The following is a 56,544-nucleotide window of genomic DNA, read 5'->3' on the forward strand; positions in this document are numbered from 1 at the left end:
GAACCTGGCGTCCTGGGCCGGACTAGACGAAGGGGACCTAGCCGGTGAATGCATCAGCGTACGAACGCGATTTCGCTACGTCAATACGTCAATACGTCAAGAATAAGAGCGATGGACGCTCAACGCGCTTTCGCGGGATGGAAGAGGTTGCGGTCGGCGGTGAAAGTCTGCTGGATGGTGGCCCAGGGGAGCGTGGATGCCTGGCCGGCTACGTAGAGGACGTGGGAGGCGCTGAAGTGACGTTCGACGTCTATTTCAGTGAGCAGGTGTTCGGGCTCGCTCCAGTTCGGGTTTGTTCCCCAGCCACGCGGGTGGATGTGATCGCCGAGGTGTTGCGGTGCGGCTTCGACTGCGAGGGCGGTGGCGGTGGGGTTGGGGATGTGGTGGAGGCGGGTCCAGCTTTCGGCGGGGTTGGGGCCAGGGGTGAGGAAGTTGTTGGTGGCGAAGCTGGTGGGGCGTTCGGTGGGGTCGAGGGGACACCAGCGTGCGTTGTCGGGCACGCCGTAGGGGACGAGGGTGTCGACCCAGCTTTGGCCGGGGCTGTGGCTGTTGAGGGGGAGGTGGCCTTGGAAGTCGTCGCTGTACATGACGGTGGCCTGGCCGAGGGTTCGGAGGTTGGCGAGGCATTGGATGGCGTTGGCGCGGTCGCGGGCGCTGGCGAGCGCGGGCATGAGGATGCCGATAAGGATGGCGATGATGGCGATGACGACGAGCAGTTCGATCAGGGTGAAGGCGCGGGGCATGGGAGGAGGGCTCCGTGAGGGCCTGCGGATTCGCTCGCTTGGGGGCGATACATCCGTGGCTTTCTTGCGTAGTGGATTTCATACGATCGCGAGGCGGCCAGGCATGGCGCGCCGCGACAGTGGTTTGGGTTGTGGACAGGTTTGTCAGGCGGTGGGGCGATGAGGTGGGGCGCGGGGGGCGTGGCGGGACGGGGTGTGAGCGATGTACGGCTGTTCGGGCGCGAGCGGGGCAAGGGTGGCGAGCAGCGTGAGCGGCTGCGGTGTGAGGTCGAGCGTTGTGGGTAGATCGATGACGCCGGCGAGGTAGCAGATGCCGCACTGGGTGGCGGGGTCGACGGGCGAGTCGGGGTTGTCGCTGGAGGCGGGCTGGCCGGTGATGGGGCAGCAGGTGGCGGCGCGGGTGAGGATGAGGCGAGAGGTGTCGCGGGTGGACTGGCTGGCGGTGTCTGAACCGGGCAGGAGGATCGCGCCGCGCTGGTGGCCGGGGATGATGACGGCGAACCAGGCGACGAGCCAGAGGATCAGCAGCAGGCGTCCGAGTTTGGCGAGCATGGCTGATGGCAGGGTAGAAAGGACGCAGGGGCTTGCCAAGCGACGATTGGGAAACGGTCGCGAGCGAGAACGGGGAAAGCCGTGAGCACGCTGTTTGATACGTAGGCCCTTGAGCCCCGGGTGGCATGCTTCCTACGCAGGCGGCGTGGCGGTGAATTCGTCGCGATCGGCGAGGTATATTCGACTTTCGTGGTGGAAGGCGACGATGGCGGCAAGCAACATCGCTGCGGCGGTGAGCTCGATGGACTCTTCGACGATTTTATCCATCAGCCAGAAGCCGCGCGACGTTCCGCCCATTTCAACAGCGAACGGCAGGTTGAGAGCAACATACAGCCATTCGCCGACATGGGCGTGCCAATCGCCCCAATGTCGGGTTGCGGAACTCAGTGAAGCGACCGCGTAGGCGAAATAGCCGAGGAGGATGTAGCGGCGGGTGCGTCGGAACGGCCAGATCTGATTGCCGAACCGAACGGTGGCGTAGAGCGGGGCCACGGCGAGGAAGCAGAAAAAAGCGAATTCGGCGGCTTTCTGGAGCATGTCCGAGCCTGTGAAGTTGAGCACGTATCGTCGGATTTGATGGCGTGGGTTGCCGGCGTCCTCGATCAGCAGGAGCACGAGGCCCGCGCCGAGCACGAACCAGAAGGCAGCCAGTTTCGGACGCAGATAAAGCCATCGTGTCCCGGCAGCCCCCATCGCCACCGCGCCGATGCCAAGGCAAAGCCACTGCAACCATTCCGCGGGCCCGCATTCGCGGAAGAGTTGTGCCCATGTCATCGGCCGACCGAGCCCAGTGCCGGCGAGCCAGTCGCGCGAGCCGCCGAGGTTAAGCACGTCGACAAAGAAGAACAGGCCCCACCCGACTGCGAGAAAACCGCCGATGGCAAGCAGAATATGCCAAGGTTGGGTGTGTGCAATGGCCGACGCCAGACGTGTTTCGTGAGGCATCAAGGTCCGGTGCTCGCTCACATGGTCGGGTTTCATATGACGGCTGCCGGAGGGGATGGGATTAATGAGCCCATGGGGAATGTTAAGATCTGGTTAAAACAGCAGCATACCAAATTCGCAAAAACGCTTGTGAAAACGAGATGTCGTTGCTGGTGCCTGGGGCTAAGGATTGGCGTGTACGAACGGCGGGCGAGGTGGGGGGAGGGGCCGAAGCTGCTATAATGGTTGGCTCGATCCCGCCGTATTGTTTGTAATTTGAAACGAGTTGCATGATGTCTGACCCCGCCTTGCCGGTTGTGGGCGAGCCTGGCGTCGCCGCCGGCTTGCAGTATCGACCCTGGCTGCATCGTTACGCGATGCTGCTGGTGTTGTGCGTGTTTTTGTTGATTGGTGTGGGGGGGACGGTGACGAGCACGGGTGCGGGGATGGCGGTGCCGGATTGGCCGACGACGTTCGGGCATAACATGATCACCGCGCCGCCGAGCGTGTGGTTTCACCAGCCGGACCGGTTCTGGGAGCACTTCCATCGGCTGATGGGCACGTTGGTGGGCATGCTGACGATCGGCATGGCGGTCTGGCTGACGATCACGCAGCGGAAGCAGCGGCGGTGGCTGGTGGCGTTGGGGTGGGGCCTGCTGGGGATGGTGATCGTGCAGGGGCTGATGGGCGGGTTCCGTGTGACGGAAGAGTCGATCGGGCTGGCGGTGTTGCACGGGATATTCGGGCAGATTGTGTTTGCGGCGTGTGTGTTGATCGCTGCGGCGACCAGCCGTGTGTGGATTGATGCGGTGACCGGGCCGCGGGCGTATGGTCGCGAGGATGAGCCGGGCAAGGTGTTCGGCATGCGATACGTGGCGGCGCTGCTGCTGGTGGCGTTGGTGATTCAACTGATGCTGGGGGCGTGGATGCGTCACAACAGCGCGGGGCTGGCGATTCCGGACTTCCCCACGGCGTATGGTCAGTTGCTGCCGCCGCTGCACGCGAGCGGGCTGGAGGCGACGATGGATCAGTGGCAGGTGGATCAGGGGATCGACCTGCCTCGGCCTTACACGACGGCGCAGGTGAGTTTTCATCTGGCCCACCGAGCGGGGGCGGTGGTGGTGTGTGCGATTGCGCTGCTGCTGGTGGTGTGGGTGAATCTGGTGGCGCCGGGGCATCGGTTGCTGGCCTGGCCGACGCGGGGGCTGGTGCTGCTGCTGACGCTGCAGGTGGCGTTGGGGGCGTATGTGATCTGGTCGCGTCGGCATGTGGATATTGCCACCGCACACCAGGCGTGCGGGGCGTTGGTGCTCGCGGTCGCCACGCTGCTGACGATTCGGCTAAACTTGTTGCGATACGTGGGGGTGGTCTCCAAGGGGCAGGCCAAGCCGAGCCCTGAGGAGCGCAACGACGAAGGGCCGGACCGAGATACCGAAGCATCCGGGGCTTCGCCTGCGGCTCAGCCGTCGGCTTGAGCGACGTGTAGCGAGTTAGTGTGGCGAGATTAGTTTGTTTGGAGCTTTGATGAGTCAGGTGACCAGTCAGGAACCGACGGCGGCGATGATGTCCGAGCGATCGCTGCGCGCGATGGTGGCGGGTCGGCTGAGCGATCATCTGACGCTGGTGAAGCCGGGCATCACGGTGATGGTATTGATCACCGCGGCGATCGGGTTTGCGTTCGGCGCGGGCTCGTCGCTTGGCGGGTGGACGTCGGGCGCGTGGTGGTGGCTGCTGGCGGTGACGGTGGTGGGCGCGGGACTATCGTGCATGGGGGCGGGCACGCTGAACCAGGTGCTCGAACGTGACACGGACCAGTCGATGACGCGGACGAAGGATCGGCCGCTGCCGGCCGGCCGAATGCCGATGGGGGAGGCGCTGGCGCAGGGGCTAGCGCTCGCAGTGGCGGGTGTAATGGTGCTCTGGCTGGGCGGCAACCTGCTGTCGGCGTTGCTGTCGGCGTTCACGATCGTCTGCTACGTGATGGTGTACACGCCGCTGAAGCGGTTGAGCTGGACGAGCACACAGGTGGGGGCGGTGCCGGGCGCGATGCCGCCGGTGATTGGCTATGCGGTCGCGGCGGGGTACGTCGGGCCGGAGGCGTTGCTGCTGTTTGCGATCATGGCGTTGTGGCAGATACCGCACTTCCTGGCGATCGGCATTCTGTGTCGCGATGACTACGCGGCAGCGGGGATGCCGATCCTGCCAGTGCTCGATGGCGAGACCGGCCGACGCACGCATCGCTGGAACGTAGCGACGGCCGTCGCGCTGCTGGTGGCGGGGGTGTCGCCGACGTTGCTTGGGTATACGGGGTGGCTGGCGTTCGGGGTGGCGCTGGTGTGTGGCGTGTGGTTTGTGCTGCTGGCGATACGGTTGGTGTACGACCCGAGCCGAGCGCGGGCGAGGGCGCTGTTTCTCGCATCGCTGGTCTACCTGCCGCTGGTGCTCGGCGTGCTTGTGCTGGACCGTGTCTGACTCATCTACCGATCGACTTTCGACGTGACCACAACGACCTTGTCCAATTTGCCTGCCATTGATCGAGCGACCATCGAGCCGACGCCCGCGCTTCGCGTGGCGGAGCTGACGCATTGCTACGCGGGCCAGGCGCAGCCGGCGTTGGACCATGTGAGCTTCGACGTCCAGCCGGGCGAGATCTTCGCCATCCTCGGCCCCAACGGCAGCGGCAAGAGCACGCTGTTCAAGATTCTCACCACGATCATGCAGCCGACGGCCGACGCGAATCGCAGTGTCGCGCCGGACGCCGCGGCCACGATCTTCGGCCACGATGTATTTGAACAACCCCAAGCCGTACGGCAGCGCCTCGGCGTGGTGTTTCAACAGCCGAGCCTCGACCTCAAACTGACCGCCGACGAAAACCTGCTGCATCAGGGCCATCTCTATGGCCTCGCCGGTCGCGACCTCAAGCAACGCATTGACGACGCGCTGTCGCGCTTCGGCCTCGACGACCGCCGCCGCGAGCCGGTCGAACGCTTCAGCGGTGGCATGCGACGTCGGCTTGAGCTTGGCAAGGCGATGCTGCATCGGCCGGGCCTGTTGCTGATGGACGAGCCGAGCACGGGACTGGACCCGGCGGCGCGGCGCGACCTCTGGCAACAACTCGATCAACTGCGCGAGCAGCTTGGCGTGACGATCGTGCTGACGACGCACCTGATGGACGAAGCGGAGCGTTGCGATCGGCTGGCGATTTTCAACCAGGGCAAGCTCGTCACAGTCGACACGCCGACGCGGCTGAAGAGCGCGATCGGCGGCGATGTGATCACCGTCGAGCCGACTGACGGCCCTGCGGCGGCGGCAGGGTTGGCCGACCGGATTGCCGCGCGGTTCGGGCCTTGGGACGCGGGCGGCGAGCCGAGCGTGATCGACGGGCATGTGCGGATGGAAAAGGCGGACGGCCCGGAAGTGGTCGCGGCGATCGCGAGCGCCTGGCCCGGCGAGATCCGTCGGCTAAGCGTGGGCCAACCCACGTTGGAAGACGTATTTCTCCATCTGACCGGCGAATCGCTGTGAACGGATCATGGGCCCGACTTGACGGCCGAGCGTGGGGCGGTTGTAATGTTGGGCTCGCTGAAACGGGGTCGACGTGACCCTGTTCTTTGCTGACCGCGACGCCGTAGCCACGGCTGAGCACCAGACGGAGCATCCCGCCAAATCGGGGTGAGCAACCATGGCCAACTACACCGGCCCCAAAGTCAAATTGTCCCGACGCGTCGGCGTGCCCATCGCTGACATCCCCAAGCATACCGCCAAGCGGCAGCTCAACCCGCCGGGTGTGCACGGCTTCCGCGGTCGACGCTTGCGCGACTACGGCGTCCGCCTCAACGAAAAGCAGAAGCTCCGCTATCACTACAACGTGCTCGAGAAGCAGATGGCCAACCTCGTTGAAGAGGCCGGCCGAATGCGCGGCAACACGGGTGAAGTGCTCCTGCAACTGCTCGAGCAGCGCCTCGACAACGTGCTTCGCCGACTCGGCTGGGCCCGCACGATCTGGCAATCGCGTCAGATCGTCGCCCACGGCCACGTGCTGGTCAACGGTCGCAAGACCGACCGCCCCAGCTTTCGTGTCAACTCTGGTGACACAATCACGCTCAAGGAAAAGGCGCAGAAGAACATTCGCGAAAACCTTGAGTCGCTGCCCGGCCACGAAGTGCCTTCCTGGTTGAGCTTCGACCCCTCGACGCTCACCGCCAAGGTGCTCGCGACGCCGACGCACGACCAAGTGCCCTTCGACGTGAACATGAACCTGATTATCGAATTCTATCGTTAATCAGTCGCAACACGACGATCCACACACGAAGCCTCGGGCCCCTGGTCCGAGGCTTTTTTATCATCCGGTCGCGTTCAGTCTTTGTGCCCACGCACTGCGGCGCGGCCGCACAGACACACAGCGCCAAGCGCCTTATACTGAGCCGTTATGACGAAGATTTCGGTGGTCATGATTTCGTTCAACGCGGGCGAGTTGATCGAGCCCGCGCTGCGGTCCGCGCGCTGGGCTGACGAAATCGTCGTCGTCGACTCCGGCTCGACCGACGGCACGCCCGCGATCGGCCGTCGATATGCCAATCGGTTCCTCCACGAAGACTGGCGCGGCTTCACGGCGCAAAAGCAGTTCGCGGTGTCGCTAGCGAGCAATGACTGGGTGTTTATCCTCGATCAGGACGAAGAGATCTCGCCCGAACTGGCGGCGCAGATTCAGGCGCTGGACGATGACGTTTTGTCGCGCTGCGATCTGTTTGAAGTGCGTCGGCGGAACTACGCGATGGGTCGGCCGGTGCGTGCATGGTGGCCGGACCATCAAAGCCGACTCTTTCATCGTGGGCGTTGCCGGTGGGCGGACGAGGCGATTCACGATCGGCGACACCCCTCCGAGCCGGGGCGGACGGCCAAACTTACGGGTTGGCTGGAGCATCGCCGACATTGCCGCGAGGGGTTTTTCGATTTCAACGTCGGCCGCATCAGTGCCGACCGCCTTCGCCGCGCGGTGATGCAGATGCACGATCGCGGCAAGCTCTGCCACTGGTGGGACGTGTTCATCCATCCGACCGCCGCGTTCATCAAGTCTTACTTTATGAAGCGCGGTTTTCTCGACGGCGTGTTCGGCTTCATGGTCGCTCGTCAGCAGGCTCACACCACTTACCTGCGATACGCTGCGCTGTGGGCGATTCAGCATGACATCGCTTACCAGGCAAGCGATGATGACGATCAGCCGCGCTCGACTGATTCCGTCGAAGAGGCGACCGACGCCGCGGCGGAGTGACCGCTTTGCTTGCGTTGCTGTTCCGCCGCTGCTTCGAGCACTGGTTCGAGCCGTTCGACATGGCGTGACATGGTGAGCGACTCGGCAAGGCCTGCCGTGGCCTTAGCGCAGCGCTCGCGCTCGGCAGCGTCGGCCAGTTCCGTCATGGCTTGGCACAATCCCGCTACATCATCGGGCTCATGCACCACGCGTCCGCGACGCGAGCCGGCGGTGTCGTGTGGCTCGATAAAGTCGCTCGCGCCGTTGTACCCGCTGCTGATCGCCGGCGTGCCCATCATCAACGACTCGATGATCACCTTGCTCGACGGATCGTGAAACGTCGGCAGCACCGTCACGTCCGCCGCGCAAAACAGCGCCGCCATCTGCTCCGTTCGGCCGACCATGCGAACCTGCTCGCGCAACTGCATCTGCTCGGCCAGCCGCTGCTGCGTATGCGACACCGACCCGGCCAACGCGATCACAAACGGCACGCCACGCTGCTTGAGTTGCGCAGCGGCTCGCATGAGCGGCAGGATGCCCTTACGCCACGGGTCGATCGCGGGGAACAGGTACATCACCGTGTCGTCGGGAATGTTGAAGCTTTGGCGGATCTCACGCCGCCAGGCGGCGCGCTGCGCCGCGTCGACGCTCGGCATCTCCGAAGCGTTGGGGATGATCGTGATGCGATCGTCGCCAATCGCGTAGTAGCGAAGCATATCGCGGGCGACGTATTGGCTGATGGCGACGAATTGCTGTACGAACGGGTCGCGCATCGTTCGCCGTTCAGCCAGCCGCAGCGCGATCTGCCGAGTCGAGCAGGCGATCGCAAACCGCTTGGCGGCGCGGGCGAGCGATGTGTCTCGCCGGGCGACGCTGCGCGCCTGGGCCTGCATCACCAGCCCCGCGCGTGGCTGTACCACGCTGGCGGGCACACTGGTCGTCACCGACAGGCTCACGTCATACTCAGTCAGTTGCCGACTCGCCCATCGCACGAACGTCGCCAGCCGCAGCACACCGCGCGGGCGGCCGAGCATTGCGGTCTTCACTGTGAGCCCCGGCTGCGTCGGCAGATCTTCCGGGCAGTAGCCGGTGAGCACCGTGACCTCGTGGCCGCGCTGGATCAGGTGGTTGGCGATGGTAGCGGTGGACCGCTCGGCCCCGCCGGACGTGGGGTTGAAAGTTTCGATCACGAGCGCGATGCGCATGGCTACGACGCCTCCTTGCGCGGCGGCTCGGCGGTCGACGCGGTTGCGTCCTCCGCCTCGCTTCTTGTCATCAACGCTGTCACCGCTTCCAGTACCGCGTCCACCTCAATGCGATCCATTCGGCAGGCGTCCGACTCGTCCACGGCTTTCATGCTCGCGGCTGTGCCGGGGGCGAGCACCTGTCGCTCGTCGGCGAAGTGAATTTCCGTCCACCGCGGCGCCGTCGGGCCGAACAATGTCACCACCGGCACGCCGAACGCCGCAGCGAGGTGGCGCGGCCCGCTGTCGTTGGTGATCACCAGGCTGCTGCGACGCACGACCGCCTTGAGCGTCGCAAGGTCCAGCCCCTCGGCAGGCAGGTTCAGTAGTGCAGTGTCGGCCGCGGCGATCACCTGCTTCGCAATCGGCTGCTCATCCGGGGCGCCGATCAACGCCACCTGCGCCTGCCACTGCCGGGCACAATGGTCGGCCACGGCTGCGAACCGGTCGGCGGGCCAACGCTTGCTCGCCCGCTGCGAGCCGGGGTTCAACAGCACCAGCGGGCGGTCACCTGACGCCTCCCAGCCGACGCGCTGCAGCAACGCGTCGGCCGACTGCTCCTCGCCCGGCTCGGTGAACAACGCCATCGCATGCCCCGGCGACGCCGCCCCCATGTAGCAGGCGATCGCCAGGTAGTAGTCCAGCGTCGGCACAGCCAGTCGGCTTCGGCCAAGCGGGCTCGGCAGCAGCCGATCGGTCAGCAGCAACCCCCGCCCCTCACGGTCGTAGCCGACGCGACGCGGAATCCGCGCCATCGCCACCGCCATCGCGGTACGAAAGCTGTTGGGCAGCAGCACGGCCGTGTCGAATTGCTCCGCGGCGAGCCGACGCGCCAGGCCGGTCGGGCGATGCTCGCCGCGATCGTGCCGGACACCGATGAGTTCGTTCAGCCACGGACAGCCCGCCAGGATCGGCCGAACACTCTCGCGAACGAGCCCGGCCACGTGAGCCTCGGGGTACAACTCACGCAACGCCCGCAGCGTCGGCGTCGCCATGATCACATCGCCCAGCCAGGTCGGCATGACCACGAGCAGACGCTGTACGGGTTGATTGGCATGACGAGCAACCATGACGCGGCCAAGTATAGCAGCGTGAGCAGTTGAGGCAGCCGGCAGCAGTCGGTTCCCCATAAAGCCCACGGATGTAGCAAAGCGGATCCGTGGGAAGCCTCACCCCGCCCACATCCCACCCCCACCTCGCCTATAAAAAACCCCCTCGGGTGGTGGGTCCCGAGGGGGAGGAGGGAGAAGGAAGCGGTTTGGGTTGGCTGAGCGGGCGAGCATTTCGCGTGGCTCAGCCGGGGACTTCTGTAGGGGTCTTACCTATCCTAGGCGGCGAAAACTCGGAGGCAAGTGGTATACCGATGAGAGTGATTCACTTCACCGACTTTTCCACTCCTTCCACTTTCTTATACTCAACTGCACCCCATCGAGTTCCCACAATTCATGCATTTGTAACAAGTTCCGCTTCTTACGGTGATCGTGCCACACACGTCGCAAGCCGGGGCGTCGGACTGCATTTCCTTCAAGGCCGTGGCGAGTGTCGACTCGTTGGCCCCGCTGCCGCCAGCTTCCGCGCTGCTCTGGCCTCGGCTTTCGGATGGGGCGTGTCCCGATGGCGTTCCGGCCAACGCTCGGTCCGACTTGCCATTGCCGTTGCTGTGCCCATTGCCGTTACCGTTGCCGTTGGTCGTCGCGACGCCGCCGCGGGCGATGGTTTCGGCTCGCGAGCGGGCGGGGGAGTGCTCGTCCTTGGTCAACATGCTGTCCGTGGCAGCGGCCGACTTTTTCTTGCTTTCCGCCCGTTGCGGAGCGTTGGCCGCGCGGTAGCCCGGCACGAACTCCATGCCCAGCCAGCGGAAGATGTAGTCGACCAGGCTCTTGGCGAACGGGATGTCGCGGTTGTGCGTCATGCCCGCCGGCTCGAAGCGCTGGTGGGTGAACTTGGTCACCAGCGACTCCACCGGCACGCCATATTGCAGCGCGACGCTGATCGCCGTGCCCAGCGAGTCCATCAGTCCGCCGATGGTCGAGCCTTCCTTCGCCATCGTGATGAACAGCTCGCCCGGCGTGCCGTCGTCATATAGTCCGACGTTGAGATAGCCCTCGTGGCCGGCGACGTTGAACTTGTGCGTGATCGACCGCCGTGTGTCCGGCAGGCGACGGCGCAACGGCCGCTCGACGATCTTCTCTACCACACGCTCGATCGGCTGACGATCAATCGCCGCAGTCGCATCGGATCCCGCCCCGGAAGTTGCCGCTGCCGCGACCCGACCCGCCTGAGCGACCTCGGAGGCGACCTCCTCTTTTCCCGCTTCGATGGCTTCCTCGTCTTCGACTTCGTCGTCCACATCAACCTTATTGTTCAACACCTGGCTGAGCTTGCACCCGTCGCGATACAAGGCGTTCGCCTTCAGACCCAGCTCCCAGCTCAAGCGGTAGCAGCTCTTGATGTCGTCCACGCTCGCGGAGTTGGGCAGGTTGATCGTCTTGCTGATCGCACCGGTGATGAACGGCTGCGACGCCGCCATCATCCGAATGTGACCCTCGGCCGCAATGTAACGCTCGCCCGTCGGACCGCACGTGTTCGCACAATCGAACACGGGCAGGTGCTCCTCCTTGAGCTGCGGTGCCCCCTCCACCGTCTGTGTCCCACAGATTGCCCGGTTCAGCGCGGCGATCTGCTGACGTGTCAGCCCGATCGCTCGCAACAAGTTGAAGCTCGGCTCTTTCGCCTGCTCGGTCAGGCCCAGCCGATCGATCGCCTCTTCGCCCAGCGTCCAGGCATTGAACGCGTGCTGCAATTCGAAAACCGTCGGCAGCGAATCGCTGACCTTCGCAATGTCCGCCGGCTCGAAACCGCGAGCTGTCAGATACTCCGCAAACGTGCCATCCTCGCTCGTCGGCTCACCGTCGCCGCCGGGCATTGGCACGTCCAGGTTCAGCGTGCCCATCACGTATGTCATGATGCCATGCACCTGGGCTTCGCTGTACCCCAGCGCGTCCAACGCCGGCTTCAGCGACTGGTTCGCGATCTTGAAGTAGCCGCCGCCGGCGAGCTTCTTGAATTTCACCAGCGCGAAGTCCGGCTCGACGCCGGTCGTATCGCAGTCCATCAACAGCCCGATCGTGCCCGTCGGCGCGATCACCGTCGTCTGCGCGTTGCGGTAGCCGTGCTTCTCGCCAAGTGAAAGCGCATCGTCCCACGTCGCACGCGAGCGGTCGATCAGTTGCTGCGCGTTGGCGATCTGGCCCAGCTCCGGCTCGCTGCCGTCGCGGCCGTCGATCTTCGTTTCGTCGATCGGCACGGGCTTGATGTCCAGCGCTTCGTAGTCGCCTTGCTCGGTCCCGGCTGCTTCGCTCGACTTCCGCGACACGCCATATGCAGCGCGGCGGTGGTTGCGGATCACGCGGAGCATCGCGTCGCGATTCTTCTCATAGCCGGCGAACGCGCCATGCTCGCTCGCCATCTCCGCGCTGGTCGCATAGCTGCGGCCGGTGAGGATCGCCGTCAGCGCTCCACAGATTGCCCGCGCCCGCTCGCTGTCGTACGGGATGCCGGCCTGCATGAGCATCGCGCCAAGGTTGGCATAGCCGAGCCCGAGCGTGCGGTATTCATAGCTCAATCGCGCGATCGCTTCGCTGGGGTACTGCGCCATCAGCACGCTGATTTCCAGCACGACGGTCCACAGGTGCACGCCATGTTCGTACGCTTCCACGTCGAACGTGCGCTGCTTCGCGTCGTAAAATTTCAGCACGTTCAGCGACGCGAGGTTGCACGCCGTGTCGTCGAGGAACATGTACTCGCTGCACGGGTTGCTCGCGTTGATACGGCCGGACTCGGGGCAGGTATGCCACTGGTTGATCGTCGTATCAAACTGCACGCCCGGGTCCGCGCATCGCCACGCCGCGAAGCCCACCTGGTCCCACAGCGCCCGCGCCGGCACGGTGCGAGCCACCTCGCCGTCCGTTCGGCGGACGAAGGTCCAGTCTTCGCCCTTGTCCAGCGCTTCGAAGAAGCGGTTGGGGATGCGGATGCTGTTGTTCGAGTTCTGCCCGCTGACGGTGATGTACGCTTCGCCGTTGAAGTCGTAGTCGAGTTTGAGGTCCAACTGCTCAGCCACCGCCCGCTCCGACTTGGGCAATTGCTTGAGGCCTTCCACCAGCGCCGCGACCTTCAGCTCTTCGCGAACCTTCCAGTTGATGAACGCTTCCACGTCCGGGTGATCGAGGTCGAGGCAGACCATCTTCGCAGCCCGGCGGGTCGTGCCGCCGGACTTGATAGCTCCGGCGGCACGATCACCGATCTTGAGGAAGCTCATCAGACCGGAACTACGACCGCCCCCCGAGAGCGATTCGTTTTCAGCACGGAGCTTGCTGAAGTTCGTTCCGGTTCCCGAGCCATACTTAAACAGGCGCGCCTCACGTACCCACAGGTCCATGATCCCGCCGGGGCTGACAAGGTCGTCATCGATGCTTTGAATGAAACAGGCGTGCGGCTGCGGGTGCGTGTACGCGTCCTCGCTGCGCTTCGTCTCGCCTGTCTTCGGATCGGTGTAGTAGTGGCCCTGTGCCGGGCCGTTCACGCCGTACGCCCAGTGCAACCCGGTGTTGAACCACTGCGGGCTGTTCGGGGCGCACTGCTGGTGCACCATCATGTAGCAAAGCTCATCGTAAAACGCTCGCGCGTCTTCTTCGCTGTCGAAGTAGTCGTGCTTGAACCCCCAGTAGGTCCAGCAGCCGACCAGTCGATGAATCACCTGCCGCGCCGACTTCTCCGGCCCGGTCTCCACGTCGCCCTTGGCCTGCTGCGGACACAACCACGCGGGCACACCCTTTTCCTTCACCACTTCCAGCTTCGCCGGCACGCCCGCTTTGCGGAAGTACTTGCTCACCATGATGTCGGTCGCGAGCTGCGACCAGCTCTTGGGCACTTCCGCATCGTTCATTTCAAAAACCGTCGAGCCGTCCAGGTTGCCGATACGGCTGGACCGCTTCGTCCATTGAACGTTCGCGAAGACGTCCTGCCCCTGCTTTGTAAACTTCCGTGTGACCTTCATCAGTGCTCTCAATCAATGTTTAATGAATTAAATAATAGGTTCGAAACCCGTATAAATCGCCATTTCCACGGCCGATTCTCACAGCCGGGCCCGCCTGGGTCGATCGTCGCCAGTCCCCGGTTCGGCGTCCTTTCCGCCGCCGACGACCGACCCAGCCAGGCCCGCCACCCGCTTCCCCATTCAGCCGCGTCGCTCACGACGCGCTCTTCGCCTTCAACGCACACTCCACCGAAGCGCGGTGCAAGCACCGCGGCTAAATGTCAATGCCCATGCCCCCCGCACCTGCACGCCGCCGCCCGCCGCAGCGGACCAACGCCCTGCACCATGCACACCGCGCCGCCGCGGTCGCCCCCGCACGCTCGGCTGACGACAAACTCGCCTTGCCGACCGTCATTCAAGTGCATCATCATCACGTCCGCAGCGCGAGCATCCCACCCATACGGCGCATCGAACACACCTTCCCACGCCGAGCCATCTTCCGACACGTCGACTTCCACGTGCTTCGCTACGACGGTCGTGCCATCCATGATTGTTGCGATTGTCGTCATCCCTGATTCTCCCGTTGTTCGTTCCATCATTTAGCCGCGGCCCTTGGGCCGCGCTCTTCGGCCCGGCCGCCGGGCCGAACGCGCCGTGCAAGCACGGCGGCTAAATATTTCATCGCTACTTCAATCCACCTTCGGCAGCACGAGTCCCGTCTGGTCCTGGTACTTGCCTTGCTTGTCCGCGTACGAGATCGCGCAGGTGCGCTCGGCCTGGAGGAAGAGCATCTGGGCGATGCCTTCGTTGGCGTAGATCTTGGCGGGCAGGGGGGTGGTGTTGCTGATCTCGATGGTCACCTTGCCGCGCCACTCCGGTTCGAGGGGGGTGACGTTGACGATGATGCCGCAGCGGGCGTAGGTGCTCTTGCCGAGGCAGATCGCGAGCGTGTCGCGTGGGACGGCGATGTGCTCGACCGTCTCGGCGAGGGCGAAGCTGTTGGGCGGGATGATGACGTGGTCCCGGCCGGTGTCTTTTGTGTCGATGGTGACGAAGGTGTCTTCGCCGAAGTTTTTGGGATCGACGATCGCCTGGCCGCCGCCGCCGGTGGCGGTGACGCTGGTGAAGATTTTGAAGAGTGTGCCGACGCGGACGTCGTAGCCGTAGGACGAGACGCCGTAGGAGACCTTGCCGGGGCGTTTGATGTTGTCTTCGAACGGCTCGATGCCGACGAGTTCGCGGATCTGGGTATCGCAGAGGATGGACATTGGGCTGGTTTCTGGTCTGAGGTTTCTGGTTTTTCGTAAAGACGAACGGACACAAGAAACGCGCTGGCCGCGCGGGGGCGGACTTGTTGCGGCGTTGGTTTGCAGCAGGTCGGTTGTGGTCCTGTCAGAGGGGCCTGACCGGGGTGCGTCGCTTTTTCTCACCAGCGACGCGTGCCAGATCAGTTCCCCAGCGACGCATCCTACCCCTATATCTTGTGGACGCAAGCCAAAACTTTACCTAAATCTGGTGTTTTTTGTGTCGGTTTCTTTAAGTGGCGAAAAGTGGGTAGGTTAGCTGGGGATGAGGGATTTCCGCATCTGGACCCGGCGACAGTGTGGCGACATGCAGGCGACAGGTTTTCCACGAACCACGCTCGCGGGTGGGGCAGGCCTGCCGTGGCGGGCGGGTGGGAATCATCACAAGATGTGGGGGTAGTCGATAGAAAGGGGATGAGCGATCTGACGTTTGATCCGCCGACGGGGGCGGCGTGCGGGAAGGTACAACTTGTTGTGGACGCCGAGCATCAGCGGCGCGTGGTGGTCGAGGGCATGCTCAAGGCGAAGGTGAGCCTGGCGATCGCGACGGCGGACTTCAAGGCCATGCTCGTACCGCAGCCGGGCAGTCGGCGGGCACCGTCGATCGTGGCGCACCTGATTCGGCTGGCGAAGCGGGGCGTGGAGGTGCGCGTTCTGCATGCGGGCGTGCCCAGTGCGGCGGCGCTGCAGGAACTGCGTGGCGAGCTGCCGAGGAACCTGACCATCCGCCGATGCCCGCGCCTGCATGCGAAGGCGGTGATCGTCGACGCGGGGGCGATGTACCTCGGCTCAGCGAACCTCACCGGGGCAGGGCTGGGCGCGAAGGCAGACCACCGACGCAACATCGAGTGGGGCGTGTGGAGCGAGTCGGCGACGATGATCGACGCGGTGTTGCAGCAATTCAACGCCCTGTGGGAGGGCGATCGCTGCCGGGGCTGCGGCCGACGGGACGTCTGCCCCGTGCCGTTGGAAGAGCCGCGGTTGTAATAATAAAGCCCAGGCATGGCCATGCCTGGGCTTTGTGGTGGACGCATGACACGAACCTTGTCCCATGAAAAAACCCCGAAGCGTGACGCCTCGGGGTTTCGTGGATTGGTGGGTTGTTGATCGCTTACCACGCGAAGTGGGCGAAAGCCTTGTTCGCGTCGGCCATGCGGTGGGTCTGGTCGCGGGTCTGGACGGCCTTGCCCTCGTTCTGGGCGGCGTCGAGCAACTCACGGCTGAGGCGCAGGTGCATGGGTCGGCCCTTTTCGCTGCGGGCGGCGTTGATGATCCAGCGGAAGGCGAGGCTCTGCTGGCGCTTCTTGTTGACCTGCATGGGCACCTGGTAGTTGGCACCGCCGACGCGCTTGGATCGGACTTCGACGTCGGGTCGCACGTTTTCCAGGGCGCGATGGAAGATTTCGATGCCGGTGGGCTCGCCGCCGGTGCGTTTTTCGATTTCGTCCATGGCGGCATAGACGACGCGGAGGGCGACCGACTTCTTGCCGTCCTTCATGATGCAGTTGATGAAGCGGGCGAGCGTCTTGTCGCCGTAACGGGGGTCGGGCTTGAGTTGTTCAGCCGACTTGGTGATACGTCCAGCCATGATGCAATCTTCCTTTTCTGACGGCTCATCCATCCCGCTTTGAGTTCGCGAGCGGAATCTTTTTGTTCACCACCTGCCGACGCGGCGGGCGATTACTTGCCGTTCAAGGGGGTTGTTTCGAGTCAGGTTCCCGGGTTTCGCGGGTCGTTCGGTGGCGTGCTGGGGGCCGGGGGTGCGGGCTCGTCGTTACCTCTGGTTTTCATCACCAGCAGCACGATGCCCGCGACGACGGCGGCAAGGATGACCAGTGCCCCGCACGCGCCGCAGAGCAGCATGAGGATCTCCGGCCAGCCGAGTGGTCCGGTTAACTCCAACTTCGCCATCGTGAAGCCCCCGCATGCGTGGCTTAGCCCTTGGCGCGCTTGACGCCGTACTTGGAGCGGCCTTGCTTGCGGCCGTCGACGCCGAGGGTATCCAGCGAGCCGCGGACGACGTGGTATCGCACGCCGGGCAAGTCGCGGACACGTCCACCGCGGACGAGCACGATGCTGTGTTCCTGAAGGTTGTGGCCTTCGCCGCCGATGTAGGCCGTGACTTCCTTGCCGTTGCTCAGTCGCACACGGGCGACCTTGCGGAGGGCGGAGTTAGGCTTCTTCGGGGTGACGGTTTTGACCTGGAGGCAGACGCCGCGCTTCTGCGGGCTGGCGTCAAGGTCCTTGACCTTACTCTTGGCCTTGGGCGTCACGCGGGGGTTGCGAACCAGTTGGTTGATCGTCGGCATAATCGAGCTACTCGTTTGCGGCCATTCGTTTACGGCCGTTCTGGCCTACTTCGCTGTGTCATGTCCGGAACGGGCGCGGCGCACCTGTTGCGGATCGGTCAATAGAGCCGGGCATTGTAGCAAGAGTGGGGCTGCTGTTGCAACCCCAGCCAAATGGCGTGCCTGGCGGTGGTCATCTCACGCGTTTTCGTATGCGCCGACCGAGCGGAGGCGTTCGTAGCGTTTGTGCATGAGATTTTCGATTTTCTGTCGTTTGAGCTCGCGCAGCGTCTGGGTGAGCCACTTTTCGAGCTGGTCGGCGGCGGCGGCGGGGTTGCGGTGGGCTCCGCCGAGCGGTTCGTCGATGACGTGGTCGATCGTGCCGTATTTGAGGTTGTCGGCGGCGGTGAGCTTGAGGGCGTCGGCGGCGGCGGCGTTGGTGTCGGGCGTGGCGGTCTTCCAGAGGATGGCGGCGCAGCCTTCGGGGCTGATGACGGAGTACCAGGCGTACTGCATCATGGCGAGGCGGTCGCCGACGCCGATGCCCAGCGCCCCGCCGGACGCGCCTTCGCCGATGACGGCGCAGACGATGGGCGTTTTGAGGTTGGCCATCTCGCGGAGGTTGACGGCGATGGCCTCGGCCTGTCCGCGCTCTTCCGCACCGATGCCGGGGTAAGCGCCGGGCGTGTCGATGAGCGTGACGACGGGGAGCTTGAACTTCTCAGCCAGCTTCATGCAGCGCAGGGCTTTGCGGTACCCCTCGGGGTGGGCGCAGCCGAAGTGGCAGGCGATGCGCTCGCGGGTGTCTTTGCCCTTGTTGTGGGCGATGACGAGGCATTTGTGCGACCCGATTCGGCCGAAGCCGGAGATGATGGCGGGGTCGTCGCCGAAGCGGCGGTCGCCGTGCAACTCGGCGAAGTCTTTGACGAAGTTGCGGATGTAGTCGATGGCTTGCGGTCGGCCGGGGTGGCGGGCGACCTTGACGGTGTTCCACGCGTTGAGGTTGGCGTAGATTTTCTTGAGCATGGCGGTGTGCGACTGGCGCAGCTTGCGGACTTCGCTGGCGAAGTCGAGGCCGGGGCTGGGCGCACTCTGGCTGGTTTCCAGCTCGGCGATCTGGCGCTCAAGGGCGGTCAGCGGTCGCTCGAACTCAAGTTCGTACATTCCGTTGTAGGCGTTCAGCGTACTCATAGAGGTTTTGGGCTTGGGCTTGAGGCCTGGGGCTTGAGTGGAAGCGGACGGCGGCTGTGGCAAGCCTCAAGCCTCGCGCCCCAAGCCCCTCATTTATGAACCTGTTATCGTACCGGGCAATCGCAGGAAGGGGCAACCGCATGGATGAACGAATCCAACAAATCGAGCAGGTGGCGATCCTCGGCGCGGGGTTGCTGGGCACGAGTGTGGGGCTGGGGCTCAAGGCGGCGGGGTACGCCGGTCGAGTCGTCGGCGTCGCCCGCAGTGAAGAAACCCTCGCTGCGGCGAAGCAGCGTGGTGCGATTGACCACGGTACGACCGACGTCGGTGAAGCAGTCAAAGCCAGCCAACTCGCGATTGTCGCCGTGCCGCTGGGCCAGTTTGACCGCATGTTTCAGCAGATCGCCGAGCACGAGCACGACGGGCTGATCATCACCGACGTGGGGTCGACCAAGCAGAGCGTGATCGCCTCGGCCCGTGAGCACTTGAAACACCCCGGCCGCTTTGTGGGCGCTCATCCGATGGCCGGCTCGGAGCAGCAGGGGCCCGAGGGGGCGCAGGCCGACCTGTGCCGGGGCAAGCCGTGCATCATCACGCCGGGCAATGACACGGATGAAGACGCGCTGGCGACCGTCGAAGCGATGTGGAAGAGCCTGGGCATGACGCTGATCCGCATGTCGGCTCATGAGCATGATGTGCAGACCGCGACGATCAGCCACCTGCCGCACGCGATGGCGGTGCTGCTTGTGCTTGTCGCGGCTGAGCGCGGTGGGTGGGATGTGGCGTCGACCGGCTTTCGCGATACGACTCGGCTGGCGTCGAGCAATCCGCCCATGCGGGCCGACATTCTCATGGCCAACCGCGAGCAGGTGATCGAAGCGCTCAACACGCTCGGCCATCGACTCGACCGCTTCATCGACGTACTCGACCGCGGCGACCGCGGCGGCCTGCTGGCGATGCTCGAGCACGCCCGGCAGGTGCGCGACGACTGGGTTGCGCATCGCGATGACATTGAATGATACGAATCACGACAAATTCTCGTGTGTCATGCGCACATGTGCACATGCGCAATAGCCCCCCGCGGAAGCGGGGGGTTAGCGCCATATGTACCAAACCCCCCGCTCCCGCGGGGGGCTACATTTGGATGCACGTTGGACGCACGAGGATTTGTCGTGATTCGTATGATTGACGTTTCGCCCTCGTGACCACGCGAGGGCGTGACGCGTCGTGGACGGTGGGGTGGAACAAGAGGTGGACTTTATGAATCAATTGCAGTGCAGACTCGCATTCGTCGGCGCCGGCAACATGGCGGAGGCGATCGCTCGCGCGGCGATTGACAAGGGCGTGTTGCAGCCGTCGCAGATCGTTGCTGCCGACCCCAGCGCCGAACGGCGCGATGTGTTCGCCGGGTTGGGTATGCACGCCGTCGAAACGCTTGGCGAAGCAGTCGCAGCCAGTGAGCAGGTGATGCTTTCGGTGAAGCCGCAGACGCTGGCGAAGGTCGCGGGCGAACTGTCGGCTGTGTTGACGGATGACCACATCGTCATCTCGATCATGGCGGGGCTGCGTGCGGCGAAGATCGAGCAAGCGATCGGGCGGTCGCTGCGCGTGGTGCGTGTGATGCCCAACACGCCGATGCTGGTGGGGCAGGGGATGTCCGCCATCGCGACGGGCGAGCACGCTCGGGCGGGCGATGATGAACTGACGATGAAGCTGTTCGCGGCGGGCGGGCGGGCGATCCGCGTGGATGAGTCGCAGATGGACGGCATCACGGCGGTGTCCGGCTCGGGCCCGGCGTACGTGTTTTACCTGGCGGAAGCGATGGAGCAGGCGGCGCGCGACCTTGGCCTCGGCGAGCATGCCGAGCTGCTGGTCGCGCAGACGTTGCAGGGCGCTGCGAAGCTGCTGGCCGAGTCACCTGACACGGCAGCCGACTTGCGGCGGAAGGTGACCAGCCCCGGCGGGACAACCGAGGCGGCGATCAAGCACCTCGATGAGCACAGCGCTCTGGATACGATCGCGGCCGCGGTGAAAGCGGCCGCGGCGCGGTCGAAAGAATTGGGCGGGTGATCTTCGCAGGGTGATCGGGTGATCAGATGTAACGTCAATCGCTGGCGATGTGGCCGCTGTTGGCGGACTCGTCATTTGTTGTTTCATCCGCCAGGTTCGGCTGCACGATTTCGCGCGCCAGGCCGACGTATGACAACACTTTGATGGTGATGTACGTGATGTCGAATTCGTACCACTTCCAGCCGTGGGCTGCGGAGCGTTGCTGGGCGTGGTGGTTGTTGTGCCAACCTTCGCCGAAGCTCAGCAGGGCGACCCACCAGAGGTTGGTCGAATCGTCTTTCGTGTCGTTCGAGCGGTAGCCCCATGTATGCGTCGCGGAGTTGACGAACCACGTCGCGTGATAGACGGCGACGGTTCGCATGCACAGGCCCCAGAGCAACCACGAAAGGCCGCTGGTGTTCAGGCCGAGGTAGGCTGCGAGCGAGCCGCTGAAGTAGAGGATCACGCCGAGCACGATCGGGGGGAGCCAGAAGAATTTGTTGAGGAAGCGGTGGCCCGGATCGCGGAGCAGGTCTTTCGCGGCATTGGCGGCGGGCTCGCCCTCGGGCTGGTTGAACATGCACCAGAACACGTGCGCCCAGTTGAAGCCGTGGCGGGGCGTGTGGGGGTCGTGGTCGGTGTCGGAATGCTTGTGATGCAGGCGATGCGTGCCGACCCACGTGACCGGCCCGCCTTGCCAGGCAAGGCAGCCGAAGCTGGTGAGGACGTACTCGAACCACTTGGGGGTTTTGAAGCTGCGGTGCGTCAGGAGGCGGTGGAAGCCGAGCGTGATGCCCAGGCCGCCCGTGACCCAGTAAAGGATCAACGCCACGACGAGCGCGCTCCATGAAAAAAAGAACAAGGACGCAACTGCCCCCAGATGCAGCACTGTGAGGCCGATGACGATCGGCCAGTCAAGACCGGTTTGCCTGAACCGGGCCGTAGGGCTTTCGGGACGTTCGGTAGTCAATTTCAATAACTTTCGGGTGTGGGGCTCTAGATTAATAGAGTGCCAAGTAGCGGGGTCCGTCAATGGATATCTTAGGCTTTAGTGCGTGGAAAAGCTATCCGTCAACCTGGCCGACTGAATTGCCGATGCGGGTCGCCGTTTATTTGTATGGTTTCCTCGTCGCGGCGGATCGGCTAAAATGTCTGACTCGGCGGGACTTGCCGACCAATCTGACCAGGAGTGATACCGATGCCACGCCCGATGACCCTCACCGAAAAAATTCTCGCCGCGCACGCCGGCCAAAGTGAAGTGAAGCCCGGCGATAATGTCTGGGTCGACGTCGACGTACTCATGACGCACGACGTCTGCGGCCCCGGCACGATCGGCATCTTCAAGAAAGAGTTCGGGCCTGATGCGAAGGTCTGGGACAATACGCGCATCCCGATCATCCCTGACCATTATATTTTCACCGCCGACGACAAATGTCACCGTAACATCCAGATTTTGCGGGACTTCGTGCTCGAACAGGGCATCAAGTATTACTACGACCCCGACTTCATGGACACCAAGGCCGGCTCGGGGATGCCCAACCCGTACCGAGACCCGACCAAGACCAACTACAAAGGCGTCTGCCACAAGGCTTTACCCGAAGAGGGCCACTGCCGCCCCGGCGAAATCCTGCTCGGCACGGACAGCCACACCTGCACCGCGGGCGCGTTCGGCCAGTTTGCCACCGGCGTGGGCAATACCGACGCCGCCTTCACCATGGGCACGGGCAAGACCTGGCTGAAGGTTCCCCCGACCATGAAGTTCGTATTTCATGGTGAGATCCCGCCTTACCTCACGGCGAAGGACCTCATCCTCGCGGTCATCGGGCAGATCGGCTTCGCTGGCGCGACGTACAAAGCCATGTACTTCGCCGGCGAAGGCATCAACAGCCTCACGCTCGAAGACCGCATGACGCTGACGAACATGGCCATCGAAGCCGGCGGCAAGAACGGCATCTGTGACGTTGATGAGAAAACGCTCAACTACGTCAAGGCCCGCAGCAATCGGCCGGACTGGACCATCTACACCGAAGACGAAGGCGCCGAGTATGACTACGAGTTCGCGTGGGATCTCAACACGCTCGAACCGCTGGTCGCCAAGCCGCACAGCCCGGACAACAAGGCTCTCGCCCGCGAGTGCAGCGATGTGAAACTCGACCGGGCCTACATCGGCTCATGCACCGGCGGGAAGATCACGGACATGATCTTCGCGGCCAACATCCTCTCCGGCAACACGGTGAAGATCCCCACCTTCGTCGTGCCCGGCTCGACCGAGGTGCACGCGGACATGCTTCGGCTGAACCTCAAGGGCGAAGCCAAGGCCGATGGCGAGAAGTCGGTCTATGAAACGCTCGAAGACGCGGGGTGCCTGATCGGCGCCGCGAGTTGTGCTGCCTGCCTCGGCGGGCCGCAGGACACGTTCGGCCGACTGAACAGCCCGATCAACTGCATCAGCACGACGAACCGCAACTTTCCCGGCCGAATGGGTCACAAGGAAGCTGGCGTCTATCTCGCCAGCCCGCTGACCGCGGCCGCGAGCGCCCTGACCGGCAAGGTGACCGACCCGCGCGAGTTCGTCAGCGAGCCGATCATCACCGGCACCGCCGGCGTGTTGTGACCCGTCGGAGTGGGGTGCCGATACCTCATGGCAACATTGCACACAGCACCTCTCGGGGGGCTGTGTTGCGGCAGCCTGCTAGGGCATTCCGCATCCAAACGTAGCGTTTAGCCCCGCCGCCTTCGGCGGCCCCCGGAAGCACCCCCGCGTGGCCGCGGGGCTAAACATGGAACTCATGTCTGGCGCTACATTTGGATTAAACCTGCTCTAGAGCGAACCTTTGGTCGAGGGGATATCTGAGCCGGTGATGTTCACCGCTTCGCGCAGCGCCCGGCCGAAGGCTTTGAAGATGGCCTCTGCAACATGGTGGTCGTTGTCGCCGCGCGGCACTTCCACATGACAGGCGAATCGACCGGCTTGCGTGACGGCCTGGAAAAACTCGCGGACGAGTTGCGTATCGAACTGGCCGATCTTCGCCGCCGGCGTGGTAAACGTCACATCGAAGGCCAGCGCCGGCCGACCCGACAGGTCAATGCTCACGCGCGCAAGCGCCTCGTCCATCGGCACCGCGGCATCGCCGTAGCGTTCGATCCCTTTCTTGTCGCCGATCGCTTCGAGCAACGCCTGCCCGAGCACGATGCCCACGTCTTCGACGGTGTGATGATCGTCGATGTGCGTGTCGCCCTTGGCATTGACTTTCAACCCCAGCCGACCGTGGCGGGCGACGTGGTCGAGCATGTGATCGAAAAAGCCGACGCCCGTGGCGATCTTGTAATCGCCCGGCTTCGACGGGTCGAGGTTAAGCTCGACCGTGATGTCGGTCTCGTTCGTCTTGCGGGCCAGTTTGACAGTGCGTTCAGGCATGAGTGACTCTCAACACAGGCAGTGCATTTTTTAAGGTGCACTGCTCTTCGTCGTTGTGGGAACCTTCACCAGCGCGGCGAGCAAAGCATCATTCTGTTCCGGCGTGCCGACGGTGATACGAAGCTTGTCGCGAAGCCGGTCCTGATCGAAGTATCGCACGAATATGCCCCCGGCCTTGAGGTTTTCGTAAATCGTCCGGGCATCCGGGCCGGCTGAGGGAGGCGTCGCGAGGATGAAATTGGTGTGACTGTCGAGCACCTGCCAGCCTTCGCCGCGAAGCGCTGTGGTCAGCCGATCGCGCTCGGCGATCACGTTCTGCCATGTCGCCGATATCGCATCGCGCTGCTCCAGCGCCGCGACGGCGGCGGCCTGGCTGAGCACGTCCGCGTTGTAGCTGTCGCGGGCTTTGTCCAGCGCCGCGATGAGGCCCGCGTGCCCCATCCCATAACCAAACCGCAACCCCGCGAGCGAATAGCCCTTGCTCAGCGAACGCAAAATAAGCACGTTGTCCAGGTCACCTTCGCGAAGCAGCGGAAGCGCGTCCGCCTCAGCGAAATCGACATACGCTTCATCGATCAGCAGCACGCCTTCGAAGCGCTCCGCCACTCGGCGAAGCGTATCGATCGACTCGCGTCGGCCAGAAGGCGCGTGCGGGTTGACCACCAGCGCAAGCCGACACCCCGCCGCGTTCAATCGCTCGGCAAAATCATCGGGCAGCGCAAAGCCCGCATCCAGCGGAAGCCTGACCAGCGGCGTGTCCTGAATCTCGGCAAGCACGGGATAAAGCGAATAGCTCGGCTCGGCCACACCCGCGCCACCCGCCGCCGATGACGCGTCTCCCCCGGCGACCGGGTTGCAAAACGCGGTAAACGCCAGCCGCAGCAACTCATCGCCGCCGTTGGTGGCGATCACCTGCGACGGGTCGAGGTCGTGCACGCGGGCCGCCGTGTCTCGGAACCGCTCCGCGCGCGGTGAAGGGTATCGCCGCAACGCATCGGGCCCGACATCACGAATCGCCTGAAGCACAGCCGCATGCGGCGGGTACGGGTTCTCATTGGTGTTGAGCTTGATAACGCGCTGCGTCTGCGGCTGTTCGCCGGGCACGTAAGCGGCAAGGCGGCGGATGTTGTCTCGTTCGTAAGCCATAGAACAAACATCTTCGCAGGGGGGCTTAAGCGGGTCAATTGAGCCCCCACGGCAGCGCACGCGCGTAAAAGCGCCCCGCCAATCGGCAGGGCGCTTTTGATCAAATCGCGTTCGCTTCAACGTCGTGCGAATCAGGACGGGGGCAAGCCTTATTGGCCTTCATGCATGTCCCACTGATCCATGTGCTGTGCCGCGTCGCCCATCATCCAGGTGAAAATCATGTGCGTCAGGACCGGAGCAAGCGGGCCGATTCCTTCGAGGAACTCATTGCCGAGCGTCAACTCAAGCGCGTCGTCGTCCTGCTCCATCGCCAGCGACTGGAACAACCGCTGCACGGCATCGGGGCCCGGTGCGCCCTCGACCCGACCCACTTCACCCATGAACATTCCCTCGGCCATCATCAGCAATCCCTGCCAGGCACCGTTGAACTCGGCGGCGGCGGCGGCGCTGTTAAAGTGCAGGCGATTCTGTAGCCGGGGCTGGTCACCCAGTTCCAACGCCATCCAGCCGGTCTCCAGATTGCCGAGCATGTCCACCATGCCCGCCATCATCGGATCGCCCGCTGCCTCATCCAACATTCCCTGCTTGGCACGGTCCGTCAGCCGCAGCGCGATACGGATCGGCGCGTCGCCGGCCGAGTTGAGCAGCTCACGAAACGCTTCGGCGTATTCTTCGTCACCGTCGCGCATCTCGACACTGTCCTCTTCGACGATGCGCATCCAATTGCCTTCATAAGGCTCGACGCGCGTTTCCGCCGCAGCCTCGGGCATGCCATTTTCTTCGTTGAACGCGTTGATCTGTTCCTGAACCGATTCCGGCGTCGTCCCCTCGGCGGTGTAAAGCAGCCCCATCATGTTGCCGCCTTCCATCCCGGCTGTATCGACGACGAACAACATGCCGTGCACCCCCGCGTCGCGCATGCGTTCAAAGCCGCTGCCCGTGGCTTCCGCGTCGGCCAACATGTCATCCAAAAGCATGTCGCGCGTCTCGGCCATTTCCGCCGGCATGGCGTCGGCAATCGCCTGCACGCTCGCGCGTATCGCGTCCGTGTTCAGCGATGAAAAATCCAGCCAGACAACGACAGGCACTTCATCATTGATCGCCTGCGCCGGCAAAGGCACTTCCGCCCCACGCGCCGGCCCCGCGATTGCGAGCATCAGCGCCACCATCATCCCCGCCGTCACCTGTTGAATGCGTCCCATACCAAAGCTCCATGAAGGTGGTAGTAATCGATCACGCCCCTCGTGCGTGCCCCCGCGAGATTGACTTCGCGCAGCGGGACCTTTTCCCTCGAACCAATTTTCAACGCGGCCTGACCAAGTCGCGTCCCCCGACGCCGGATTCTATGCCAACTACGACCGGCGTGTCCGCAAGCGCGAGCCAAGCGTCCGACGCGGCTTGTTCTTGGGCACTTTTCCGCCTGGGAACATCGCTGCCAGTTCCGATTCACTCAACCCTTCGGTGTCCGGCGTCGACGCCCGCGCCGCCTGCCGTGCCGCCATGTCTACCGGCTCTGCAAACTTCGCATTTCGCTCCCGCTCCGTCACCACGTCACGCGGCACGGGGCCAGGCTTGAAGTCGGGATAGTCGAGCTTTTCGATCAACGCCCCCGAGTGCTTCTCCACATCGGTCAGCCGTTGCCCTTCCTCCGGCGTCACAAACGACCAGGCCACACCCTTCCGCCCGGCCCGGGCCGTGCGACCGATGCGGTGAATGTAAATCTCCGGGTCTTCCGGCAGGTCGTAGTTAATCACGTGCGTGATGTGATCCACGTCCAGCCCGCGGGCCGCGAGGTCCGACGCGATCAGCACGTCGACATTGCCCTCACGCAGCGACTCCATCACGCGAACGCGCTTGCGCTGATGCAGGTCGCCGTGAATCTCACGCGCGTTCACACCCTTGTCGCGAAGGTACTGCGTGATCTTGTGCACCGTCGCCTTCGTTCGGCAGAACACGACGACCGCTTCGGGTTCTTCGCGACGCAACACATGCAGCAGCAGTGTCCGCTTGTCCCATGGCTCGACGGCGAAATACTTCTGGTCCACCAACGACACGGTCAGCGAGCCGGACACCGTCGTGATGCGCTGAGCATCGGCGGCCATGAACTTACGGCCGAGGCGCTCGATCTCTTCGCTGATCGTCGCGGAAACGAACATGGTCTGGTGATCGCGCTTGATCTGGCCGAGGATCTTGCGGATGTCATCACGGAAGCCGATGTCGAGCATGCGGTCGACTTCGTCGAGCACCGCGAAGCGAATGTTGTCGAACTTCAACTCGCCCCGGCCGTGCAGGTCCATCACGCGGCCGGGCGTGCCGACGATGATGTGAGCACCGCCCTGCAAGCCTTTTTGCTGATGTCGCATCGACTCGCCGCCCACGATACAGACGGTCCTGATGTTGGTGAACTGGCCCAGCTCGTCCAACTCCGCCGCCACCTGCGCCGCGAGCTCGCGCGTCGGCGTGAGGATGAGGGCCTGGCCCGGCACGTCGGGGTCGGCCTTCTGAAAGATCGGCAGGCCGAAGGCGGCGGTCTTGCCCGTGCCGGTGCGTGCCTGGCCGATGACGTCGTGGCCGTCGAGGACGACGGGGATGAGCTTGGCCTGGATGGTGGTGGGCTTGGTGAAGCCGGCGGTTTCGATGCCCTTGAGCACGTCGCCGCGGATGCCGAGGTCGTGGAACGAGAGCTTTTCGTCGAACAGGTCATTCGGCGCGGCGGGCGCGTCGGTCGCTGTCGCGTTTTCGGTGGGGGTATCGGTTTCGGTGCTGGGTTTGGTGTCTTCGGTCATGGGGTTGGATTGCTCGTGCTTGGCGGACGGCGGTAGCCGGCTGCGGGTATGGGTTCAACGCCCACATCCGCCGGCAATGGCGGTGTGGAAAACTGCGCGAAGCCCGGCAATCGAGCCGATGACGAATAAGGACAGACGAAGCGGTGCGTGAATGGCAATGAGGGCTGTCAGAGCGGTGCGTTGCCTGGCGAAACCTTGCGGTCACAGCCGGTCAACACGGCTCATCGGCGAGAGCACTGATCGCGATCCACCACACCGATCGCCTGTCGTGGTCCTCTTGGCTCGAAGGCGGGCCCCTCGCGGGACGGTTGATTCAGCCTGGGTGGCCATATTGGCGCGACAGCCCGGCTGAGCAGTTGATTTTAGGAGCAGTCCAAACGTGATACAACTACGTGACCAACCGATGACCCGCATGACCACGCGCAACCCGACCGCCGGCACGCAGCCGCTGAGCCGACTTGAGATCGACCTCGGCCGACTGGAGGCGAACCTGCACGCCCTCCGCCAAGCCGTCGCGGGCCCCGGCGACCGGGGGCAGCCGGCTGTGAAAATCTGTGCCGCGATGAAGAAGAACGGCTACGGACTCGGGGCCGTGCCGTTGGCGGCCCGGCTGGTCAAGGCTGGCTGCGACATGCTCGCCGTCTACAGCCCCGAAGAGGCGGAGCAACTCATCCGCCAGGCCGTCGCCGCTCCGCTGCTGTTGCTCATGCCCGTTCGTAAGCTCACCCGGACCGACCTGCTCTACCGTCACGCCATGGCGGGCAAGCTGCATTTGACCGTGCACGATCTCGATCAGCTTGACGCGATCAACCAGATCGGTCGAACGTTCAGCATGCGCATGCCCGTGCACCTTTACCTCGACACAGGCATGAGCCGATCCGGACTCAGCGAGGCCGACCTCCGCACCCTCGCCGACCGCCTTCAGGCCACCACCCATATCCAGATTGCCGGCCTTTATACGCACCTGGCATCTGCCGACGTGGACGTCGACTTCACGCGCGAGCAGTTCGCACGCTTCCAGCAGTCGGCCAACGGCTTCGATCCTGCAACCGTCGGCCACGCCATCCGCCACGCCGCCAACACCTTCGCCACCCTTCGCGACCGCGACTTCCACCTCGACATGGTCCGCACCGGCCTGGGCCTTTTCGGCTACGGCCCCGACCTGCTCCAAGGCGAACCACGCCTGGCAGACATGCCACAACTTCAACCCATCGTGCGATGGGTCAGCCGGGTCATCCACGTTCAGCAATATCCCGCAGGCGCTACCGTCGGTTATGGTGCAACGCACCGACTGCACCGCGAGAGCACGCTCGGCGTCATCCCCGTCGGCTACGGCGACGGCTACCCACTTGCGCTGAGCAATCGCGGCGTCGTCCGCCTTCGTCTGCAAAGCGGCGACACCGTCGGCGACTGGCTCGACGTGCCCGTGGTCGGCCGGGTCAATATGGACCAGATCGTCGTCGACCTCACCGCCGCCGGCCGCCAGATGGACGCGCACGCCGACGCGTTCATGCACGCCGAGGCTGAGTTAATCAGCGACGAGCCCGCCGCGCCAAACGCCTTGCCCCGCCTGGCCGAGCTTGCCGGGTCACACTGCTACGAAATGCTGTGTCGGCTTGGCACATCGCTGCCGCGCGTGTATCGGCAATAGGCTCCTGCTACGCTTGGACGGGGAATGTGCTACGGCGCAGGCGTATCCGCCAGGCTATGTTGGCGGGCACGGCGGGACCGCCAGGCGGCGGTAAGGGCGATGCGCAACTTTTCAAAACCGCTGAGCCGAACGCGTTCGCTGAGCACGCGGCGGGGGTTTTGCGCGATGCGTTCGAGCAGGCCTTCGTAGATGCGGCACATGGCCCAACTCGTCGGCTGACAGTCCGGGGCGATGTGGCGTTCGAGTGTGGCGGCCATCTCGTAATAGCTTTGGGCACGTTCGATCTGGTAGGTCATCAGGCGATCGAAGTGGACGTCGGCGACGCCTGCGAGCAGGGCGTCGGGGCTGTAGCCGAAGCGTTCGAGTTCGTCGGCGGGCAGGTAGATGCGGCCGCGGCTGGCGTCTTCAGCGAGGTCGCGGAGGATGTTGGTCAGTTGAAAGGCGATGCCGCGATACTCCGCCAGCTTCATGGTCTGCGGCTGGTGGTCGTGGCCCCAGACGGCGAGGCAGACGAAGCCGACGACGGAGGCGACTTTGTAGCAGTATTGATAGAGGTCATCGAAGGTGGCGTAGCGGTTTTGCGTGGCGTCGCAGCGCTGGCCGTCGAGCATGGCGTGCAGGTGGGCGGGGTCGATGGGGTAGTGGTGGATGACGTGGTGAAAGGCGGGCCAGACGGGGCCGGGCGGCAGGGGGGCGCCGGGCTCGGCGTTGATGACCTGCTGCATCGTGCGGCGGTGGGTTTCGATGTGGTCGAGGGTGGATCCGGAACTGCGCTGCGCTTCGCTCCGGCTTGGGGAGGCGGCGGGGGGACAGCCGGGTGCGTCGTCGGCGAGGTCGTCGCAGGCACGCATGAAGGCGTACATGGCGTACATGGCGGAGCGTTTGGGCTCGGGCGTGAGTTTGAGGCCGTGGTAAAAGTTGCGGCCATGCTCGCGGGTGACGCGGTGGCAGTGCTCGAACGACTGACGCACCGGCTCGGGCAGCGAGTCGATCGGCGGCGGCGCGGGTTGAGGTTGGTTGTGGCCGACGGTCATATCGCGGCGGAATCCTTCATGCGGATGAGGTCGAACTGCCGCCTGTTGTCGCGTCGTGGTCGGGGGAAGTCAAACGGCCGGCGGTGTTGAACGTCAGCAGTTTGCCGATGAGGGCACGGCTGATCAGCCCGGTCTTGGCAAGTTTGCCCAGCTTCGGGCGACGGCGGGCGGTTTCGTAGTCGGCCCGTTCGATCATGCGAAGCACGCGCTCGCCGCCGAGGGTGAACAGCTTGATGTCGACCCGCACGTCGGGCTCGATCATCGGCCACAACGATCGGCCGTGCTCGAACATCGGCCAGGTTCGGCTGACCAACTCGCGCAGCGTCGCGCGGTAGGCGGGCAACTGCGCGCGCAGGCCGACCGTGGGGCCGGCGTTGCTACAACTCGGGCAGGCTTGCCGATCGGTTTCGCGGTCGGCGTCGAGCTTGACCGCTTTGACCAGCAGCTCAATGTTGAGCTGGTGTTTGTTGGCGACGTCGGCGGGAATGTAGACGCGGCCGCGTTCGAGGATGTCGCGGCGGACGTCCTGCCAGAAGTTGGCCAATTGAAGGGCGGTGCAGGTGGCGTCGCTGAGGCGTTGGCGTTGCTCGTCGCGATGGTTGCAGAGGTAGAGCACGAGTCGGCCGACGGGGTTGGCGGAGCGGGTGCAGTAGTCGAGCAGTTGCTCCCAGGTTTTGTAGCGGGTGACGGTCTGGTCCTGTATGAACGCGTCGATGAGGTCGTCGAACGGTTTGCGCGGAATGTCGAAGCGGTCGATGGTTGGCTTGAGGGCGACGTAGACCGGGTGGCGAGGTTCGCCGGCGTAGCAGCGGTCGAGTTCGTCGCGCCACCAGTCGAGCAGCTCGCGGCTGCGCTGCGGGTCGCCGGTTTCGTCGCCGAGGTCGTCGGCCCATCGGCAGAAGGCGTAGATGTGTGTGAAGTGTTCGCGCAGGCGCTTGGGCAGCAGCCAGGAGACGACGGTGAAGTTTTCGTACTGGGCGCGGGTGAGCTGCGCGGTGTAGGCGGTGGCCTGCTCGTAGTTGAGCGGTTCGCAGTGGTCGGGGCCATAAGTGTCGAGATGGTCGAGAACGAGGGACGGCATGGGTGACGCCATGATAGCAGGGGGGCAGAGAAAGGGCTTACGTATTGCGGTTTCTCGTCTCTGGTTTTGGGTTGTCCTAAGCCAAGCCTGAGCGAGTCCGCGAGCGAAGGGCCGGATCGGGGGAATTTCCAATTGCTGATTGCTAATCGCTGCCAGCATCGGCAATGGTTCCCAAATCAGCAATCAGCAATTAGAAACCAGCAATCACTTTGCCCATTGGATGAGGTCCCATGGTTGGTCCATGAGATCGAGGCGGAGCAGTTGCAGGGCAGACTTGGCGGCGCGGTCGCGGACGGCGTCGCGGTCGCCGGAGAGGGCGAGCAGCAGGGTGCGGGTGTGGAAGGTGTCGGGCTGGCGCTCCTCGCGGCGGGCCATGGCGAGCCAGACAGTGCCGACGGGTTTGTCGGGCGTACCGCCATCGGGCCCGGCGATGCCGGTGACGGCGAGGCTGACATCGGCAGGGCGGACGTGGCGTAACGCGCCCTCGGCCATGGCGCGGGCGACGGTTTCGCTGACCGCGCCGTGCGTGTCGAGGTCGTCTTTGGCGACGTCGAGCTGCTCCATTTTCATAAGGTTGGAGTAGGTGACCCAGCCGCCGACGTAGGCCATGGAACTGCCGCCGACGTCGGTGAGCATTTTGCTGATGAGTCCGCCGGTGCAGCTTTCGGCGGTGACGAGTCGTTGGCCGCGTTTGGTCAGAAGTTCGACGACGGCATTGGCGAGGGTTTGGTCTTCGCGGCCGAAGGCGAGTGCGCCGAGCTTTTCGTGGACCTGGGCAAGGGTGTCGTCGAGTTGTTGCTCGGCTTCGTCGGTGGTGGGGAACTCGGCGCGGAGGCGGATGGAGACGATGCCGTCGGAGACAGTCGTGCCGACCTTAGGGTTTCGCTGACGGTCCATGAGCGGGCCGAGCATGTCGGCGATGGTGGACTCGCCTGCGCCGAAGGTGTTGAGCTTGGTGGTGAGGATGACGTGGCGTTGGCCGGCGTCGGGGGTGAGGGTGGGTTCGATCAGGTCGCGGAACATGGCGCGCATTTCGCGGGGCACGCCGGGCATGACGTGGATGGTGGCGTTGCCGAGGGTGGCGGTGATGCCGGGGGCGGTGCCGTTGTGGTTTTCGATAATGGTCGAGCCGACGGGGTGCAAAGCCTGGACGCGGTTGCGTTCGGGCATCTCGCGGCCGCGCCGGGTGAAGTGGCTTTCGACGGCTTCGACGCTGGCGGCGTCTTCGACGAGTTGGACGTTCATCGCGTCGGCGAGGGCTTGTCGGGTGAGATCGTCGTCGGTCGGGCCGAGGCCGCCGGTGATGAGCACCAGTTCGGCGCGGTCGGCGGCGTGACGGATGGCCTCGGCGATGATGTCGCGGTCGTCGGCCAGGGTGTGGTGGTAGCGAACGGGGATGCCGCGCGTGGCGAGGCGTTCGCCCAGCCAGGCGCTGTTGGTGTCGACGGTCTGGCCGAGGACCAGTTCGTCGCCGATGGAGAGGATGATCGCATGCATCGGGAGATTGTAAACACGTTCGCGTCCTCGTACCTGTCACCGTCGCGCGATCGGTCGGCGGTGGAGATACGCGGCCCGCGATGCCCTATAATCCGCCCATGACCACAGCTACCCTCATCGACGGCAAGCGCGTTGCGCAGGACGTTCAGCAGCAGACCGCGGCTCGCGTGGAAAAGCTCAAGCAGGCCGTGGGCGTCACGGCCTGCCTCGCCACCGTACTCGTGGGCGAAGACCCCGCCAGCGCGAAGTACGTCGCCGCCAAGCGACGCCTCTGCGAGAAGCTGGGGCTGGCTTCCGTGTTCGTCAAGCTCGACGAAACCACCACCACTGAGCAGCTTGTCGACAAGATCAACGAACTCGGCCGGGACGCGAACGTGCACGGCATCCTGCTGCAACACCCCGTGCCGAAGCAGATCGATGAGCGGGCGGCGTTCGAAGCCATCCCCGCGCAAAAAGATGTCGATGGTGTGACCTTTCACAGCTTCGGCACGATGTTCTACGGCCTGCCGGGTTACGAATCATGCACGCCCGGCGGGATCATTCGGCTGCTGGATGCGTACGACGTCGACATCCGCGGCAAGCATGCGGTAGTGATCGGCCGAAGCGCGATCCTCGGCAAGCCGATGGCGGGGTTGTTGCTGAATCGCGATGCGACGGTGACGGTGTGCCACTCGCGAACGGTCGACCTGCCGGAGCTGGTGAAGCAGGCGGATATCGTGGTGGCGGCGGTGGGCAAGCCGGCGTTCGTGCAGGGGGACTGGATCAAGGATGGGGCGGTGGTAATTGACGCGGGGTTCAACCCCGGGCCGAAGGGCAACATTGGCGATGTGGATTTCGAGCCGGCCAGCGAGCGTGCGGGGTTGATCACGCCCGTGCCCGGTGGGGTGGGGCCGATGACGCTAGCGGTGCTGGTGGAGCAGACGTCGATCGCGGCGGCACGGCAGGCGGGCGTGGAAATATGAGCCAGTTCAACGCCACCAACTATGAAGTGCCTCGGACGAGCGGGGTGTGTGCGCTCACCGGGCGGAACCTTGAGCCGGGTGAGCCGTACTATGCCACGCTGGTCGAGATCGACTCGAATGCGGCCGCGAAGCCTGCTGATGAGTCAGGTGAGTCAGCGACGCCGGACGCGAAATCGAAAGCCAAGGCTGATGCTAAATCTGATGCGCAGTCGCTGGCGAACGCGTTGGGCATGATGCGGCTGGACGTGTCGCAGGAGGCGTGGGAGCAGGGCAGTCGGCCGGAGCGGATGTTCAGCTACTGGAAGTCGACCGTGCCGCAGCCGAACGAGAAGAAGAAGCTTTTCGTTGACGATGCGGTGTTGATGAACCTGTTCCGTCGGCTGGAGGATGCGAGGGAGCCGCAGCGACAGGCGTTCCGTTACGTGCTCGGGCTGATACTCATGCGCAAGCGGCTGCTGCGGTTTGATGGAGCCGAGCGTCGCGAGGCGGAGGTGGATGGCGAGGCGGTTGAGCAGGAGTGGTGGCAGCTGACGCCGAAGGTTGACGTGAACAAGGGGCCGATGAGCAAGTGGAACGAGGAAGAGACGATCGAGCTGCTCGACCCGCGGCTGGATGAATCGCAAATTGAGCAGGTGACGCAGCAGCTTGGTGAGATTCTTGAAGCCGAGTTGTGAACGGACGGAAGCGCCCCTGCGGGGCGGCCGCGAAACGGATGCCATGGATGGTTATGAGTTGTCGCACGAATATCGGTCTGGGGGGGATGGTTGCGTTGCTGGTTGTGGCAGCGCTGCTTGGGGGGTGTCAGCGCGAGTATGTTGCGCCGGATGATATTCTTGAACCCGGTGCGCGTCGGCCGGCGACGGTGCCGAGTTATAACGAGCTTGTGGATCGGTACAACGCGCACGTGATTCACCTGGACCAGTTCTGGTCGGCTACCACGGTCTCAATGCGGTGGGTGGACGAGGATGGGCGATTGCAGTTCGAGCAGGGCGACGGGCAGTTGATCTACCGTCGGCCGAGCGACGTTGTCATGACAGTGGGGCAGCTTGGTCAGACGATTTTGTGGGTGGGTTCGGATGACGAGCGTTACTGGCTTTTTGATCTGCAAGGCGAACGGACGGCGATGGTGGGTCGGCATGCGAATGTCGGTCGGCCTTGTGCGCGGCAGTTGGCGTACCCCGTTTCGCCGCGGGCGATGCCTTACTTGATGGGGCTGTTGCCATTGCAACCATCAGACGAGGCGGAAGTCGCCATCGACCTGAACTACTATCGCATCGACCCGCCGGGTACGGGCGTACGAATCTGGGTCGACCCGGCGACGTACCACCCGCTGCGCGTTGACCTGCTTGATTCGCAGGGCGAAAGCGTGGTGGCGGCGCGGCTGCACCGGTATGAGCCGGTACGAATGGAAACGGTGGAGCGGGGCCAGTGGCCGCGGATCGCGACGGCGGCGAACATTTACGTGCTTGAGGAAGAAGGCTACCTGTCGCTGAGCCTCGGCAGTCTGAGCGACGGACGGCGGCGGGATCAGGTGCGTGATGCGGCGTTTGATTTTGAAACACTGCAGCGCATGCATCGGCCGCGCGAGGTGATCGAACTCGATGCGGACTGCGATTGAGTGACTTGGTGGGAGGCGGATGGTCGGGGAAGCCCACAGCGTGACGCTGTGGGCTTCGGTGGTTATGGGTGAGGGGCTTTCAGCACGTTGGCGAGAGTGAGTTTGTCGGCGGCGGCATGCTCGGCGTCGGTGAGGCGGGCGAGCAGGTCGTGGGCCGGGAGGCGTCGGCTGGGCTTGATGTTGTTGGCCATCGTCTGCCCGAGATCGAGCAGGCGGTGGATGGGGATCAACTCCGGCGGACGGGCGAGGGTGAATTGGCGTTCGCCGCTGGCGGAGGCGTCCTGCACCTGGTGGAGCAGGCCTTCACGTTGGAGCTGGTCGGTCAGGCGGGTGAGGGCTCGCGGCGGCAGGGCTGTTTTTTCGTGGATGTCGCCGACGCTCACGGCAGCGCCTTGCTCAAAGCCGTCGCCGACGATGGTCATGACGGGGATCACCCATCGCGGGTCGATCAGCAGTTCCTGCTCGGTGGTGCGCTTGCTTTCGACTTCCTTGAGGCGTCGGCCCTTGAGGGTCTGAAGTGTGTAGGTAAGTTCCAGGCCGAAGAGGATGATCAGCCAGGTCAGGTAGACCCAGAAAAGGAACAGGGGGATCAGCGCGAGCGTGCCATAGAGAGCGGCGTAGCCCACGGCGTTGCTGACGTAAAGGGCGAACAACGCTTTGGCGATCTCCCACAACGCCGCGGCGATCATGCTGCCGATCGCGGCGGGGCGCAGGTGCACGGTCGTGTTGGGCATGAGCACGTAGAGCAGGAACAGCAGCAGCCAGCTTGCGAGGAACGAGGCAAGTTGGCCGATGATGCCCAGTATCCAGCCCAGCAGCGTCGCGACGAAGTAGGAGACGACGGGCAGTCCGTCGCCGAGCGTGAGGAGGTCGCCGACGCCGGCGACCACTGTGCCGATGAGCCAGAAGCTCATCGCCAGCAGCACGGGGCCGAGTGTAATCAGCGACCAGTAGATGGCGATACGCAGATGCCACGCTCGACTGGTGGTGGCGCGGTAGACCTGGTTGAAGCTGTCTTCCAGTTGCACCGCCAGCGCAAGCGCCGCCCAGATCAGAAGCACGATGCCCACCACGCCGATGCCGGTGAAACTTACTTGTGCCACCTGCTCATTCAGATCATTGAAGACCTGTTCGAGCGTGATCACCAGTTGCTCCTGGCTTTCCGTGGCCGCATCGGGCGGGGGCGTTTGAGCATCGATGGCTTCTTCGCGAGCTTCATCGTGCAGTGGTGTGGCGAAGGGTTCGTGATCGTTGTTGTCGTCGATTTGCTGCACCGCGACCGTGCCGATGCCGAGGTAGTCGTAGAGTTGGCTTTGGAATTGTTCGCCCCACGCCTCGAAGCCGCCGAAGGCGCGGAAGACGATCAGGGCGAGCACGAAGAAGGGCACGAGGCTGAAGATCGTGCGATACGTCAGCGCCGCGGCGATCTCGCTGGCGCGGTCTTCGCGAAGTTGCCGGGTGCAGTAGCGGCCCAGATCCCACGCAAACCGCGCGGCTTTATGCCAGCGCGTCGCCTGCTCGGCCGGCTGACTGAGTAAGCGGCGGACACGGTGCGAGATGTCGTGGTAGAGCTTCATGGTTTCTGATTTCTGGTTTTTGGTTTCTGGTTTTCAAGATGGGGCCGTGACGCCCAACGAGAAACCAGTAACGAGAAACCAGAAACCCCTTTCAAGCGGGATCATACCCGGACCCGCCGAGCGGGTGACAGCGGGCGATGCGTTTGAGGCCCCGCCAGCCGCCTCGGAACGGGCCATGCTTGTGCACCGCGTCGATCATGTACTGGCTGCACGTCGGCTGAAACCGGCAGTGCCCGCCCATGAATGGCCCGAGCGTCACCCGGTACACCAGCACCAGGAAGATCACCAGCTTGCTCAGCAGCGTTCGCATGATGCATCACTCGGCTCGCTCGGCCCGCCGTTGTCGACGACGCCACTCCCGGTCCACCTGGGCCTTGCCCTCGGCCACCATCCGCCGATAGTCGTCGAGCCCGGCGAGCGCATGGGGGCGGACCACAATCACCATATCGTAGCCTTGCGGACCCGAGAGTTGTTCGAGTCGAAACGCCTCGCGCAACAATCGCTTCACCCGCCCGCGCACCACCGCCGAGCCAACCCGTCGGCCGACGCTCAAGCCCAGGCGGTTGAAGGCGAGCTCATTCGGCAGCGCGTGAAACACCAACGGCCCGACGTTCTTACGACACCGCGCATCGAACACCGCCTGGAACGCGAGCGACCCGCTTAGCCGCTGCGCACGCCGAAAACGCAAGCCACGATGGTTCGTGCCGTCGCCCATGTCGTCATTGTCACCATCTATCGGCCGAATCGCGCTTCGAGTCGCGTCACGCGCCGGCTTCGAAGCGGAAGACCAGATCGTACACTTCGCCTTGCATCGCGTCGGCGACGCCGTTGTCTTTGATCATCGCCACCTTGATCGCGTCGCAGGTGAACCGGGCCTCGTAGTTGCTTTCCAGTGCTCGGCCCATGCCTTCGAGCACCACCAGGTCCACCGGCGCTCTGCCCACCGCCGCGACGAACGCCGGGTCGAGTCGGCTGAGATCGATCAGCGGCGCGCCGTTGCCGTCTGCCAGCACGCGCAGCCGACTGTCGCGCTGCGCTTCGCCGAGCAGGGTGTCGACTTCGCCGGCCTGCTGTACGAGCGTGAGCAGTTCCTCGGCGGTGACGTCATTCAGCGACGGCGTTGTGTTGGCCGCGAGCGTCACGGCCGTGCCACGCTGGAGCAGATACCGTGCAAACGGCAGCATGCCCAGCACCACGTCGGGCCCGGCGTTGTCAACGAACAACACCGCATGCCGATGGGGCGTGCCCTCTCGCAGCCGAGTCAGCCAGGCGTCGAGGTCGTCCACCAGCCACGGCCGAGGCTTGAGCTGCTGACGCACGGCGTGGAAGTCCACCTGCTGATTCGTGAAGCGCTCGACCGTCGCGGTCGCGCCGAGGTCGAAAATGTTGCCGGCGAACATGCCGCGCACGACGGCGATGTCACGCTGCTCGGCAGGCATCGCATCAAGCTCATCGAGCAACGGCTTGAGCAGCGGCAGGGCGGCCTTGTTCTCCCGCGACTTGGCCAGGCGGTACGGGTCGGCGAACTGGTACTGGCGGAGGATGCGTTCGCGCTGCTCGCAGATCATGAGGATGTCGAGTCGGCCGTCCGTGCCCGGGGCGGCTGCGACGACGTCGAGGTATTGCTGAAACACATCCTGTGCCCGCTGCGCACGCTGCTCGACGTCGACGAGATCCGCGCCGCGGTCTTTCGCTTCGCGCATCGCCTCGGCGAGCAGTGTCGGGAAGTGGCCGGCGAAGAGGCCGATCCAGTAGTCGCGCTTCTTGTCGTCCTGCGTCAGGTCCCACCGCGCAGCAACGTAGTGCTCCGGGTCGGCGAGTTGAGGAAGCGTGGTGATGGCGTCATTCATGGCGGGGTGGGTCCGGGGCTTTGTCCCTTTGGTCCTCAGCCCTCGGCTTTGGGGGGAGAATTAGAGGCGGACGAAATTTTCGAGTAGTTGCAGGCCGATGCGTTGCGACTTTTCGGGGTGGAACTGGGTGGCCCAGACGTTGCTTTGCCAGATCGACGCGCAGAACGGCGAGCCGTAGTCGGCGGTCGCGCTGGCGGCGTCGTTGGCGGGCTGGCAGTAGTAGCCGTGGACAAAGTAGACAGCAGCTCCCTGGTCGACGTTGGCGAGCAGCGGATCGTCGCGTTGCCAGGTGATGGTGTTCCAGCCCATGTGCGGGACTTTGAGTCGCGAGCCGTCGGCCTGCTGCTCGCAGAACCGCACGACCTTGCCGGGCAGCACGCCGAGGCCCGCCACCGGCTGGCCGGGCGAGGGCGCGTCTTCTTCGGAGGCGTCGAACAGCAGTTGCATACCAAGGCAGATGCCCAGCAACGGCTTGTCTTGCTCGATGAACCGGCGGATCGGGTCGGACCAGCCGCGTTCGTTGAGGTGGGTCATGCCATCGGCGAACGCACCGACGCCGGGCAGGACGAGCTTATCCGCCGAGACGATATCGCTCGGCGAGCGCAGGATGGTCGCGTCCGCGCCGACGCGTAGCAGCGCCTTCTCGACGGAGCGCAGGTTGCCCATGCCGTAGTCGATGATGCCGATCATGATGCGTCAGGTCGCCGCGAAACGCAGCGGAGCGCGCTCGTGGGGGACGGGCGCGCTCCGCTGCGCTTTGCGGCTAACGGGGTGGGGTTATTCTTGTAGGACGACGACGATTTCGACGCGTCGGCTTTGTTCTTTCGTGCCGCGCGGCTGGGTTTCGCCGAAGCCGGCCGCGTACATGCGCTCGGGGTTGATGCCTTGCTCCTGAAGGTGGCGATGCACCGCGGCGGAGCGTTGCAGGCTGAGTTCGAGGTTGTCGGCCCAGCCGCTTTGGCGGATGGGGTCGGTGTCGGTGTAGCCTTCGATGCGGATGGTCTGATTGGGGTACTCGTTCTGGATCACGCGAGCGACGTCAGTAAGGGTCTGGCGTGCCTGCTGACGAAGCTGGACCTGGCCGGGGGCGAACAGCACGTCGCCGGGCACGCGAACGGTGACGCTGCCTCGGCGTTCGATGGTTTCGACGCCGGCGATGTCACGGAAGCCGGACTCGCGGGCCGGCTGCTGAGGCTCGGCCTCGGCGCGGCGGCTGCCGCGGGCACGCTCAAGCTCGGCGAGCAGCTCGCGCCGGTCGGCTTCGGACTGGTCGAGTGCCGCGCGGGCGCGGTTCAACTCGTCCTGAAGCTCGTCATTTTGAATCCACAGGGCGTCGCGCTCTTCCTGAAGGCGCTGGACCTGGCAACCGGAGAGGCTGCCCATGCCCATCATCAGCACGACACCCAACGACAGCATTTTCATTGCATGGCTCATCATGTCGACCCCTTACATTCCTTTGGTGCAGGCACGACGTTTACAAAAGCAAACTTGACCGGCTCCTGCCGCCGGCAGGCAGTCATTATCTATCGGCCAGACAAGCCCTACACGATACCAAAAAAGTCAAAGAGCGGTTCGCGCAGGACCATGACGACGATCGCCGCGCCCGCGAGGTAGGGGCCGTAGGGGATCACCCGTACTTCGCCCTTGACCAGTTTGGCGACGCCGGCCATGACCAGGGCCGCCAGCAGGCCGAAAAACGGGGCGATGAAGAAGGTGAACACCGCTTCCCAGGGGCCGAGCACGGCCCCGATCGCGGCGAGCAGGTGAACGTCACCCAGGCCCATCGCTTCCTTGCCGAAGCCCAGCGTGCCGGCGATGCGGGTCACCCAAACCAGCGCTCCGCCGACGAGGTAGCCGGCGAGCACGCCCGCGAGCACCTGCAGCCAGCCGGGCATGGCGATTTCGGGAAAGGTTGCCCATCCGATGGCGAGCCCCAGGGCCGGCAGCGCGAGGAAGAGGCATTCTTTGAGCACTTCGCGTCGCGGGTGCGGGTGAGCGAGCCATTCGTCGGGGCCCGGCTCGGTGTGCGGGGCGGGGTCGGTGACCTGTTCTTCGACATCGTCAAAGCTGCGCGGCAGCATCCGTGTCTGCAATAGGCCGATGGCGACGGCAAGCCCGGCGACCGCGCCGAGCACCATGCCCAACTCGCCCGCGGTAAACAGTTGCGGCGCGATGCCGTCTTCCTGCACCAGCAAGTCCGTGCCGATGCTCAGCGGCAGCCAGATGACGGCGAGTACTGTGACCAACCAGGGGATGGAGAGGGGGATGATGAACAGGCGGGCGTCGATCATGGTGGCCGCGAGCAGGGCGGCGATGAAGATCAGGTGCAGCAGCAGCGCGGGCCAGGTGGTTTCCAGGCCGTTGTAGAAAAATTCAGGGCGAAGCTCGGTGAAGTAGTAGACGCAGTAGAGGCCGACGAACAGCGCGGCGCACACGGCTTCGATGATCGGGTACTGGATGCTGATGGGCGTTTTGCAGTAGCGGCATTTGCCGCGCAGCCACAGCCAGGCGAAGACGGGGACGTTGTCGAACCAGGCGAGCTTGTGGCCGCATTTGGGGCATTGCGAGCCGGGCGTGACGAGGCTCTGGCCCGCGGGCAGGCGGTAGATGACGACGTTGAGAAAGCTGCCGACGCAGGCGCCGTAGCAGGTGACGAGGATGAGCCAGAAGAGGTGGGTCAAGGGCAGTTGTCAGGTGTCAGGGGGCAGGCATCAGGAAGTCAGTTATGCCGTGGGGCGTATTTACAGTTGTTCCTGTTCATCGGTCAGATCGTCGTCGATTGTTTGGATTTGCTCGCCGTCGACTTTGAGCTGGCCGTCTGCGTTGGTGGTGAGCTCGGCGATGCGTTGCTCGGCGGCGTTGAGGACGGTTCGGCAGCGTTTGATCAGGGCGATGCCGTGCTCATACTGAGCGAGTGCTTCTTCGAGGCCGACTTCGCCGGACTCGATCTGCTCGACGAGGGTTTCGAGGCGGTCCATGGCTTCGTCGAACTTCAGGCTTTCGATGTTGGGGCGTTTACTCATGGCGGGCAGTTTACCGCGCGTCGGGCGGGCGGTGCAGCTGAAGCTGCACGGCCTGGGGGCGCTTGTTGAATTCGAGCGTTGTACACTTGGCGGATGCCACGCATCGCCAGGGCACGAATACGGCTCAATCGGCTGATCACCGCAGTCGGGTTCCCGCGTGACTGGTTCCTGCTGCCGCTGGCGGCGGCGATCGGCGCGCTGGGGGGTGTGGTCGCCACCGCGTTTGACGGGCTGGTGCATGCATCGGGCGAGTTCTTTTTCGGACGGCTGGGCGGACGCGAGTTTCCACATTCGCAATGGCTGCTGCTGATGTTCCTGCCGGCGCTGGGCGGGCTGCTGGTGGGGTTGATTCAGCAGGTGCTCGCCCGGACGGGGCCGAGCCCCGGCGTGCCGGAGGTGATCGAATCCGTCGCGCGGCGGAAGGGCGAACTGCCGGCTCGCAGCGGGCTTTATAAGGCGGTCACGGCGTCGCTGACCATCGGCTCAGGCGGGTCGGCGGGGGTGGAGGGGCCCATCATTCACATCGGCTCGGTGCTCGGCTCGACCGTCGGGCGGGTGCTGCGCGTCGGTCGGCAGCATATGCACACGCTCGTCGGCTGCGGCGCGGCTGCGGGGATGGCGGGCATCTTCAACACGCCGATCGCCGGTGTGATGTTTGTGCTCGAAGTGCTGCTGCGCGACTTTTCGGTCAAGACGTTTATCCCCATTGTGGTCGCGTCGGTGTTCGGCACGGCAGTGGCGCAGGCGATGCTCCAGCATCATGGCGGGGTGTTCATGTTGCCTGGGACGATGCAGGACTACGAATTCGCGCTCAGCGAATTGTGGGCTTACGCGCTGCTGGGTGTGCTGTGCGGGCTGCTGGGGGTGGCATTTTCGTTGCTGTTGCGCACCAGCGAGCAAGCGTTTGCGCTGGTGCCGGGGCCACGGTTTGCGATGCCGGCGCTGGGCGGGCTGCTGCTGGGGGTGATGGGGATCGTATTCGTGCTGGCGGGGTTGCAGATCGTGCCGCATTACGAGCCGCCTGCCTTTTTCGCGGGCGGGTATCCGGTGATCGAGGGGTTGCTCAACCCGCGTTCGTATCCGGATGCGACGGACGCAGCGTTGATCGAGGGGATGACCGACGTCGGCCGGGCGCTGCCGGTGGCGAGCGTGTCGGTGCTGGTGCTGCTGACGGTGCTGGCGTTCAAGCTGGTGGGTACTTGCCTGACGCTCGGCTCGGGCGGGGCGGGGGGCGTGTTCGGCCCGAGCCTGTTCATGGGCGCGACGCTGGGGGCGACGTTCGGCCTCGTGCTGGAATGGATGAACATCTTCCCCGGTGCGACGCCGGCCACCTATGCGCTCGCGGGCATGGCGGGCGTGCTCGCGGCGACGATCCACGCGCCGCTGACCGCCTTCCTGCTCGTATTCGAGCTGACGCAGGACTATCGGCTGATCCTGCCGATGATGCTTGTGTCCATTTTCGCTGTTACGACTTCGCAGTTGATTGTGCGCGACTCGATCTACGCCCGCTGGCTGCGGCGGCGCGGCATTCGCATCGGCACATACTCCGATCAGACGTTGTTGCGCCGGATCACGGCGGCGCAAGTGCCGTGGATGCCAGCGGTCGTGGTTTCGCCGGGCGACCCGGTGCAGCGGCTGGTGACGCTGATCGAGCAGTACGCCGCGGCGGACTACGTGGTCTGCGATGAGAATGACGAGTACGTGGGCATGGTCGTCGGTGAAGATCTGCGCATGACATTGGTGCAGCGCGAGGCGATACCGCTGATGATCGTGGGCGAGTTGATGCGGACGAACCTGCCGACGGTGGCGCGTGATGAGCCGTTGGACATGGTGCTGGACAAGTTCAGCCGACATGATGTTTCGAGCCTGCCGGTGGTGGATGAGAATTTGAAGGTGAAGGGGGTGATCACCCGGTCGCGTCTGATGCGGCAGTACCAGCGGGCGTTGGAGGAGGCGTAGGCGGTCGGCCGACGTTGGAGAAGCGGTAGCGTGTCACCGGGTGGCAGGTCGAGTAAGATTCCGGTTCGACGATCGACTGGCCGGGGCATTTGGAGTTGGTGATGAGACGATGGATCGGTGGCATGATGTTGCTGACGTTGGCGTTGGTGTGGCTGGGCGGCTGCCAGACGGTGGCTGCGCCGGAGACGGAGGTGCAGTCGGTGGCGGTGACGCAGCAGACCGGCGAGGGCGCTCGTCTGGAGGTGTTGGTGCTGGTGCATAACCGCAACGATTTTGCGCTGCCCGTGCGGTCGGCGTCGTATGACGTGCGGGTGAGCGGGCTGGGCCGGTTTTCGTTTACCGACGAGCCGCCGGTCACGCTGCCGCCGAACGACAGCCAGTCGATTCTGCTCGCGGCGGCGTATACGGCGGACCCGGACGCGGTTGAGATTGATCACGCCAGTGCGGTGCGGATCTCCGGCCGACTGTGGTATCAGCCGCCGGGCGATTTCCGCGAGTTGTTGACCGAATATCACTTTCCGCTGCCGAGTGTGACGTTCGGCCAGCGTGCGACGTTGGACGAATTGACCGGCGAGTGATCAGCGAGAGCCCTCGGCTGATCCAGTGCATTTCGAGCAGGGCCCCATGCACGGCTTTCACGAACGACGTTATCTGATTCCCTTCCGCGCGACGCTGCTGCCGCAGATCTTTACCGATGTGCTGGTCATCGGCACGGGGGTGGCGGGCATGCGGGCGGCGCTGTCGGCTGCGGGCGAGCCGAGCGACGGCAAGCCGGCGGACGACGGGCCGGAGGTGATCATCGTCGGCAAGGGGCCGTTGCAGAAATCGAGCACATACTGGGCGCAGGGCGGCATCGCGGCGGTGCTCGACGCGGATGACAGCATTGATGAGCACGTCAGCGATACGCTCGTGGCGGGCGCGGGGCTTTGCGACGCCGCGGTCGTGCGGTCGGTCGTTGAGGCCGGGCCAAGGTGTGTCAACGAACTGATCGATTGGGGCATGCCGTTCGATCGGTCGGATGATGCGCTGGCGTTCGGGCGGGAAGGCGGGCATAGTCGATTTCGTGTGCTGCACAGCGACGGCGACGCGACGGGCAAGGCGCTGGCGTTGACGCTGGCGGCGCAGACGCGTGCCCAGCCGCGCATCCGCCACTTTGAAGAGTGTTTCGTGCTCGATCTGATTACCACGGAATCGCACGACGGCGGTGCGGGGCCGACGCAATGCCTGGGCGTGATCACGCATCACCCGCGCTACGGCTTGCAGGTGATCTGGGCGCAGGCGACCATCCTCGCCAGCGGCGGTTGCGGGCAGGTGTTTCGCGAGTCGACCAACCCCGGTGTCGCGACGGGCGACGGCCTGGCGATGGCCAGCCGAGCCGGGGCCGAGTTGATGGACCTGCCGTTCATGCAGTTTCACCCGACGACGCTCTACGTCGCGGGCGCGAGCCGATCGCTGATCACCGAAGCGGTACGCGGCGAGGGGGCGCACCTGATCGACCGCCACGGCCAGCGGTTCATGTTCGACTACGACGAGCGCGGCGAACTGGCGCCGCGCGACATTGTCTCCCGCGCAATCCTCCAGCAGATGGGCAAGACCGGGCATACGCATGTCTACCTCGACGTCCGCCACCTCGGTCGCGAGCGTTTCGGCCAGCGTTTTCCCGGCATCGCGAAGCTGTTGGAGAAGTTTGATATTGATCCCGGTACGACGCCCGTGCCGGTGCATCCGTCGGCGCACTACATGATCGGCGGCGTGCGGACGGACGCGGTCGGCAGAACGTCGATCCCCGGCCTGTACGCGGCGGGCGAGGTGGCGTGCACCGGATTGCATGGGGCGAATCGGCTGGCGTCCAACAGCCTGCTGGAGGGGCTGGTGTTCGGGGCGCTGGCGGGGCGGGATGCACGGGCGCAACTGGTGGGGAATGGTCGATCGCCGCACAAGATTGTGGCGGACATTCGGCCGTCGGATCGCAGCGAGCTGGACCTCGCGGACGTGCGGTCGAGCCTGCGGAGCGTGATGTGGCGGCACGTGGGCATCGAGCGTGAGGGCGAACGGCTGGCGGAGGTGTCGGAGATGTTCGAGTTCTGGGCCCGCTACACGATGGACAAGATTTTCGACGACCGGGCCGGCTGGGAAGTGCAGAACATGCTCACCGTTGGCGCGTTGATGACCCGTGCGGCCCGCTGGCGTGAGGAAAGCCGGGGTACGCATTTTCGGGTGGACCATCCCGAGCCGAAGGAGGCGTTCCGTGTGCACGACGTCTGGCTGCGGGGCCGTGACGAGCCGACCACGCGCCCGGTGGCCGAGCCGACTGAGGCGGAGTGAGGTTGGCGAAAGGGCGGGCGGGGCACTACAATCTTCCTTTTCGCAGGACGCCCATGCCGGGCTTTGAAGACGAAGGAGTGGCCTTGTGGCTGATCGATTCCATTGCACGCTGGTGACCCCGGAAGAGCAGCTTTTTGACGAAGCGGTTTCACACGTGAGCGTGCCGGCGTGGGACGGGCAGATCGGCCTGCTGGCCCGCCGGGCGCCGATGTTGGTGAAGCTCGGCTACGGGCCGTTGCAACTGGACCTGGCGGATGGCAAGTCGAAGACCTACTTCGTCGGCGGCGGGTTTGCGCAGATGAAAGGCGATCAACTGGTGATCCTCACCGACGAGGCGATGCCGGTCGAGGACGTGGACGCGAAAGAAGCCAAGGCCGCGCTGAACGAGGCGCTGGCACTGCGGGCCATCGGCGAAGAGTCGGCGGCGCGACGCGACCGCGACCTGGCCCGGGCACGTGGGATGATGGCAGTGGCGACTGGGAGCTGATCCGAGCACGCGGGCAACGACGATCGTGGCACGCGGCTGAGGGATTTCGGGGGGGTAACGCACTGCGGGTTTGCCCTGCTGATGTGTGGACTTGAAGTGGGGATGAGACGGACGGAGGCAGGATGTCGGGGGACTTGAGGCCGATTGGCGTATGCCGGTCGGCCTTGTGTGTTGGGTGGTCGAGCGAAAGACCGATAAACTGTCAGTCGGGCCAGCCATTGGAGGGCAGGCCCGCTTCCGACCGCGCCGCCACGGAGGGTTCGTCATGCGTCGGCTATTGCGCAACTACATCCCGAGCATGTTTCACCGTCGGCTGCTGCTGTTGGTGGTGGTGGCGGTGGCGGTTGTCATCACGCTGACGGTGCAGACGGCGCGGCTGACGGTGGGCGAGGAGCACCAGCGGGCACGGGCGGCGGTGCAGTCGGCGCTGGAGCAGACGCAGTTCATCCCCACCGTGCGAGGGCGGGTGCTGGACCGTTACGGTCGTGTGCTGGCGGAGGACGAGTCGGCCTATGACGTGGCGGTGAGCTATACGGTGATCGTCGGCGACTGGCCTTACCATGCGGGCCTGCGGGCGGCGCGGCAGGCGAACCGTCGCCAGTGGGCTGAAATGGGGCCCTCGGAGCGTGAAGCGCTCGGCCGGGAGTATCAGCGGCAGTTTGAAGAGCAGGTGGACATGCTCTGGCAGACGCTGGCGGGGCTGTCGGATGTCGATCGCGCGGAGTTGGAAGAGCGCAAGGACGGCATCCGCCGACGTGTGCAGCGCGAGGCGAGCTATCTCTGGGCCCGCTGGCATGAGCAGAAGCGTGCGGAACTGGGCGAGGACGTGCCGTTCAGCGAGGCGGTGCAGCCGATCCGGGCGCAGCGCCAGGCGCATCCGCTGTTGTTCGATGTCTCGCCACATGTGCGTGGCGTGGTGGAAAGTTTCATGGCCGAGGCGGGGCGCGACCCGGCTTTGCAGGTGTGGGGGCAGGTTGAGGTGCGTCGGCCGAACCATCGGCGGTATCCGATGGAAAGCATCACGGTGGAATATGACCGCTCGACGCTGCCGCAGGATCTTGCAGAAGAGACGACGGTGCAGATGACGGTCGAGGGCGTGGGCGTGCACCTGCTCGGGGCGATGCGCCCGGCGTGGCGGGAAGACTTCGCCCGGCGGCCGATGTTCAACACCGACGCGTACGGCCGACGGCAGATGGACCTCGGCGGCTATCGCGACGGCGACCGCATGGGCTCGTTCGGCATCGAGCGTTCGATGGAGGACATCTTGCGCGGCCTGCGAGGGCGAGCGACGCGTCGGCGCGACACGGGGCATGAGCAGCGCATCGAGCCCGAGCCCGGCCGTGATGTTCGCATGACGATCGACATTCAATTGCAGGCCCGCGTGCAGGGATTGCTCTCGCCGGAGTACGGCCTGCTGCGCGTGCACGAATGGCACGGCGTGGAAGACGTGGATCGCGTTGAAGGTCAGCCGCGCATCGGCGACCCGCTCAATGCCACTGCCGTCGTGCTGGAGGTGCACAGCGGCGAGGTGCTTGCGGCGGTGGGCACGCCGGGCTTTACGCGAGACCAGCTACTCAATGACCCGCAAAGCGTGTGGAACGATGGCGTGGAATATCGGTGGGTCAATCGTCCGATTGCCCGCCCGTACATGCCTGGTTCGACGCTGAAGACCATGATCCTTGCGGCGGCGTACACCGAGGGGTTGATCACGCCGCAGCAGACAATCGACTGCGAGTTCGGCCCGGGTCAGAACAATCGCTTTCTCCGCTGCTGGGTGCATAGCTTCGGTCGTGGGCACGGCCCGATGAACGGGGCACAATCGTTGCAGCACAGTTGCAACGTCTACTTTTATCGCATGGGCGACCGCCTCGGCACGCAGGGCACGTACGACTGGCTGTCGCGGTTCGGCGTCGGTCAGCGGACTGGCGCGGGCATTGTGGAAGAGGTGACAGGCAGCCTGCGATCGGCGGAGGACATGCGATATTCCGACCATGTGTTTCTCGGCATCGGACAGGGGCCGGTGGCGTGGACGGTGCTGCAGTCGGCGGCGGCTTATGCGGCGCTCGGGCGTGACGGCGAGTACATTCGGCCGACGTTTATCGCCGACCCGTCTGATGCGCGGCCCGACCAGCGGCCTGTCAGTTTGGGCATCGCTCGGCCGTACTTGCGTTCGATCCTCGACGGCCTGGAGCGTGCCGCTAGTGAACGCGGGGGCACGGTCTACCTGCTGCCCGACAACGAGCGCATTTTCAATGTCGAGGGCGTTCGCATTCTCGCCAAGTCCGGCACGGCCCAGACGCAGCCCAGCCGACTGGAAGACCCGGATGGCAACATCAGCCATCGACGTGGCAATCATGCGTGGACGATTGCGCTTGTGCAGCCGGAGGGGGACACGTATCCGACGCATGTGGTGTCGGTGGTGGTCGAGCACGGCGGCAGCGGCGGCCGCGTAGCCGGGCCGGTGGTGAACCAGATAGTGCATGCACTGCGGACGGAGGGGTATTTTTAGTTAAGTTAGCCTCGAAGCGCAGCGGAGCGCGGCCATGTGCGCGTGAGGTTACGTCCGCGCTCCGCGGCTAATGTCGAGATGATATGGATTGGGTCCTTGAACAACTTCGGCTGATGCTTCGCCCGCATGCCGGGTGGTACGGGTTTATCGCTGCGCTGGGGTTGACCTTATTCGGCGTGCTGGCGATCGACACGGTACAGCCGCACTATGCGGTGTCGCAGGCGCAGCGCTGGCTGCCGATCGCGCTACTGGCGATGGCGGTTTGTATGATCCCTCGGCCGCGGTTTATCGGGGAGCATTCTTACATCCTCGCGGCGATTGCGATTGTGTTCATGCTTGTGCTGATCGTGCCCGGCCTGCCCCGGTCGATCGTGCCGGTGATCAACGGGGCTCGGCGGTGGATCGACTTTCAGTTTTTGTTGTTTCAGCCGTCGGAACTGGCGAAGATCGCGTTCGTGCTGGCGTTGGCGTGGTACCTGCGGTATCGAAACAACTATCGCACGTTTCGTGGTCTGCTGATTCCGTTCGTGATTACGATGATGCCGGTGGCGCTGTTGCTGAAGCAGCCGGACCTTGGCACGGCGATGGTGTTCGTGCCGACGCTGTGCGTGATGATGGTGGCGGCGGGGGCGAAGTTGCGGCATCTTTCGTCGTTGATCGCCATCGGCCTGGTGCTGGTAGGAGTGAACGTGGCGATTGTGGCGTTCGATGCGCCGCAGTCGATGCGGTTGCTCAAGCCGCACCAGGAAGCACGCATCGCCGCGATGCTCTGGCCGGAGCGGCATCGCGACCGCGAGGGGTATCAGCAGCAGGTGGCGATCACGATCGTCGGCTCGGGCGGCGTGCGCGGCGTGGGGGGCGAACAGTCGGCCACGCTGCTGCGGTTCAACCATCTGCCGGAGAACCACAACGACATGATCTTCGCGATCATCGTCAACCGTTGGGGGCTGATCGGCGGCGTGGCAGTGATGGGGCTTTATATCGTACTGGTCAGTTCGTTCTTCCTTGTTGCGGCGCGTTCGAAGGACCCGTTTGCGCGCCTGGTCTGCGTGGGGTTCGGGGGGATGATGTTCATCCAGGCGGCGATCAATATCGGCGTGACGGTGGGGTTGCTGCCGATCACGGGGATCACGCTGCCGTTCGTTTCGTATGGCGGATCGAGCCTGGTGGCGGCGTTTGTGATGGTGGGGCTGATGCTGAATTTCGCGTCGCGTCGGCCGCAGATCATGGCCCGGCCGAGTTTCGAGTTCGACCGCGCGGAGGCGGCGGCGGAGTAGACCGCTGGCGAAGTGAAGCCAATGGTTTTGCCGCATCGGTATGCGATGCGTGATTGATCCGCGGTATGCTGTGGGCGGGTTTGTGAAGCCGACGTGTTGTTGAATGACTCCCTGTTGCTGTTGATGCTTGCTGCGGATCGCCCGGTGTTGACGGCACCGGGGCGTGTGGATGTGGCGTTGGTGATTGGCGTGGCGGGGTTGATCGCGGGGGGCGTGGTGGGTTGGGTGGCGTTGCGCCGACGCCGACGTCAGCAGGCCGACCTTGCGGAACTGGCCAGCGAGCATGGCTTTTCCCATGTGCGCGACGCCGAGTCGTTGCTGGCGATTCAGGCCGCGATGGACACGGTGTTCGGCGAAGGGGCCGTGCTGCTGACAGCGATGCGCAAGCAGGTCAACGGCTTGACGCTGGAAGTGGTTCATTACCGCTTCCCGATGTATCGCGTGGAGCGCACCGGCGAATGGGATGCGCGTCATCAGGAAGCGGACGACCGGATGATCACGCTCGTTCGCGACTTTGATGCGCCGCTACCAACGTTTCGCCTCATGCCCAACAACTGGGTGCTTAACACCATCGGCGGCAAGCGGCGGAATGTGTTCATCAACGTCGAGCCGTTCGGCTGGCGGAACTACGTGTTCGGCACGGAACGCGACCATATTCGGTTCATCTTCCCCGGTGAGATCCAGCATCTGCTGCGACAGAACAAGCACCTGGCCATCGACAGCCGACGCGACCTGCTGGCGTTCTACCATCTTGACGAGGCCTGGCTGCCCGGTAATTTTGAGCAGTTCGCCGACCAGTGTCTGACGATCGCCACGACGCTGAACGAGCGTTGCCAGGCATGGGAGACGGGGGAGAAGGACCGGGTGGTGTACGACGTGTTCGGGCCGTACTGACCGCTGCGGAATCTTGACGGGGCCGGGCGGGCTACTTATAAAAAATGGTTTGACCTGGACGAGAATATCACTCCGGACGGCCTTTTTACAAGGGGAAATCGAATGATGCGGTATGCCACGGTCGCTTTGGCGGCGTTTCTAACTATTGGTCTTTCAAACGCTTCGGCGGAAACGGATCGACTCGTTTCCACCGACTGGGTCATGGAGAACCTCAACAATCCCGATGTTCGCATCGTAGAGGTCAGCGTCGATCCCGGCGTGTACGAGCGGGGCCATCTCCGCAACGCGGTCAACTTCCGCTGGCATAGCGATCTGGTCGACCCGGTGAAGCGGGATATCGTTTCGCAGGAAGATTTCGAGCAGTTGATGTCGCGCTCCGGCATCGCCAACGACACGACCGTCGTGCTCTACGGCGACCACAACAACTGGTTCGCCGCGTGGGGCGCGTGGGTGTTCGACATCTACGGTCACGCCGACGTTCGCCTGATGGACGGTGGCCGAGCGAAGTGGGAACGCGAAGGTCGGCCGATGGAAGTGCGTCAGCCCGACCTGCGTGCGACCGAGTACACGGTTGAGCAGACCAACCCGCAGTTGCGTGCCCGGCTGGCCGACGTGCTGGCGGTGGTGGAGGACGGTGAGGACGGCGCGCTCGTGGACATTCGTTCGCCGGAGGAGTACAGCGGCCGTGTGATCGCGCCGGCGGGTATTCAGGAACTGGCGATTCGTGCCGGCCACGTGCCGGGCGCGAAGAACGTGCCTTGGGACCACGCGGTGAACAAGGAAGATGGCACGTTCAAGTCGGCGGACGAACTGCGTGAGATGTACGCGGCGGTGGGCATTGACGGCTCGAAGCCGGTCATTGTTTATTGTCGCATTGGTGAGCGGTCGAGCCATACGTGGTTTGCGCTGAAGCACATCCTCGGCTATGACGTGCGGAACTATGACGGCTCGTGGACGGAGTACGGCAACGCGGTTGGTGTGCCGATCGACAACCCGGCGGGCACGATCTGGACGGGCAAGTAAATGGTAATGCCCGACGGCGGGCGTGAAGACAATCATGCGAAGGCGCGGCCGTCACCGGCTGCGCCTTTTTTCTATCATGGGCGTCCCCGGTTGCTCGCCAATGCGAGCCAACGAGCGGGAATCAGCCTGATTGAACTGAAACGATGACACAGATGCTCAACCAACCGCGCGGCCTGGATGATCCGGGGCTGGTGACCGACACGCGACCGCCGAGGCGGCCGAGCGTGTGGTGGTTTGTCGTACGGTTGGTTGTCGCGGCGATGATCGCGGCGGGGCTGGTCTGGGTCGGACTCTGGTTGCAGGAACATCAGGGACGAGCGGCGGCGTTTACGCTGGTGACCGGCGTGGCGTTCGGCGTGATGTTGCAGCGGTCGCAGTTCTGCTTTTTCTGCAACCTGCGCGATCTGCTGCAGCGTGGCGACAGCGGGCCGACGATGGGCCTGCTCGCGGCGCTGGCGACGGGGACGGTCGGCTACGTTGTGGTCATGGGCTCGATGATGCCCGACCCGACGCGCGGCTGGGGCATCCCGGGCGATGCACACGTCGCGCCAGTGAGTTGGGTGATGCTCATGGGCGGTGCGATTTTCGGTGTCGGCATGAGTTTGTCAGGGTCGTGTCTGAGCGGTCACCTGTATCGCATGGGCGAAGGGTCGCTGCTGGCGCCGATTGCAATTGTCGGGGCGTTTGGCGGTTTTGTGCTGGGGTTCATGGCGTGGAACCCGCTGTACTTGCGGGTGATTTCGGATGCATCGGTGGTGTGGCTGCCGGAGACCGTGGGCGGGTATGGCGTGACGCTGCTGGTGCAGCTTGGGGTGTTGGGTCTGATTGCGATTCCGCTGTTGTATCTGATGAAGCCGAGGGCGGGGGACGCGGGCAAGCCGGGCGTGCGGCGGGCGGTGCGGATGGTGTTTGTGAATCGTTGGCCGACGTGGGTCGGCGGCGTGGGCATTGGGATACTCGGAACGTTTACGTACCTGCGCACGCGGCCGCTGGGTGTGACGGCGGAGATGAATCGCTATGCACGCGATCTTGGCGAACGTGCAGGCATGACGCCGGAGCGGTTGGAGGGGCTGGATCGGATGCGCGGTTGCGTGCTGCCGGAGCAGGCGGCGTGGGTGAGTGAGAATGGCATCTTCGTACTGGCGTTGGTGGCGGGGTCGTTGATGGTGGCGTTGCTGGCGGGGCAGTTTCGGTTGAAGCGCGAGCCTTGGGTCGCGTGTGTGATGGCATTGGTTGGGGGGGTGATGCTGGGCTTCGGCGCGATGATCGCGCTGGGGTGCACGGTGGGTACGCTGCTTAGCGGGATACACGCGGGGGCGCTGGCGGGCTGGGTTTTCTTCGCGGGGATGCTGCCGGCGATGTGGGTGACGCTGCCGCTGCGGCGATGGTTGCTGCGGTGGTGAGGTTGGGGGGGAGGTTTCTGGTTTTTGGTTTCTGGTTGGGACCCACGGATTCGCTGCGCTATATCCGTGGGCTTTATTTGGGGGTCAGGCGGCCATGCGGGCGAGGACCTGGATGCCGAGGCTGTAGGCCTTGCCGTCGGACTGGCGTTGGCAGCGGACGATCGTGCCTTGGAGGTCGAAGCCGGGCTCAGCGCCATGGGGCGGGCAGAAGACGGTGATTTGTGCGCCGATCGGCAGCGGTTCCTGTACCATCGCGCCGGCGCCGGCAGGCGAGAGATCGGTCAGCAGCAGCGAGCAGATGCGCAGATCGGTGTCGCTGTCATCGCCGAGGCTGGTGACGGCGGCGGTGACGCGTTGCTCGACAGTCTGCCGACTGTATCGTCGGCGTTCCAGCGGCAACGACGTGTTGGTGTCGTGGGCTAGGTGGAGTGATTCGTGCCGTGTGGCGGTTGAATGGTTGGTCATGGCCTAGCCCCCTCAAGGTGCGTCGCGTGGCGGTTTGTTGACGCCGACCTGTTCGGCATCATCGGCATTGGCCTCGCGTTCCCGATATCAGGCATCGGCCTTATGACCGGCAGGGTTTACCAGGTTGAGCAATAAAACGACAAAATTTCACGTTCAGGTCAGTCTTGTCGGAGCGGGGCCGGGCGACGCGGAGCTAATCACCGCGGCGGGGCTGGATCGGCTGCGGCGGGCGGAGGTGGTGGTGTACGACGCGCTGGCGAATCCGGCACTGCTGGCCGAGGCACCGGCAGCGGCGGAGCGCATCGACGCCGGCAAGCGTGCGCGGAAGCACAAACTGACGCAGGATGAGATTCACGAACTGCTGCGCGACCGCGCTGCGGCGGGGCGGTATGTCGTTCGGCTGAAGGGCGGCGACCCGTACCTGTTCGGCCGAGGGGCGGAAGAGCTGATCTACCTGGCGAAGCAGGGCATTTCCTGTGAGGTCGTGCCGGGCGTTACGTCGGGCATCGCAGCGCCGATGGCGGCGGGCATACCGGTGACGCATCGCGAGCACGCGAGCAGTGTGACGTTCGTGACGGGGCATGAAGATCCGACGAAGCCTGGCACGGCGGTGGACTATGCGGCGCTGGCGAAGCTGATCGCGGCGGGGGGCACGGTGTGTTTTTACATGGGCGTGGGTCGGCTGCCGTTGATCGCCGAGGCGCTCACGGCAGGGGGGCTGGACGGTGCGACGCCGGCGGCGGCGGTGCAGTGGGGTATGACGCCACGGCAGCGGTCGGTGCGGGCGACGGTGACCACGTTGGCCGAGGCGGTGAAGCGCGAGGGGGTTGGTTCGCCGGCGATTATTGTGGTGGGGGCGGTGGCGGGGTTGGACGAGCCGGGGCTGGACTATTTCACAGCCCGGCCGATGTTCGGCAAGACGGTGCTGGTGACGCGCACGCGACAGCAGGCGTCGAAGCTGGGCGAGCAGTTGGCGGCGCTGGGGGCGAACGTGCTCGAATCGCCGACGATCGAGCTCGTGCCGCCTGCGGATTGGAGCGAAGTGGATGCGGCGGTGCGCGATGTACGGCAGTATGACTGGCTGGTGTTGACGAGTGTGAATGGTGTGGCGGCGCTGGCGGATCGGCTGGATGCGATGGGGCTGGATGCACGGCAGCTCGCGGGCGTACGCGTGGCGGCGATCGGCGACACGACGGCGGCGGCGCTGCGCGAGCGCGTGGGGGTGAAGGCCGACCTTGTGCCGACGCGGTATGTGGCCGAGTCGTTGGCGGGTGAGCTGATCGCGGAGCATGAGATGGCGGGCAAGCGGTGTTTGCTGTTGCGGGCGGACATCGCGCGGCCGACGCTGCCGAAGCTGCTTGGCGAAGCGGGGGCGGTGGTGACGGAAGTGGTGGCGTACCAGACGCAGCTGGCAGCGGCGCTGCCGACGGCGGTGGTGGAGGCGCTGCGCGAGGGGGCGGTGGATTGGGTGACGTTTACCAGCGCGTCGACGGTGCGCAATCTGGTTGAGATGCTTGGTGATGAGCGGACGTTGCTGAGCGATGTAAGGCTTGCGTCGATCGGGCCGATCACGAGCGAGGCGATGCGCGAGGCGGGGCTTGCGGTTGATGTCGAGGCGGCGGTGTCGAATGTTGAGGGGTTGGTTGAGGTGATTGAACGTGGGAGCGATGGGGGCAGTACAGCTTAAGCTGTACTGCCTTATAGTGAGTCCGTGGATTTGAAAGGTATCTTGTGGCGATTGCACGTATCAGGCTTGAAGAGACAGCGGTGTTGATCGTTGATGTGCAGGAGCGGCTCGTGCCGGTGATGCATGAGCCGGAGTATCTCGTTGCGCAGGTGGGGCGATTGATGGACGCGGCGGCGGCGTTGGGGTTGCCGACGTTGATCACCGAGCAATACCCCAAGGGACTTGGTGCGACCGTGCCCGAGTTGGCGGAGCGAGCGAGCACGGCGGTGTGCAATCATGAGAAGACGC

53 protein-coding genes (1 of these 53 only partly in view) are annotated in these 56,544 nt (G+C 64.4%); 24 read left to right on the forward strand and 29 right to left on the reverse strand.

Translation table 11 applies throughout. The features are described 5' to 3' along the window. Positions 1–119 precede the first annotated feature (119 nt). The 3 genes from ACERK3_02445 to ACERK3_02455 form a co-directional block, all read right to left on the reverse strand. Positions 120–743 (reverse strand): type II secretion system protein, encoded by a 624-nt coding sequence (locus tag ACERK3_02445; protein MFA9477146.1) that lies wholly within the window; start codon positions 741–743, stop codon positions 120–122. Positions 744–887: 144 nt separating this feature from the next. Beyond that, positions 888–1,295: a hypothetical protein gene (locus ACERK3_02450; GenBank protein MFA9477147.1), complete on the reverse strand. Its 408-nt coding sequence runs from the start codon at positions 1,293–1,295 to the stop codon at positions 888–890. A 132-nt stretch (positions 1,296–1,427) separates the two neighbouring features. Further along, on the reverse strand, positions 1,428–2,240 hold the full coding sequence (locus ACERK3_02455) for a hypothetical protein (protein ID MFA9477148.1): 813 nt from the start codon (positions 2,238–2,240) through the stop codon (positions 1,428–1,430). Between the two features lie 269 nt (positions 2,241–2,509). Between ACERK3_02455 and ACERK3_02460 the strand changes: the two genes are divergently transcribed. The 5 genes from ACERK3_02460 to ACERK3_02480 all read left to right on the forward strand — a co-directional run bounded on the left by ACERK3_02460 (position 2,510) and on the right by ACERK3_02480 (position 7,491). Next, the gene (locus tag ACERK3_02460) at positions 2,510–3,694 is read left to right on the forward strand and encodes a heme A synthase (protein ID MFA9477149.1); all 1,185 of its coding nucleotides are present in this window, start codon (positions 2,510–2,512) and stop codon (positions 3,692–3,694) included. A 49-nt stretch (positions 3,695–3,743) separates the two neighbouring features. After that, positions 3,744–4,691 (forward strand): heme o synthase, encoded by a 948-nt coding sequence (cyoE, locus tag ACERK3_02465; protein ID MFA9477150.1) that lies wholly within the window; start codon positions 3,744–3,746, stop codon positions 4,689–4,691. A gap of 24 nt (positions 4,692–4,715) precedes the next feature. After that, positions 4,716–5,744 carry an ATP-binding cassette domain-containing protein gene (locus tag ACERK3_02470; protein ID MFA9477151.1) on the forward strand — a complete coding sequence of 343 codons (1,029 nt, stop codon included), beginning with the start codon at positions 4,716–4,718 and terminating at the stop codon, positions 5,742–5,744. 157 nt (positions 5,745–5,901) lie between these two features. Then, positions 5,902–6,501, forward strand: a complete 600-nt coding sequence (rpsD, locus tag ACERK3_02475) for a 30S ribosomal protein S4 (GenBank protein ID MFA9477152.1) — start codon at positions 5,902–5,904, stop codon at positions 6,499–6,501. Between the two features lie 147 nt (positions 6,502–6,648). Beyond that, positions 6,649–7,491, forward strand: a complete 843-nt coding sequence (locus ACERK3_02480) for a glycosyltransferase family 2 protein (protein ID MFA9477153.1) — start codon at positions 6,649–6,651, stop codon at positions 7,489–7,491. Here the strand turns inward: ACERK3_02480 and ACERK3_02485 are convergent. The 5 genes from ACERK3_02485 to dcd all read right to left on the reverse strand — a co-directional run bounded on the left by ACERK3_02485 (position 7,437) and on the right by dcd (position 15,020). Continuing rightward, positions 7,437–8,675: a glycosyltransferase family 4 protein gene (locus ACERK3_02485; GenBank protein ID MFA9477154.1), complete on the reverse strand. Its 1,239-nt coding sequence runs from the start codon at positions 8,673–8,675 to the stop codon at positions 7,437–7,439. The genes ACERK3_02480 and ACERK3_02485 overlap by 55 nt on opposite strands. 2 nt (positions 8,676–8,677) lie before the next feature. Beyond that, positions 8,678–9,784 (reverse strand): lipopolysaccharide heptosyltransferase II, encoded by a 1,107-nt coding sequence (gene waaF / locus ACERK3_02490; protein ID MFA9477155.1) that lies wholly within the window; start codon positions 9,782–9,784, stop codon positions 8,678–8,680. A 344-nt stretch (positions 9,785–10,128) separates the two neighbouring features. Further along, the gene (locus tag ACERK3_02495) at positions 10,129–13,773 is read right to left on the reverse strand and encodes an adenosylcobalamin-dependent ribonucleoside-diphosphate reductase (GenBank protein MFA9477156.1); all 3,645 of its coding nucleotides are present in this window, start codon (positions 13,771–13,773) and stop codon (positions 10,129–10,131) included. Positions 13,774–14,033: 260 nt separating this feature from the next. Beyond that, positions 14,034–14,321: a hypothetical protein gene (locus ACERK3_02500; GenBank protein MFA9477157.1), complete on the reverse strand. Its 288-nt coding sequence runs from the start codon at positions 14,319–14,321 to the stop codon at positions 14,034–14,036. Between the two features lie 120 nt (positions 14,322–14,441). Next, positions 14,442–15,020, reverse strand: a complete 579-nt coding sequence (gene dcd / locus ACERK3_02505; GenBank protein MFA9477158.1) for a dCTP deaminase — start codon at positions 15,018–15,020, stop codon at positions 14,442–14,444. 450 nt (positions 15,021–15,470) lie between these two features. Between dcd and ACERK3_02510 the strand changes: the two genes are divergently transcribed. Beyond that, positions 15,471–16,043 carry a phospholipase D-like domain-containing protein gene (locus tag ACERK3_02510; protein MFA9477159.1) on the forward strand — a complete coding sequence of 191 codons (573 nt, stop codon included), beginning with the start codon at positions 15,471–15,473 and terminating at the stop codon, positions 16,041–16,043. 124 nt (positions 16,044–16,167) lie between these two features. Here the strand turns inward: ACERK3_02510 and rpsG are convergent, their stop codons facing one another. The 4 genes from rpsG to ACERK3_02530 form a co-directional block, all read right to left on the reverse strand. Further along, positions 16,168–16,644 (reverse strand): 30S ribosomal protein S7, encoded by a 477-nt coding sequence (gene rpsG / locus ACERK3_02515; protein MFA9477160.1) that lies wholly within the window; start codon positions 16,642–16,644, stop codon positions 16,168–16,170. Positions 16,645–16,766: 122 nt separating this feature from the next. Continuing rightward, positions 16,767–16,958 carry a hypothetical protein gene (locus ACERK3_02520; protein MFA9477161.1) on the reverse strand — a complete coding sequence of 64 codons (192 nt, stop codon included), beginning with the start codon at positions 16,956–16,958 and terminating at the stop codon, positions 16,767–16,769. A 32-nt stretch (positions 16,959–16,990) separates the two neighbouring features. After that, a complete protein-coding gene (gene rpsL / locus ACERK3_02525; protein MFA9477162.1) occupies positions 16,991–17,365 on the reverse strand; it encodes a 30S ribosomal protein S12 in 375 nt (124 codons plus the stop codon). Between the two features lie 177 nt (positions 17,366–17,542). Further along, positions 17,543–18,535 carry an acetyl-CoA carboxylase carboxyltransferase subunit alpha gene (locus ACERK3_02530; GenBank protein MFA9477163.1) on the reverse strand — a complete coding sequence of 331 codons (993 nt, stop codon included), beginning with the start codon at positions 18,533–18,535 and terminating at the stop codon, positions 17,543–17,545. Between the two features lie 140 nt (positions 18,536–18,675). On the opposite strand from ACERK3_02530, the gene ACERK3_02535 reads away from it, so the two are divergent. Beyond that, a complete protein-coding gene (locus ACERK3_02535; protein ID MFA9477164.1) occupies positions 18,676–19,554 on the forward strand; it encodes a prephenate dehydrogenase in 879 nt (292 codons plus the stop codon). Between the two features lie 241 nt (positions 19,555–19,795). After that, on the forward strand, positions 19,796–20,605 hold the full coding sequence (gene proC / locus ACERK3_02540; GenBank protein ID MFA9477165.1) for a pyrroline-5-carboxylate reductase: 810 nt from the start codon (positions 19,796–19,798) through the stop codon (positions 20,603–20,605). Positions 20,606–20,639: 34 nt separating this feature from the next. On the opposite strand, the gene ACERK3_02545 is transcribed toward proC, so the two are convergent. Continuing rightward, positions 20,640–21,554, reverse strand: coding sequence for an acyl-CoA desaturase (locus ACERK3_02545; GenBank protein ID MFA9477166.1), 915 nt, complete (start codon positions 21,552–21,554; stop codon positions 20,640–20,642). Positions 21,555–21,794: 240 nt separating this feature from the next. Between ACERK3_02545 and ACERK3_02550 the strand changes: the two genes are divergently transcribed. Continuing rightward, a complete protein-coding gene (locus ACERK3_02550) occupies positions 21,795–23,198 on the forward strand; it encodes an aconitase/3-isopropylmalate dehydratase large subunit family protein (GenBank protein ID MFA9477167.1) in 1,404 nt (467 codons plus the stop codon). A 207-nt stretch (positions 23,199–23,405) separates the two neighbouring features. Here ACERK3_02550 and hisB read toward each other — a convergent pair whose 3' ends face one another. The 4 genes from hisB to ACERK3_02570 all read right to left on the reverse strand — a co-directional run bounded on the left by hisB (position 23,406) and on the right by ACERK3_02570 (position 27,934). Then, positions 23,406–24,002 carry an imidazoleglycerol-phosphate dehydratase HisB gene (hisB, locus tag ACERK3_02555; GenBank protein MFA9477168.1) on the reverse strand — a complete coding sequence of 199 codons (597 nt, stop codon included), beginning with the start codon at positions 24,000–24,002 and terminating at the stop codon, positions 23,406–23,408. Positions 24,003–24,032: 30 nt separating this feature from the next. After that, the gene (hisC, locus tag ACERK3_02560) at positions 24,033–25,148 is read right to left on the reverse strand and encodes a histidinol-phosphate transaminase (GenBank protein ID MFA9477169.1); all 1,116 of its coding nucleotides are present in this window, start codon (positions 25,146–25,148) and stop codon (positions 24,033–24,035) included. 149 nt (positions 25,149–25,297) lie between these two features. Then, positions 25,298–26,350, reverse strand: coding sequence for a hypothetical protein (locus ACERK3_02565; protein ID MFA9477170.1), 1,053 nt, complete (start codon positions 26,348–26,350; stop codon positions 25,298–25,300). 150 nt (positions 26,351–26,500) lie between these two features. Then, on the reverse strand, positions 26,501–27,934 hold the full coding sequence (locus ACERK3_02570) for a DEAD/DEAH box helicase (protein ID MFA9477171.1): 1,434 nt from the start codon (positions 27,932–27,934) through the stop codon (positions 26,501–26,503). A gap of 412 nt (positions 27,935–28,346) precedes the next feature. Between ACERK3_02570 and alr the strand changes: the two genes are divergently transcribed. Continuing rightward, the gene (alr, locus tag ACERK3_02575; protein MFA9477172.1) at positions 28,347–29,585 is read left to right on the forward strand and encodes an alanine racemase; all 1,239 of its coding nucleotides are present in this window, start codon (positions 28,347–28,349) and stop codon (positions 29,583–29,585) included. A gap of 29 nt (positions 29,586–29,614) precedes the next feature. Here alr and ACERK3_02580 read toward each other — a convergent pair whose 3' ends face one another. From ACERK3_02580 to ACERK3_02590, 3 genes are all read right to left on the reverse strand, one after another. Beyond that, complete coding sequence (locus ACERK3_02580) at positions 29,615–30,619, reverse strand: phytoene/squalene synthase family protein (protein MFA9477173.1); 1,005 nt, start codon at positions 30,617–30,619, stop codon at positions 29,615–29,617. Between the two features lie 16 nt (positions 30,620–30,635). After that, positions 30,636–31,700: a squalene synthase HpnC gene (gene hpnC / locus ACERK3_02585; protein ID MFA9477174.1), complete on the reverse strand. Its 1,065-nt coding sequence runs from the start codon at positions 31,698–31,700 to the stop codon at positions 30,636–30,638. A 204-nt stretch (positions 31,701–31,904) separates the two neighbouring features. Continuing rightward, entirely contained in the window at positions 31,905–33,197 is a 1,293-nt protein-coding gene (locus tag ACERK3_02590) for a competence/damage-inducible protein A (protein MFA9477175.1), read from the reverse strand. Positions 33,198–33,295: 98 nt separating this feature from the next. Between ACERK3_02590 and ACERK3_02595 the strand changes: the two genes are divergently transcribed. From ACERK3_02595 to ACERK3_02605, 3 genes are read left to right on the forward strand one after another with little or no spacing between them, the layout of a single operon-like run. After that, complete coding sequence (locus ACERK3_02595; protein ID MFA9477176.1) at positions 33,296–34,159, forward strand: bifunctional 5,10-methylenetetrahydrofolate dehydrogenase/5,10-methenyltetrahydrofolate cyclohydrolase; 864 nt, start codon at positions 33,296–33,298, stop codon at positions 34,157–34,159. Then, the gene (locus tag ACERK3_02600; protein ID MFA9477177.1) at positions 34,156–34,833 is read left to right on the forward strand and encodes a hypothetical protein; all 678 of its coding nucleotides are present in this window, start codon (positions 34,156–34,158) and stop codon (positions 34,831–34,833) included. Before ACERK3_02595 ends, ACERK3_02600 begins: the two co-directional genes overlap by 4 nt. A gap of 53 nt (positions 34,834–34,886) precedes the next feature. Next, on the forward strand, positions 34,887–35,777 hold the full coding sequence (locus ACERK3_02605; protein ID MFA9477178.1) for a hypothetical protein: 891 nt from the start codon (positions 34,887–34,889) through the stop codon (positions 35,775–35,777). A 62-nt stretch (positions 35,778–35,839) separates the two neighbouring features. Here ACERK3_02605 and ACERK3_02610 read toward each other — a convergent pair whose 3' ends face one another. The 8 genes from ACERK3_02610 to xseB form a co-directional block, all read right to left on the reverse strand. Next, complete coding sequence (locus tag ACERK3_02610) at positions 35,840–37,354, reverse strand: YhjD/YihY/BrkB family envelope integrity protein (protein MFA9477179.1); 1,515 nt, start codon at positions 37,352–37,354, stop codon at positions 35,840–35,842. A 91-nt stretch (positions 37,355–37,445) separates the two neighbouring features. Then, positions 37,446–37,664, reverse strand: coding sequence for a membrane protein insertion efficiency factor YidD (gene yidD, locus ACERK3_02615; protein ID MFA9477180.1), 219 nt, complete (start codon positions 37,662–37,664; stop codon positions 37,446–37,448). 6 nt (positions 37,665–37,670) lie between these two features. Continuing rightward, positions 37,671–38,069 carry a ribonuclease P protein component gene (gene rnpA / locus ACERK3_02620; protein ID MFA9477181.1) on the reverse strand — a complete coding sequence of 133 codons (399 nt, stop codon included), beginning with the start codon at positions 38,067–38,069 and terminating at the stop codon, positions 37,671–37,673. 46 nt (positions 38,070–38,115) lie between these two features. Further along, positions 38,116–39,204: an ARMT1-like domain-containing protein gene (locus ACERK3_02625; protein MFA9477182.1), complete on the reverse strand. Its 1,089-nt coding sequence runs from the start codon at positions 39,202–39,204 to the stop codon at positions 38,116–38,118. A 60-nt stretch (positions 39,205–39,264) separates the two neighbouring features. Beyond that, positions 39,265–39,894: an imidazole glycerol phosphate synthase subunit HisH gene (gene hisH / locus ACERK3_02630; GenBank protein ID MFA9477183.1), complete on the reverse strand. Its 630-nt coding sequence runs from the start codon at positions 39,892–39,894 to the stop codon at positions 39,265–39,267. An 87-nt stretch (positions 39,895–39,981) separates the two neighbouring features. Then, positions 39,982–40,641 (reverse strand): flagellar motor protein MotB, encoded by a 660-nt coding sequence (locus ACERK3_02635; GenBank protein ID MFA9477184.1) that lies wholly within the window; start codon positions 40,639–40,641, stop codon positions 39,982–39,984. Between the two features lie 104 nt (positions 40,642–40,745). Then, positions 40,746–41,885 (reverse strand): A24 family peptidase, encoded by a 1,140-nt coding sequence (locus ACERK3_02640; GenBank protein ID MFA9477185.1) that lies wholly within the window; start codon positions 41,883–41,885, stop codon positions 40,746–40,748. A gap of 60 nt (positions 41,886–41,945) precedes the next feature. Beyond that, a complete protein-coding gene (gene xseB, locus ACERK3_02645) occupies positions 41,946–42,227 on the reverse strand; it encodes an exodeoxyribonuclease VII small subunit (GenBank protein ID MFA9477186.1) in 282 nt (93 codons plus the stop codon). Positions 42,228–42,320: 93 nt separating this feature from the next. Between xseB and ACERK3_02650 the strand changes: the two genes are divergently transcribed. From ACERK3_02650 to ACERK3_02690, 9 genes are all read left to right on the forward strand, one after another. Beyond that, entirely contained in the window at positions 42,321–44,186 is a 1,866-nt protein-coding gene (locus tag ACERK3_02650; protein ID MFA9477187.1) for a chloride channel protein, read from the forward strand. Between the two features lie 101 nt (positions 44,187–44,287). After that, positions 44,288–44,764, forward strand: a complete 477-nt coding sequence (locus ACERK3_02655; protein MFA9477188.1) for a hypothetical protein — start codon at positions 44,288–44,290, stop codon at positions 44,762–44,764. 46 nt (positions 44,765–44,810) lie between these two features. Then, entirely contained in the window at positions 44,811–46,511 is a 1,701-nt protein-coding gene (gene nadB / locus ACERK3_02660; GenBank protein ID MFA9477189.1) for an L-aspartate oxidase, read from the forward strand. 85 nt (positions 46,512–46,596) lie between these two features. Beyond that, positions 46,597–46,998, forward strand: a complete 402-nt coding sequence (gene atpC / locus ACERK3_02665) for an ATP synthase F1 subunit epsilon (GenBank protein MFA9477190.1) — start codon at positions 46,597–46,599, stop codon at positions 46,996–46,998. A 265-nt stretch (positions 46,999–47,263) separates the two neighbouring features. Next, positions 47,264–49,507: a peptidoglycan D,D-transpeptidase FtsI family protein gene (locus ACERK3_02670; GenBank protein ID MFA9477191.1), complete on the forward strand. Its 2,244-nt coding sequence runs from the start codon at positions 47,264–47,266 to the stop codon at positions 49,505–49,507. 83 nt (positions 49,508–49,590) lie between these two features. Then, a complete protein-coding gene (locus ACERK3_02675; GenBank protein ID MFA9477192.1) occupies positions 49,591–50,784 on the forward strand; it encodes an FtsW/RodA/SpoVE family cell cycle protein in 1,194 nt (397 codons plus the stop codon). A 96-nt stretch (positions 50,785–50,880) separates the two neighbouring features. Further along, complete coding sequence (locus ACERK3_02680; protein ID MFA9477193.1) at positions 50,881–51,678, forward strand: hypothetical protein; 798 nt, start codon at positions 50,881–50,883, stop codon at positions 51,676–51,678. 102 nt (positions 51,679–51,780) lie between these two features. Beyond that, positions 51,781–52,701: a sulfurtransferase gene (locus ACERK3_02685; protein MFA9477194.1), complete on the forward strand. Its 921-nt coding sequence runs from the start codon at positions 51,781–51,783 to the stop codon at positions 52,699–52,701. 143 nt (positions 52,702–52,844) lie between these two features. Continuing rightward, complete coding sequence (locus tag ACERK3_02690; protein ID MFA9477195.1) at positions 52,845–54,104, forward strand: YeeE/YedE family protein; 1,260 nt, start codon at positions 52,845–52,847, stop codon at positions 54,102–54,104. 84 nt (positions 54,105–54,188) lie between these two features. On the opposite strand, the gene ACERK3_02695 is transcribed toward ACERK3_02690, so the two are convergent. Then, positions 54,189–54,569, reverse strand: coding sequence for a PilZ domain-containing protein (locus ACERK3_02695; protein MFA9477196.1), 381 nt, complete (start codon positions 54,567–54,569; stop codon positions 54,189–54,191). Between the two features lie 124 nt (positions 54,570–54,693). Between ACERK3_02695 and cobA the strand changes: the two genes are divergently transcribed. Then, a complete protein-coding gene (gene cobA, locus ACERK3_02700; protein MFA9477197.1) occupies positions 54,694–56,256 on the forward strand; it encodes a uroporphyrinogen-III C-methyltransferase in 1,563 nt (520 codons plus the stop codon). A gap of 44 nt (positions 56,257–56,300) precedes the next feature. Next, a protein-coding gene (locus ACERK3_02705; GenBank protein ID MFA9477198.1) for an isochorismatase family protein crosses the window boundary here: on the forward strand, positions 56,301–56,544 show its 5' end (the start). 323 nt of this gene lie beyond the right edge of the window; only the first 244 of its 567 coding nucleotides appear in the window; it begins with the start codon at positions 56,301–56,303; its stop codon lies off the right edge, out of view.

It is taken from the genome of Phycisphaerales bacterium AB-hyl4, from assembly GCA_041821185.1.
In the GTDB taxonomy this organism is placed as follows: Bacteria; Planctomycetota; Phycisphaerae; order Phycisphaerales; family Phycisphaeraceae; genus Natronomicrosphaera; species Natronomicrosphaera hydrolytica.

Excerpts from the sequence above, each read along its gene's own strand:
- ACERK3_02550 (MFA9477167.1), top strand. The coding sequence starts at position 21,795 with ATGACCCTCACCGAAAAAATTCTCGCCGCGCACGCCGGCCAAAGTGAA.
- rnpA (MFA9477181.1), bottom strand. The coding sequence starts at position 38,069 with ATGGGCGACGGCACGAACCATCGTGGCTTGCGTTTTCGGCGTGCGCAG.
- ACERK3_02445 (MFA9477146.1), bottom strand. The coding sequence starts at position 743 with ATGCCCCGCGCCTTCACCCTGATCGAACTGCTCGTCGTCATCGCCATC.
- ACERK3_02675 (MFA9477192.1), top strand. The coding sequence starts at position 49,591 with ATGGATTGGGTCCTTGAACAACTTCGGCTGATGCTTCGCCCGCATGCC.
- ACERK3_02495 (MFA9477156.1), bottom strand. The coding sequence starts at position 13,773 with ATGAAGGTCACACGGAAGTTTACAAAGCAGGGGCAGGACGTCTTCGCG.
- hisC (MFA9477169.1), bottom strand. The coding sequence starts at position 25,148 with ATGGCTTACGAACGAGACAACATCCGCCGCCTTGCCGCTTACGTGCCC.
- ACERK3_02460 (MFA9477149.1), top strand. The coding sequence starts at position 2,510 with ATGATGTCTGACCCCGCCTTGCCGGTTGTGGGCGAGCCTGGCGTCGCC.
- ACERK3_02565 (MFA9477170.1), bottom strand. The coding sequence starts at position 26,350 with ATGGGACGCATTCAACAGGTGACGGCGGGGATGATGGTGGCGCTGATG.
- hisB (MFA9477168.1), bottom strand. The coding sequence starts at position 24,002 with ATGCCTGAACGCACTGTCAAACTGGCCCGCAAGACGAACGAGACCGAC.
- ACERK3_02695 (MFA9477196.1), bottom strand. The coding sequence starts at position 54,569 with ATGACCAACCATTCAACCGCCACACGGCACGAATCACTCCACCTAGCC.
- waaF (MFA9477155.1), bottom strand. The coding sequence starts at position 9,784 with ATGGTTGCTCGTCATGCCAATCAACCCGTACAGCGTCTGCTCGTGGTC.
- nadB (MFA9477189.1), top strand. The coding sequence starts at position 44,811 with ATGCACGGCTTTCACGAACGACGTTATCTGATTCCCTTCCGCGCGACG.
- ACERK3_02500 (MFA9477157.1), bottom strand. The coding sequence starts at position 14,321 with ATGACGACAATCGCAACAATCATGGATGGCACGACCGTCGTAGCGAAG.
- ACERK3_02650 (MFA9477187.1), top strand. The coding sequence starts at position 42,321 with ATGCCACGCATCGCCAGGGCACGAATACGGCTCAATCGGCTGATCACC.
- ACERK3_02485 (MFA9477154.1), bottom strand. The coding sequence starts at position 8,675 with ATGCGCATCGCGCTCGTGATCGAAACTTTCAACCCCACGTCCGGCGGG.
- rpsG (MFA9477160.1), bottom strand. The coding sequence starts at position 16,644 with ATGGCTGGACGTATCACCAAGTCGGCTGAACAACTCAAGCCCGACCCC.
- ACERK3_02600 (MFA9477177.1), top strand. The coding sequence starts at position 34,156 with ATGAGCCAGTTCAACGCCACCAACTATGAAGTGCCTCGGACGAGCGGG.
- ACERK3_02530 (MFA9477163.1), bottom strand. The coding sequence starts at position 18,535 with ATGAGTACGCTGAACGCCTACAACGGAATGTACGAACTTGAGTTCGAG.
- cyoE (MFA9477150.1), top strand. The coding sequence starts at position 3,744 with ATGAGTCAGGTGACCAGTCAGGAACCGACGGCGGCGATGATGTCCGAG.
- ACERK3_02450 (MFA9477147.1), bottom strand. The coding sequence starts at position 1,295 with ATGCTCGCCAAACTCGGACGCCTGCTGCTGATCCTCTGGCTCGTCGCC.
- yidD (MFA9477180.1), bottom strand. The coding sequence starts at position 37,664 with ATGCGAACGCTGCTGAGCAAGCTGGTGATCTTCCTGGTGCTGGTGTAC.
- ACERK3_02605 (MFA9477178.1), top strand. The coding sequence starts at position 34,887 with ATGAGTTGTCGCACGAATATCGGTCTGGGGGGGATGGTTGCGTTGCTG.
- rpsL (MFA9477162.1), bottom strand. The coding sequence starts at position 17,365 with ATGCCGACGATCAACCAACTGGTTCGCAACCCCCGCGTGACGCCCAAG.
- ACERK3_02595 (MFA9477176.1), top strand. The coding sequence starts at position 33,296 with ATGACCACAGCTACCCTCATCGACGGCAAGCGCGTTGCGCAGGACGTT.
- rpsD (MFA9477152.1), top strand. The coding sequence starts at position 5,902 with ATGGCCAACTACACCGGCCCCAAAGTCAAATTGTCCCGACGCGTCGGC.
- ACERK3_02570 (MFA9477171.1), bottom strand. The coding sequence starts at position 27,934 with ATGACCGAAGACACCAAACCCAGCACCGAAACCGATACCCCCACCGAA.
- ACERK3_02590 (MFA9477175.1), bottom strand. The coding sequence starts at position 33,197 with ATGCATGCGATCATCCTCTCCATCGGCGACGAACTGGTCCTCGGCCAG.
- hpnC (MFA9477174.1), bottom strand. The coding sequence starts at position 31,700 with ATGCCGTCCCTCGTTCTCGACCATCTCGACACTTATGGCCCCGACCAC.
- ACERK3_02685 (MFA9477194.1), top strand. The coding sequence starts at position 51,781 with ATGATGCGGTATGCCACGGTCGCTTTGGCGGCGTTTCTAACTATTGGT.
- ACERK3_02510 (MFA9477159.1), top strand. The coding sequence starts at position 15,471 with ATGAGCGATCTGACGTTTGATCCGCCGACGGGGGCGGCGTGCGGGAAG.
- ACERK3_02535 (MFA9477164.1), top strand. The coding sequence starts at position 18,676 with ATGGATGAACGAATCCAACAAATCGAGCAGGTGGCGATCCTCGGCGCG.
- proC (MFA9477165.1), top strand. The coding sequence starts at position 19,796 with ATGAATCAATTGCAGTGCAGACTCGCATTCGTCGGCGCCGGCAACATG.
- alr (MFA9477172.1), top strand. The coding sequence starts at position 28,347 with ATGACCACGCGCAACCCGACCGCCGGCACGCAGCCGCTGAGCCGACTT.
- ACERK3_02670 (MFA9477191.1), top strand. The coding sequence starts at position 47,264 with ATGCGTCGGCTATTGCGCAACTACATCCCGAGCATGTTTCACCGTCGG.
- hisH (MFA9477183.1), bottom strand. The coding sequence starts at position 39,894 with ATGATCGGCATCATCGACTACGGCATGGGCAACCTGCGCTCCGTCGAG.
- ACERK3_02610 (MFA9477179.1), bottom strand. The coding sequence starts at position 37,354 with ATGAAGCTCTACCACGACATCTCGCACCGTGTCCGCCGCTTACTCAGT.
- xseB (MFA9477186.1), bottom strand. The coding sequence starts at position 42,227 with ATGAGTAAACGCCCCAACATCGAAAGCCTGAAGTTCGACGAAGCCATG.
- ACERK3_02655 (MFA9477188.1), top strand. The coding sequence starts at position 44,288 with ATGAGACGATGGATCGGTGGCATGATGTTGCTGACGTTGGCGTTGGTG.
- ACERK3_02580 (MFA9477173.1), bottom strand. The coding sequence starts at position 30,619 with ATGACCGTCGGCCACAACCAACCTCAACCCGCGCCGCCGCCGATCGAC.
- ACERK3_02480 (MFA9477153.1), top strand. The coding sequence starts at position 6,649 with ATGACGAAGATTTCGGTGGTCATGATTTCGTTCAACGCGGGCGAGTTG.
- ACERK3_02455 (MFA9477148.1), bottom strand. The coding sequence starts at position 2,240 with ATGCCTCACGAAACACGTCTGGCGTCGGCCATTGCACACACCCAACCT.
- ACERK3_02625 (MFA9477182.1), bottom strand. The coding sequence starts at position 39,204 with ATGAATGACGCCATCACCACGCTTCCTCAACTCGCCGACCCGGAGCAC.
- ACERK3_02635 (MFA9477184.1), bottom strand. The coding sequence starts at position 40,641 with ATGATGAGCCATGCAATGAAAATGCTGTCGTTGGGTGTCGTGCTGATG.
- dcd (MFA9477158.1), bottom strand. The coding sequence starts at position 15,020 with ATGTCCATCCTCTGCGATACCCAGATCCGCGAACTCGTCGGCATCGAG.
- ACERK3_02690 (MFA9477195.1), top strand. The coding sequence starts at position 52,845 with ATGACACAGATGCTCAACCAACCGCGCGGCCTGGATGATCCGGGGCTG.